The sequence below is a fragment of the Brevundimonas sp. Root1423 genome, from assembly GCF_001426805.1.
Map to the genome: position 1 here is coordinate 26,645 of NZ_LMFL01000006.1, position 42,111 is coordinate 68,755.

Sequence of the window (42,111 nt, forward strand, 5' to 3'; positions counted from 1 at the left end):
CGCTCGCCGCCTGTGGCGGCGGGGGCGGCGGCGGCGGAGGGGGCGGAATCGTTACGCCGCCTCCTCCGCCCCCCCCGCCGCCTCCTCCCCCTCCGCCGCCGCCGCCCCCTCCGCCGCCGCCCGCGCCGGGACCGTCCGCGACTTCGGCGGAATATCTGCGGAACTATGGGGTCGCAAACATCAATGCGATCGCCGCCTGGGACACGGGCGCGACCGGTCTGGGCATAAATGTGGGGGTCATCGACTCGGGGATCGACTTTAATCAGGCCGATCTCGTGGGAAGGATATCGCCTCTGTCGACCGACGTTGTTCCCGGCCGCAACACCCCCACGGGGACGGTCGGAACCAACGGAGCACCTGCCCACGGCACGATGGTGTCCGGCGTGGTCGCCTCCAATTTCAACGGCTTCGGCACCATCGGCGTGGCCTATGAGGCCACCGTCATTTCCATCCGTTCGGACATCAGCGACTGCACCGATCCGGACGATACGGTCTGTTTCCGGTCTTCCGACCTGGCGCGCGCCATCGACTATGCGATCGCCAACAACGTCCGCATCATCAACATGTCGCTGGGCGGCGACACACCGCTCGGGGGCGTGTTCGAGGCGGCGATGCAGCGGGCGGTGAACGCCGGGCTGGTCTTCGCCATCGCGGCCGGCAACGAATCCGGCCCCAGCCCCGAATGGCCGGGCCGCTACGCCACCGATCCGCGGTTCCTCGGCAACATCATCGTCGTCGGCGCGCACGACAGCGCCAACCAGATCGCCGGGTTCTCGAACCGGGCCGGCGTCTCGGCCAACGAATTCATCAGCGCGCCGGGCGTGGACGTCATCACCAACTGCGACGGGACCGTCTGCTACCGGATCAACGGCACCTCCTTCTCCGCGCCCGCCGTCGCGGGGGCCCTGGCCCTGCTGCTGGACGCCTTCCCCAACCTGACGGGCCGTCAGGCGCTCCAGATTCTGCTGACCTCGGCGCGCGACACGGGCGACGCCGGCGTCGATCCGATCTACGGGCGCGGCCTGCTGGATCTGGCGCGCGCCTTCCAGCCGATCGGTTCGACCGCGGTGGCGATGAGGAGCGGCGAGACCGTCTCGGTCACCTCGCAACGCTACGCCTACACGGGCGGGGCCTTCGGCGACGCGATCCGCTCCGCTCCGGGCCTGCAGACCGTGGGCCACGACGACTTCGACCGCCTGTTCCGGGTCAATCTGGCGGCCAGCTACGGCCTCGCCCCGCGCGGCGTCGCCAACATGCTGCCCCAGGCGCCGCGCGAGCAGGCGCGTCTGACCACCGCCGGCCCGATGGGATCGACGCTGTCGCTGACGACCAGCGCCGCCGTCGAGGACAGCGCCTACGACCTCGTCACCTCGACCGGCGTCATCACCCCGTGGCTGGACGAACGCCGGCGCGAGGACGTGATGATGGAGTTCTCGGCCGGCCCCGGACTGGTCGCCGTCTGGCAGGGCCGCAACGGCGCGCGCTCGCCCTTCTCCCTCGGCGCGGCGGACAATTTCGCCTCCCTGGCCCAGGTCGACCGGGCCTGGCTGGGCGCGGTGCGGCTGGGCGCCGTGACGCTGACCGCGGACACCGGCGTCGGCGACCGGGCCATGCCGTTCCAGACCCGCGAGGAGGACGTCTCCCGCTATGCGCGGTTCGTGGCCGACTGGCAGGCCTCGCCGACCAGCCGCCTGCGCTTCGCCGTCGGCGGGCTGGACGAGAAGATGGGGCCGCTGGGCTCCTATGCGCCGCTGGACTCGGGTTTCGCCCTGCCCAGCAACACCACCTTCGGCTCGGTGTCGGGCCAGTTCGCCCTGCGCTCCAACCTGTTCCTGAACGCCGAGATGGGCTGGGCGCGCACCGATCTGGAGGGCCGGTTCCTGAGCCTGTCCGAGACGGCGCTGAGTTCGACCTGGGCGCTCGGCCTGACCACCTTCTGCCACCGGCTCGGCTTCGCCTGCGAAAGCCTTACCTGGTCCATCGCCCAGCCGCTGCGCACCGAAAGCGGGGTCTTCAGCGCCTATCTGGCCGATGCGCCGGCGAGCTATTTCGATACGCCGGCCTTCTCGGAACGGACCTTCTCGGCGACGCCGAGCGGACGCCAGATCGACATGTCGCTGGGCAGCGTGCATCGGCTCGGCGACGGGTCGGCCCTGAATCTGCGGGCGCTGGTCACCCGGGACGATCAGAACGTCCGGTCGTCGCCGACGACCTGGACGCTGATGGGAAGCTGGGGGAAGACGTTCTAGGGCGCGGGTCGGCGGGCCGGGGCGGGTTTGCCGTCGGCCAATCCCGCGTCTATGGCTCCTGAGAGGGGGCGAGCGTGGCGATATTTCCAGTCATCCTGTGCGGCGGAGCGGGCACGCGGCTGTGGCCCGCGTCGCGTCCGGCCCGGCCGAAGCAGTTCATCGACCTGGCCAGCGACCTGTCGCTGTTTCAGGAAACCGCCCGACGGACCGCGCCCCTGACGCAAGGGGGCGGGCGGCTGCTGGTCGTATCGGGCCAGGCCCACCGCGGTTTCGTCGATGATCAGTTGGCGGCGCTCGGGCTGGACGCCACCGTGCTGCTGGAGCCCGAGGGCCGGGAGTCGGCCCCGGCCATGGCCGCCGCGGCCGCCTGGATCGCGCGCGAGGCGCCGGACGGCGTGGCGCTGTTCGTGGCGTCGGATCATCACATTCCCGACGCCGAAGCCTTCCGGCGGGCGGTGCTTGAGGCGCTGCCGACGGCCGAGGCGGGGCGGATCGTCACCTTCGGCATCCGGCCGACCGGGCCGTCGTCGGCCTATGGCTATATCCGGCCGGAGCGGCCCGGCCTCTCGCCCGTGGCCGCCTTCGTCGAGAAGCCGGACCGGACGCTGGCGGAAAGCCATGTTCGCGACGGCTATCTGTGGAACAGCGGCAACTTCATGGTGCGCGCCGCGGACCTGCTCGACGAGCTGGACGCCTTCGCGCCCGAGGTCGCCCGTGTCGCCCGCGTGGCGGTTCCCCGGGACGCGGGCCGTGTCGTCCTGCTGTCGCCGGCCTTCCGGACCGCGCCGAAGATCTCCATCGACTATGCGGTCATGGAGCACAGCCGCCGGATCTCGGTTCTGCCGGTCGATTATCGCTGGTCTGACCTGGGGGCTTGGGACGCGGTCGCGCAGGCCGGCTCGGGCGGCCGCGGCGTCTGGATCGCGGCGGACGGCGACAGCGGCCTGGTGCGCGCGGCGGAAGGCATGGTCGTCGCCACCGTCGGCGCGACCAACCTGGCCATCATCGCCGAGCGCGACGCCGTCCTGGTCTGCAGCCTGGACCGGGCGCAGGAGGTGAAGGCGCTGGTCGAGCGGCTCCGCGAGGTGTCTCCGGCGCATGCGCACGGCCGGTGGGAGGCGGGCGGGACGCTGGCGGAGCGCGCACGCTATTTCGACAGCTGGATGCGGTTGAACGCCCTGCCGGTCTGGGCGGCCCTGGGCGTGGACGAGGACGGCGGCTTCCGGGAGGCGATCGACCTTTCCGGCCAGCCCGTCGGCGACTTCCGCAGGGCGCGGGTGCAGGGGCGCCAGGCCTATGTCTATGCGGTCGCGGGCGCGGCCGGCTGGGCGGGGCCATGGCGGACGCTGGTGACCCGGGGCCTCGAACGGTTCGAGGCGACCAACCGGCGCGCCGACGGTCTGTACCGGACCAGGGTGTCGGCGGACGGCGCGGTGCTGGACGACAGCGCCACCCTCTATGACCAGGCCTTCGCCCTGTTCGCCTTCGCCGCCGCGGCCAGGGCGGGCATCGCTGCCGACATGATGGCCGAGCGGGCCGAGGCCCTGCGCGACGCCCTCGCGGCCCTGCGGGCTCCCGCGGGTGGATGGCGTGAGACGGGCGATCATCCGTATCAGGCCAACGCCCACATGCACTTGCTCGAAGCCTGTCTGGCGTGGGAGGCGATCGAGCCCGAGGGCGGATGGGGGGAGATGGCCGACGAGATCGTCGCCCTGGCCCGGCGCGCCTTCATCGACGCGAAGGCCGGCTTCCTGCGCGAGTTCTTCGACGCCGAATGGCGGCCGGCGCCGGCCGACGACGGCCGGCTGATCGAGCCGGGGCATCAGTTCGAGTGGGCCTGGCTGCTGACGCGCTGGAGCCGGCTGCGCGGCGACACATGGGCTCGGGAGGCGGCGGTTCGACTTTACGACATCGGCGCGCGCGGCGTGGATCAGGGGCGCGGCGTGGCCATGGACGCCCTGAACGACGACCTTTCGGTGCGCTCGGATCAGGCTCGGCTGTGGCCACAGACCGAGCGGCTGAAGGCGGCGCTGATCCTGGCGGAGACGGCCGAAGGCGGTCGCCGGATTCTGCTGCTGGACGACGCGCGCAAGGCGATGGCGGGGCTGCAGCGCTATCTCGAGCCGTCGGGCCTGTGGCGCGACAAGATGCGGGCCGACGGCGGCTTCGTCGACGAGCCCGCACCGGCCAGTTCACTGTACCACATCATGGTCGCGTGGGAGCAGGCGAGGGCGTCGGCGGGGGTTCTGCCCGAATCCGGGCTGTCCATGCCGGCGTGAGTCTGTTCAGCGGTGCGGCAGAGTCAGGGCTGGAGTTCGCCGCCAGTCGCCCGCTTGAGTTCGATCTCGCGGTGAACGGCCTCCAGCGCCGATGCACGAGTTTCAGCCGTCGGATGATTCAGCTGTGGAAACCGGACACGCCAGTTCGCCCGCCCGAAGGCACGCCAGAAAGCCGCAGCGCCCGAAGTATCAAAGCCCGCGCGTGCCATCAGATACAGCCCCGCCCGGTCGGCGGCGCGTTCCGAGCCACCTTCGCTGGTGATGCTTGGGCGGCCGGTCTGACGTCCGTACTCCCCCGCTTCGTGCCACACGCGGTGCCCGAGCACGTGATGGGCAAGCTCGTGACCGAGCACCAGGGCCAGGTCCTCCCTGCTGGCCGCATAGGCTGCCATGGCGCTGGTTATGTACAATCGCCGACCGTCGGCGCGAGCGTTCAGTTCGTCCGATGGATTGACCTGAACGTCGTAGCCACATGCGGTCCGAGGCTCGAGCCTGACTATCCGGCTCTCGCCGTCCCTGCTGACGGAGAGCACCACGGGCCCCTCTGCCAAAGCCCGGTCGATTTGCTGTTGGTGATGATCGAGACCGGTGATGGAGGGCCCGCCGCCAATCACGCCCTGGCCGAGGCTACGGCCGTTTACGGCCATGATCAGATCGCCGACGCCGAGCCCCGCAGCCGCTGCGGGGGAACCATCGGGCACGGCGAGAATGCCCGGCAAGTCGCCGGTCAGGCCGAACGTGGCTTCGGCAAAAGGTCTAAGTTCCCGGCTGTACTGGTTGGCGGAATGCAGCATCCACCCCGCAGACTGGCGCGTCAGTGGGCACAAGGCCGCATTAGCCAGACTCAGTCGCCACGCAGCATCAGCAACCCTCTGGTCAAGCCCCGTCAACGCCATCAGCCGGGCCTGGGGACCATTGTCGCCAGGCCGGGAGTCCAGGGCTTCCCCCACGCGCGCAGGACTGCAGGCCGCCGCAACGGCCGCCATCGCGATCACAAGCATCCGCTTGGAGGACCGACGGTATTGCTCAGCAGAAGAGAGCGCGAAACCCATTTGCCCGTCATGGCCGACGTCTTGCAGACGTTCAAGACACAATGGACATGCGGGGCCCCGGCGTCTATCCGTGGCTGGCGGCGGACCACGTTACCGACACAAGAAGGCGATAAGAGCTGGTCCCATGACGTATGCTACCGGACACGCGCCGAGCGCGAGCTTTTGTGAAGCATGATCTCACGATTTCTGAAGCGTAAAGTCCCGTCAGGTTCCCCCACCAGGCCGGCGGTCCCGGCTGGCGAGACCATATGGGCAATCGGCGACGTCCATGGTCGGCTGGATCTCCTGGATGCTCTCGTGAGCGCGATCCGTGACGAGGCGCGCGCGGCGCGCGGTCGCAAAATGGTAATTTTCCTGGGCGACTATATCGACCGCGGGCCAGACTCCCGCGGCGTGATCCGGTTTCTGACCGAGCTGGACGGGGGGGAGGGGATCGAGTGGCGTTTTCTGATGGGGAACCATGAGAGGACGATGCTGGATTTTCTGCAGGACCCATCCGTCGGCGTCCAGTGGTGCGAGTTTGGCGGAGAAGCGACCCTGGCCTCCTATGGCCTGAAACTGCCTCACCTCAGACACAAGCCCGAGGCTTGGGCACGCGTCAGCGCCGACCTGGATCACATGCTTGCCGAGCCTGAACGCCATTTTCTCGAGAGCCTCGAACTCTCCATCACGGTGGGGGACTACTTCTTCGTTCACGCGGGCGCTCGGCCGGGACAGCCCCTGGACCGCCAAACCTCCCGGGACCTCATGTGGATCAGGAATTCATTTCTCGACAGCGAAACGGCCTTCGAGCGCGTCGTCGTTCACGGGCATACGCCAACGCGGTTCGTTCACTCGGACCACAGAAGAATAGGACTCGACACCAAGGCCTACGCTTCTGGCGTCCTGTCCGCAGTTCGTTTCTCCGGCGAAAGTCGTTGGCTGATCCAGGCCACGAAAGACCCGGAAGGAGACTCGGTCTCGGTAAACGGTTCGTGCCTCAGCGCCGTCTGACGCCGGCTGCAGACAAGACCGGCGGAGTCAGACCCGCCCCCGCTCGGTCCGGCGTGCAGCTCCGTCCCCGTCCGTTCGCCCGGCCAGCTCAAGAATCGCGCAACACACGGCGAAGATGGTGGCGATTGTCACGGTCCGCAGGGGATAATCGACCACGGAGTGAGCCAGCACCGCGACTATGGCGATGGTCGAAGCGCGCTGCAGGTCCCGATCGGTTCCGACTTCGCCCCGCCACGCACTGAAGGCCCGTCGTGCAAACCATGCAAGAAAACCGACCATCAACGCGAGTCCGAACCAGCCGGTTTCGAGCCATGTCTCCAAATAGTCGTTGTGCGCCTGGTTAAAGAAGGTCGGATCAAGTTGGGCGAGCGGCTCAACCGAGCGGAACACCGCGTCAAACGATCCGATGCCCGAGCCAAACGGCAGATGCGCCTCCGCAGCGGCGGTGACGATTGGCCAGTTCTCCAGCCGCCCTTCCGTTGCGCTCAAACGGTCAAAGCGGTCCAGGATCGGTCCCAGGGCGAGAACGCCAACGGCCGTGATTGCCGCGGCGGAAACGCCCGCTGCGCCCCATAGAAACGCGTGAGGCCGTCCACGGCCTGCGGCGGTCCATGCGGCGAGCAGGCTGGCGATGAGTACCGGGGCCAGCAACAGAATCCCCGTCCGCGACCGGATGACCCCGAGCGCAACAACGATCAGGCCCATCAGCAACAAGGATAGCCAGAGAGCCCAGGGGTTGGAGCCGCGGCCGCGCCGCATGACCCGCGCTCCGAGAACCGCCGCGAAGGGCAGTGCGATGAGACAGAGGGTGGCCAGATGATTGCGGTTCGCGAAGAAGCCCACGACGGCTCCCGCGTCGGTCGTGCGCCAGGGATAGAGTTGCTCCCCCCCGCTGGCGAGTTGCGCCGTACCGAGCATGATCGCCGCCGTCGTAGCCGCCAGTATCGCATAGACGAGCCGACGTCGGGACTCCGCCGTCACGACAAGGACGCCGAGGAACATGCTGACGGGCGGAAGGAGCGCCAGGAAGGACCGCCAAGTCTTGTCCGGGGTCAGAGACCAAGGAGACCATCCAGCAGGGAGGCCCGCGAGATCGAGCGCCAGGACCAATTGCTCGCGGTTCGGGAGCGAGGTCCACAGGCCCGGTGGCAAGGGCAGGATCTGGATCAGGGGAAGGGCCGCCAGACCACCCAGAAGAGCCAGGCTGAATCGATGGATGCGCCATCCATCCGATTGGGACATTTGGCCAAAAGCAAAAACGAGAAGCGGTAAGGAGGCCAGTTCAACAAGCGCCAGACGGAGCTCGTGAGCCCGGCTGGCTCCGCCAAACAGCACAGCAAAAACCAGCAAAACCATCGCCGCGATAGCGGCGAGACTTTGCTGGTCCTTTAACCTCAATCTGTAGCGCACGAAAAGTTACAGGCTTTTCTATGCGTCCAGAACAGTCTTAGTCGCTTTCGCTGTCGTCGTCGGTCGCGACCACGATCGTGGCGATCAGAACGGCAGTGCCGATCAGCAGAACCGGCAGCGGAATGCCGGCAAATTCACTTGCTTCTCCGGCCGAGGCGCCGACGCGATCGCCAACGCGAGCGCCAACATCGCTGGAACCAGCCGCGGCGGCCTGGCCGGCAACGAGCAACAGACCCGCCGTAACGGCAGCAATAGTCTTACGCATCTCAATCCCCTTCTGTGGTGAATTTGGCCCTGGAGCCAATCATTCGGCTGTATTCTATATGTTCAATCAATCGGAGCGGCAAGGCGGAAAAGTGCCCGTCCGCCACTAAAAGGTTGGTTCGGGCGGTTCTGTTCCCGGTCAGGCGGGATCAGGGCCGGCGACCGGCGCTGATCCGCAAACGATCAAACCACACAACGCTTTGTGTCCGGCGGTCACCCGGAACGGCCTCAAGGCGCAGCCATTGGGCTGAGCAATTCTCGCCCGGCACGGCGATAGGGATACTGAAGGCTCGCCAGGTTCCACCGACGGCCCGCGAGGCATCCACGCCGGCTTCTCCGATTACCACGCTGGATTCTGCACACAGCACTCGCCATTGCATGCGAACGTCCTGGGTCGCCGTCTCCACGCGAAGTTGTCCGGTCAGGACGTGCGGGCCGGCGTCCAGAACCAGGAGTTGCTCGGCGAAGACATCGTTGCGGCGCCCGTCATACTCCACGCGGAGAGCATTATCGTCCTGTCGCACGTCGTCCTCGGTAATCTGGACCGAAATCCCCGCCGCGGTTCCCAGGCGCCATCCGAATGGCAGAAAATCGGGAATTGCTTCCTGGCTAAAGTCGCCGTTCTGCAATGCCTGTCCCACCGCAGGACGGTTGAGTTGACCCCGCAGGAAACGAATGCCCGGATAACGGCCTTCCGAGGCCCACATTCGATAAAGATGGCCCAGCTCGGAATCGGTAAAGGGCCGGGCGGAGGGCTGAAGGGCGATCGCCAGCGACGCGAGGACCGGATCGCCGTCCTCTCGCGCATGAAGGGAGTTCAGGTACGCGGGACGCCAGGACGGGCCGGCCGCCAGAAGGCGGGTAAGGTGCGGCGTCGACCGGGGATCCGACAGGGCGGCCGTCGTGAACAGGTTAAACACCTGCGGTTGCAGGTCTTCCCTGCGCCTGACCAAGGTATCGGCGTGCGCGAAGGACGAACCATAGTCCCCCCGGCGCAGGCGGTTTTCCATCAACCAGGCGTGTGCGGGATCGTCGCGCAAGCTCCAGTTTCCCGCCAAGGTGAGGATATCATCGGCGCGCTGTTCACCAGCGTCTTGAGCTTCGACCAAACCCCTGACCCGCAAGGCGCGGGCGTTGAAGGGCGCTCGCGACAGGGATTCGTCCGCCAGCGCCTTGGCGTTTTCAAAGCGCTTCTGGGCGAACTCGCTCTCGGCCGCCTTGCGAAGAACTTCGGGGGAGGCGGGCGAAAGCCTCACCGCCAGAGCTGGCGCCGCACGGTCTGCAACCGGAACCTTGACGATCTCCCAGCCCAGCCACACGGCGGCAACCACGCAGCCATACCAAAGCAGCCTCTCGCCCGGGAACCTCCCCGGCCCCCGGCGGTTGGCGACCTCCTTAATCACCGCTTTTTGGCCTTACGGCTCTTGTCCTTCCCTTCGGAGCCAGGGCCGTAATTATAGTCGTAGGCGTACTCATAGCCGCCGTACTGGACCGTTTTGGTATTGAACTTGGTCAGAACGGCCCCGAGAATCCGACCGCCCCCGATCGACAGCCGGCGAAGGGCGCCGCGAGCCTGGGCCCGTCGGGTGCCTTTGGATTCCAGAACGAACAGCGTTCCTCTGACGGCCGAAGAGAGCAGCGGCGCATCTGCGAAACCCAGGACGGGCGGACCATCGATTACGATGTGGTCGTAGACGCCTTCGGCCTCCGCGAGCACCAGCTTCAAGCGATCCCCGCCCCACAGTTCCGCGGGGTTTGGCGGGAGCGGGCCGCAGGGGATGAAGTCCAGGTTCGGCTGGGAAGTGGGCTTGGCGAGCGTCTGCAGGTCGGCAGAGCCCGACAGCAGATTGCTCATCCCCACGTCGTTCTCGACGCCCATCACGCGGTGCATAGACGGGTTCCGGAGATCCCCGTCGGCAAGCAGCACGCGCCGGCCGAGACGAGCCAGATTGACCGCCATGGCGTAGGCGGTGGTGGACTTGCCTTCAGCGGGTTTGGAACTGGTGACCAGTATTGTCGAAGGCGCGCCGTTCGGCGTTGAGAACTGCAATGCAGTTCTCAACGAATAATAGGCCTCGGAGAAATTGGACCTTACGTCGTTCAGGGCCGTGGCCGGAGTCTCGCCTCGGTCCAGCAGCGGGATGACGCCGAGGGTGGGGAGGCCCAACTTGGATTCCACGTCGTCGGGCGACGCCAACGTCTCGTCCAGTGCTTCCAGAATGAAGGCGGCGGCGACGCCAAGCCCCATGCCGAACAGGGCCGCGAGGAGGAGGTTGAGCAACAGACGGGGCTCGGAAGGACTTCCCGGAATTTCTGCCTGATCGATGATCGAAATGTTGTTGGAAGCGATGCCGCCGGTCACGCCGACTTCCTTGTATCGCTGCAGAAGCCCGTCATAGAGCGTCCGGCTGGTGTCCAGTTCGCGCTGAAGGATGTTGTACTGAACGCTTCGGTCCCGCAGGTCGAGAACCTGGCCTTTCAGCCCCTCCACCTGGTTCTGCAGGCCGCGCTCCTCGCCGACAGCCACGACATACTGACCGCGGATGGAGTTCCGGATCGACCCGGCAATCGTATTGATCTGGCTATCCAGCTCTTCGCGCCGCGCGTTGAGCTGGACCATTTCCGGCCAGGCAGGCTGATAGACTTGCAGCTTTTGCTGATACTCGGCGTCCACTTTCGCCCGCTCTTCCGCCAGACGCTGGATGGCCGGATTCTGAAGCACCTCGGGGAGGCTCATCAAGGGCGCGCCGGATGCCTGCCGCCATTTTGCTTCGGCCGCAAGGCGCGCTGCCCGGGCAACGCCGAGGGCGTTGTTGAGGCTGGAAAGGTTCGCCGAGGCCAGGGACTGGGATTCGGCGCCGGTGGCGCTATCCGCTTCGCGGACGTTGATGATTTGCTGGGCGGCGGCGTAGGCGACCAATTGCCGTTCAGCGGCTTCGAGTTTCGTCTTTGTCTGGGCGATCAGGTCTTCCAGGAAAGTGCGGGCGTAGGCCGAGGATTCGTACCGGCGATCGAGATTGGCCTGGATGAAATTCTCGCCATATGCGTTCGCTACACGAGCGGCCAGACGGGGGTCGGCGCTTTCGAACGAGACGACGACCAGCCGCGACCCCCTCACAGGCGCCACGTCGAGATTGCCGAGCAGGGTCTGGACCACTACCTCACGGCGAAGGGCCGCCCGGGCGGCCGCCGTGCCCTCTTCGGCCGGCGGCTCGACCTTCATCTGCTCCAGAAAGGCGTCCGAGTTCGCCAGGCCCAGAGAATCGACCACACGCTCGGCGAGCGAACGACTGCGCAACAAGCCGTATTGTGTCTGAAAGAACTCTTCGCCCTGGACCATGGATTCCCGGGGCTGCACTTCGTCGACATTCAGGACCCGCGCCGATTCCCGATCGATCTGCAGTGTCGCCGACGCCCGGTAGATTGGCGTCATGAGGAGTGTCGCCACCGCGCCCAGAACCAGGGCCGCGATCAGGGAGCCGAGGATCAGGAAGCGGTGCTTGACCGCGAGTCGCCAATACTCCGCGATATCGAATGTCGCCTCGTTTCCGCCGAACATCGGGGCGCGGTGTGTATCGACCGGGCCAAACGGCCCGGGGGCAGCGGCACCCCTGAAAATTCCGCCCTGTTTCGCAGCGTCGCCTTCGCCGAACATTCTTGATTACCTAGTTTTGACTTGGATACGATGCCCTACACGCCTCTAGCGTATGGACGTAGTGAGCGCGAGTTTTCCCGCCGGCCCGATGAACACGCGTCACGTTGGCAGCCTCGCCGCCATTCCGCTGACCCTACAGATAGCTGAAGACAGCCAGCCCCGGAAGCGCTGCGAGAATCTCTCGCAGGGTGACGCTGAGACGGGAGGTATCGACAATGACGATATCGTCGCCCTGAAGATAGGGATCTGTCATCTGACCACCCCGGATCTGGCCAAGATCAAACAAGGCGACCATTCGCCGTCCCTCTACAGTCCGGAAAACCGCGACGCTGGAAAGATTTGCGACGCGGGTAGGTCCCTCCGCCATTGCGACGGCCTGCAGCAGGGTTGTGCGGCCCCGCATCTGATAGACGCCGGGCTTGGTCACCGCTCCGTCGATCGTCACCTTCTGGTTGGCCGCTTCTATGACCGTGACGCTCACTTGGGGATTCCGCAGATAGCGTTCCCGGAGGAGTCGCTCCATCTCGCGGGACAGGTCCTCAGGCGTGAGTCCGGCAGCCTTTATCGTTCCGATCATCGGCATCTGCAGGTTGCCGGAGGCGTCTACAAAGATTTCCTCGAAGCTGAGGTCCTCAATCTGGAACACCGCGACATTCAGTTTGTCCGACGGTCCGATACGGTATTCCGGGTCCGAGGCCGTTGCGGCGCTGACCTGCAGCGCGTCGGCGTTCACCGTCGTCGCCACCTCGGGCGAAGCCTGGCGGGGCGCGCCAGCGCAACCGACAACCAGCACCGCCAAAAGAGCCATGAAGGGAAGACGCATCAAGATAATCCAGCTTGAGACTGAGGGGTTACAATATGATAGCCACCGGTCTCACCGACGACCCCAGCGGTCTACGACACGGACGCTCTGAAGGCAAAGGCTGGTTCAGCGTTATGGCGGGTGATGCGTCCGCGGCGGCTTCGGGCTGTCCAGTCACGCTCGATTGCGCTGGCGACCGATCTGATGACCCGTCAGGCCTCGAGGGGTGGCGGTCAGAACATTCAACATGTAGTGACCGCTGGTTCCGAAAGCCGGTCACAGCCAAACCGGGGTTTCAGAAGAGAGGCCGCGATGTTTCGAGTTTTGAAGTTCACCACCCATCTTCTTGTGGTGATGGGCGCCTTTCTGCTTGCGTATCAAATGCGGCGCGCGCTTGATCTTGACTGGTGGCTGACGAACGACGACGCACAGCGTGTCATCGGCTGGGCGGCTCTCTACGCCCTCATCGCGGGCGCTATTGAGCTGGTTTCCCAAACCGAGCGCGGAGCCTGGCGTTTTGCCTCGGCGCGGGAGGTAGTCGTTCTGCTACGGAACACCATCGTCACGGCGCTGGTGTTTGTTCTTCTGATTTTCATCCTCGATCGAGGGGTGGATCTGCCTCGATCCGTGCTGCCGTTGGCCTGGGGATTGAGCTTCGCATTTCTCGTCGGACTGCGCTTGTCCTGGCGGCTCGTGTACGACCGAAACCTGGCCGCAAACATCCTGCCGTCCTGGTGGCGGGGCAAGGCTCCGCATGGCAAGGCCCTTGTGATCGTAGGACCGCTCGCCGCAGCCGAAAGACATGTTCGACATTTGAGATCTGACGCGGACCGGGGCTACTGGCCCGAGATCGTTCTGACGCCGAACCTCCAGGAGCAGGGTCTGAAGCTGCACGACGTACCCTGTGTCGCGGGGTACGCGAATCTCGAAAAGGTCCTGGCTATGCGCGGGAAGGAATCCCAGCGCCCGCCCTCTATTCTCTTTCTCGCGGAACCGGTCGCAGAGATGGGGTTCACCGCTGAACGGATCGGCCGTCTCCGGGCCGCCGGGCACGCGTTGCTGCGTCCGCAATCGCTGATCGGCCTGAATGAGGTGGACGGCGGCGGATCAAACAGGTTGCGGGAAATTTCCCTCGAGGAATTTCTCCCGCGCGAGCCCGTTCGTCTGGACCCAGGGCCCATCACCGCACTCATCGAGAACCGCCGCGTGATGGTGACCGGGGCGGGCGGAAGCATTGGTTCGGAACTGGCGCGTCAGCTGACGGCGTTACGCTGCGCTCATCTCAGTCTGGTTGATCATTCGGAGTTTCTGCTTTTCGAGATCAATCGCGAGTTGGCCGAGCGTTATCCTTCCGGCTCGCGGCGCGCCCTTCTTGCAAACGTGCGGGACGAGGATCGAGTTACCGAAATCATGCACCAGGAACGGCCGGACATTGTGTTTCACGCCGCCGCCCTCAAACATGTCGCCCTTGTTGAGGGCAATCCCGCCGAGGGCGTACTGACCAATGTGCTGGGCACCTCGAACGTGATGACGACGGCGATCAAGGCCGGGGCTGCCCAGTTTGTGCTGATCTCGACCGACAAGGCCGTGGCCCCCAGCAACACGATGGGCGCGACCAAACGTATTGCGGAAACACTTCTTGACCTAACCGCATCGGGGAAGACCCGATTGTCGGCTGTCCGCTTCGGCAACGTCCTCGGATCAGCCGGGTCGGTCGTGCCGATCTTCCGTGACCAGATCGCGCGCGGCGGTCCGGTCACCGTGACCCATCCCGATGTCGACCGCTACTTTATGACCATTCCGGAAGCCGTCCAACTGGTGCTGCACAGCAGTGCGATCAAGGCCAGTCAATCCGGGCGTGAGCCAAGCAAATTCCTGCTCGAGATGGGACAGCCCGTGAAGATTGCGGACCTCGCGCGGCAGATGATTGAACTGAGCGGCAAGGTGCCCGACATCGACATCGAGATCGAGTTCACCGGTCTCAAGCCGGGCGAAAAGTTGTCGGAGATCCTTTTTGATGAAGGAGAAAGCGTAACGGAGTGCGTTCCAGGCATCATGGAGATTCGCACTGCCAGCGCCCCCGATCTGACCGAAGCCGACGTCAGGGATCTGATAGCGGTGGCCAAGCGTCGCGACGAGCCTCGCACTCGCGAAGCGATCGCCGGCGCCATTGAGGCCATCCGCGGTGTCGATGTCAGGCGGCCCAGAAAACCTCGCCCGATGAGCATTGTTCCCGATACCCGGGCAAGCCGGTCCTGACCGGCTCCGCCCACGGAACAGCGCTCGCCTCTCCGCCCTTGGCTTGAAGGGGGACCGATGTCTGATGCATCCCTCTTCATCCGCCCGGGCACCGATCGTACCCGCGTCCTGGTGGTGCTGACCCTTGTTGTCTCGCTGGTGGCAAAGCTGCTGGGCTTCGTTCGGGTCCAGCAGATCGCGGCTCTGCTCGGCGCTACCATCTACGCCGACGCCCTGCTGCTGACCTTCCAACTGATATGGCTGCTGGAAACGGTGTTGGTCGCCGGGGCCGTCGTCCCGGCGCTGGTGGCGCGAATCTATCGGGTGGAGTCAGAGGAAACGGCCGAGGCGGCTGCCCGCCTGTTTCTGCATGCTGCCCTGTGGGCCACGTCCGCGACAGCTGCATACGGGGTGGGATTGTGGCTGTTCGCCGATCAGATCATCGCCCTCGCCGCGCCAGGCTTCGACAGTCAGGCCCGGCAGCTGTTTCGGGATCTCCTCGCCCTCAGTGTGGTTGCCCCCCTGTTTTTGACGCTTTCAGAATTTTCCAGCCTGGTGAACAGGCTGACTGGAAACGGCGTGTGGTATTCGGTGCCCCAGCTGGTCACTAATCTGACGGCTTTGGCGGGCCTGGTTCTGGGATTCCGTTGGCACGGCCCCACCGGAGCGGCGCAAGGAATGATCGCGGGCCTGTCGGTCGGCGCGATGGCAGTGGTGGGGCTGCAAGTTTCGGTCATGCCGCGCGATGCGGTCTCGAGCTTGTGGAGATTTCTCAAGGGGAAGGCTTCAAGGCCGATCACCCTGCCCCACGGAAAGGCCTACTGGGGCGCAGTCCTGGCGCTGGTCCTGTCAGTCCTGGTCGGGGAGTTGTACGTTTACATAGATTTCTACTTCGCTTCGACGGTCCGCCCGGGCGGAATCGGTTTGATCAGCTATGCGAGCCGATTGGCCAATCTGACCAACATGCTGCTCGTTTCGTCAGCATTCATCATTCTCGAACCCCGCTGGGCGCGCGCCTTGGCCGAGGATGGGTCCGGCGCATGGCGCAAGGCGGTCGCCCCTGACGCCGCGGCCTTGCTGAGCCTGCTTGCCGCACCGGTGGCGGTCCTGGTCTTCTTCGCGCCTCAAGCCACCGCCCTCATTTACCGAACCGGCTCGATGGCTCCGGCGGATGCAGCAGCGCTTAACCAACTGACCCAGATCTATGGCTTTTCTGTCCTCACCATCAGCGCCGCCTTAATACTCGCACGTATTCTCGTTCTTCACAGACAGACCCGCTGGATCGTCTGGACCAGTCTGGCCGTGCTTCCGATCAAGATCGGTTTCAGCATGGTGCTGGCCCCCCGTTTCGGGCTGAACGGCCTGGCCTGGGCGACGATCGGCGGGCTGACATTGCAGGTCGCCGCCTATGCCGTGATCCTCGTCCGGTCCGGGCTTGGGTTCAGCGTCTCCGGCGTGACGCCGAGGACGCTTCGATTGATCGCCGTGTTCGCGGCGGTATTCATTGCCGCGGGGAGCGTGGCCGCGCTCGGTCTGACACACCCGGTGCTCGTCGTCATGGCATGGGGGGGGATCGCATTGTTGAACATTGCGGTGGGCGTCGGGCTCAGTTTCGCCTATTCCGGCGCTGTTAGGAGCCTGTTGTCGTCCGCCGGTTGGCGGTCCCGGCTGGCGAAGCTTCTGGGAAGACACTGATGTGCGGGATATGCGGCGTCGTGTGGCGGCCGGATCAGAAGATCGAAGCCGGCGCGTCGGAACGTGTCACGCGGGTAATGATGGCAGCCATGAAGCATCGTGGCCCCGACGGGGAGGGTGTGCACCTCGGCCAGCGCGTCGCCTTGGGCCACCTTCGGCTGGCGGTCATTGACGTCGAAAGCGGCGCTCAGCCGATGTCGGCTCCGGATGGCCGGACGACGTTGATATTCAACGGCGAAATCTACAACTTTCAGGATCTCAGGCCCGATCTGGCAGCGCGAGGCTGGAACTTCCAGACCCGGTCTGACACCGAGGTCGTGTTGGCCGGCCATGTGCTGGAGGGTGACGCGGCGGACCGGCGTCTTAACGGAATGTATGCCTATGCCCGTCTGGAACAGACAGGCGGGTCCGAGGTCGTGACCCTGGCGATCGACCCCATAGGGATCAAGCCGCTTTACGTAGCTGAAACCGGGTCGGCCATCGTGTTCGCGTCGGAACTCCGGGGCATAATCGCGGCGCTTGAGACACTTGGCGAAACCCCCGAACTGGATGAGCAGGCTGTTGCCCAGTATCTGGCCCTGGGCTGGACCCCCGCGCCGCGCACCCTGCTCAGGGGCGTGCGCAAGATTCCTCGCGGCGGGCGATTGCGGATACATTCGGCAACCGGCGCAATCGATGTTCTCGAGCCCCAGCCACTGCCCGCGAAGGCGGAGTCGGCGACGGTCGAAGACCTCGAGGCCGCGCTTCGGGCGGCCGTCCGGCGCCAGATGATCTCCGATGTACCGCTCGGCTTCTTCCTGTCAGGAGGCGTGGACTCGAGTTTGCTGGTGGCGCTGGCTGCCGAGATGGGTCTCGAGCCGTTGACCTTCACCGTTCGTTTTTCTGGCGAGGGTCATGGCGTCGCGGCCGCGAATGAAGCCGATGTCGCGCGTGCCGTCGCCTCTCATTTCTCGACACGACATCACGAGTGCGAAGTCACCGGCACGGTGCTGACGGAGAGCCTGGACGACGCCCTGTCGGCAATGGACCAGCCGATCGCCGACCCGGCCTGCCTTCCCCTGCTGCTGTTATCGCGTTTCGCCCGCGAGCAAGTGACTGTTTGCCTGTCAGGAGACGGGGGTGACGAACTGTTCGCCGGCTATCCGAGGCATCAGTGGACCGGCTGGAAGCAGCAATGGAGAGGATTGCCGGGCGCAATCCGTAGCCCGTTGCGAGCGGCTTCGGCGTTTCTGCCGCAGGCCCCCGCCAGCGGCGTTGCGGAATTTCTTCGCCGGGCGCGAGTGGGTTTCGATCTGATCGATGACGAAAACTACTTCTCGGGGCCGTTTTCGGGATTGCGGGGGCGAGAGCTCGATCCGCAACCTGAGTTGCCGGACTGGGCCCGTAACGTCGCTTACGACGGCGACAAGATGCTGGAGGCGGACTTCGCGGGAGAGTTGGTCGGGCAAATGTTGCCGAAAACCGATCACGTTTCCATGTCGGCCAGCCTGGAATGCAGGGTGCCTCTGCTCGACCTTGAGGTCGTCTCGATCGCCAGGGCCATGTCGCTCTCGCAGAAGCGGCGAGGAGCTCGGGGCAAGCTGCCGCTCCGCGAACTGTTGGGCCGGCGCCTGCCCGCAAGTATCGCCGAGCGACCCAAGCACGGGTTCCGTGTTCCCCTCACAAGCTGGTTTCGGGGCGAGCTCTCGAGCCTGGTTCACGAACGGTTGCTGTCAACAGATCGCCCCGCAGCGGGACTGTTGCCCGTGTCCGCCGTGCAGCGCCTGGTCGACCAGCACATGTCGGGCGCCGCCGAACACTCCAGCCAGATATGGAGCCTTCTGGCGCTGCACACCTGGATGGACCGTCACGGGTTGAAATAGGCCATCTGACTGCGTCAGCCGCCGACGACCTCCGGCTTGGCTCCTGCCGCCCGGAACGCACCCAGAATTCGGTCTGTGACCTTCTCGATCGTTAGTCGTTCCATGACTTCGCGTCGTGCTCGCTCTCCCCTTGAGCGCCGTAGCTCGGGATCGGAGACCAGCCTGTCCAGATTGACGGCGAGGGCATCGACGTCGCCGATCGGGGTCACCCACCCGGCTTCCCCTTCCGCAGTAAGCTCGCCGAGGCCGGCTATGTCGCTGCCGATCCACGGAAGGCTCATGCACATGGCTTCTACGATGGAGTTCGGAAAGAACTCTCCCTGCGTGGAGGCCAACGCATAGATGTCCATGGCGTCGAGCAGCTGGGGCGTGTCGAAGCGTTGCCCGACGAAGATCACCCGATCCTCCATCCCGACTTCCCGCGTAACGGCCTCGACCGAAGGGCGTCCGCTGCCGTCGCCGACGAGGAGAACCCGAAGGCGGGGGTGCTTGTCCTTGAGCTTTGCCGCCGCGCGTACCAGCAGGTGTTGACCCTTGCCCGCCCCTTCCTCCCCAGGGAAGGCGACCATTGCGCCGACCGACCCCACGACCACCTCGTCGGTCAGGCCGAGCGACTTTCGCTGATCGGCGCGTTGCCGCGTACTGGGCACGAAACGAGTGGTGTCCACCCCATTGTAGGTGACCACGATCTTCTCGGATGGCACTCCGAAACTGATGAGCCGTTGACGGGTCTTCTCACAGACGCCCAGGAGGATGCCGGGAACCCGCTGCCAGACCTGGTTCCGCCAGTTGTGTGACGCTCGCTCCTCCACGCCGCGCACGCTCGTCACACAGGGTAGTCTGGTCCCCACAGTCAATCCCGCGAGCCAACCGCAGATGGTTGCTGCGGCGTTGTGACCATGAATCACGTCTGGTCGTTCCCGGTGGATGATTCGGGCCAAGGCTGCGATGCCCTTGGCCACGCTCACCGGATCATGCCGGTCATGAGCCAGCTCGGGGATGACGTGTACGGCAAAGCCGGCCTCGATCACCAGCGGCATGAGAACGCCGCCGCTGGTCGCGAACGACACCGTGTGGCCTCTGGCGCGCATCTGTTTGGCCACGGTCAGGGCCTGGGTGCCTGGCCCCATATCCGGCAGGTTCGACCGGATGACGAGAATGTGCATGATAGTCCTCTGATGCTAGTGGAGGCCGTCGATCGAGGCTGCAAGGCGCTGCAGCAACCGGATGACGTTCGAGGTCGCGGAGCCTAACGGCGGCATTGAAAAGTCCTTCGAGGGCAATGCAAAGCGCCGCCCGGCGATCAGGTCTACGGCCCCATCGAGCGACTCGACGACTTGCGCCAGGCCATACCGCGGAAAACCCGCTTCGTGGGCGAAGGTGACGCAGACAACAGGTTTTCCGAGGAGAGCGGCCTGAAGTCCCATCGTGCTGACCTCGACGCAGACAAGGTCTGCCGTCAGCAAGGCTTCCTCCGGGGTCAGAATTCCAAGGTCCAGCACCCCGTTCCGGGCCCCTTCCGGCATTTCAAACGGTGCATTCGGGTGGGGTCGCAGCAGGTAGGCGAAACCCGGATCCCGCTCGCAGATGCGCTCCATCGCGGCAACGACCTCGTCGGGCCGGGCGTAGGGGCGCTGATCGCTCGCCACTGCTCCCAGCTGCGCAGCGGGCCAGAGAATGACAGTGCGATCCGACAGTCCCAGCCGAAGACGAAGCGCGTCGCGGCGCGCGCCGTCGTCCGGTCGCGGCCTCATTGTGTCGAACGCCGGATTTCCGGTTACGTGGGTTTGGGTTCCGACCAGGCCGTCGCGCGCCAGCTCTTCCGCAACGACCGGACTGATCACCGTCAGGTGGTCGGCGTAATCGCCTGACAGGATCCACTCGCGCTCATCGACCAGGAAAAGGTCCCCCATCGCTACAGAAGGGATGCCCTGGCGGCGAGCGGCCCGGAGGAGAGCGAGTTCGAACCGCGGACTGGTGGTCGAGATCACCAGATCGGGCTTCGTTTGCAGAAGATAGCGTTCCATCGCCGAGACAGGCAAAAAGGCCTTGCGACCTTCTATCCGCACCCGGCGCATAGCCTCGTCGAGACCCAGTTGTTCGGCCAGGTCTCTCAGGCCGATCGTGAAATAGGCCTCGGTTTCTTCACGCGTGACATCGGCGTGGCCGTCGCCTGTCAGAAGCGTCAGCGCCGCTTCCCGGTAGGGTGCGTCGGCGGCAGGATCCGGGTCGAGCATTTTGATTACCGACCCCGCTTCAAGATCGGCGCGTTCAAAGGCGGCGCGCGCGGTTGTGAATCCGACCAGATCGACATCCGCGCCGAGCGCTCGAAGGCCCCTGGCGACGGGCGCGATCATCGCCGCATGCCCCCCACCATAGGCGGCCATAAGGATGCGCGGCGGTCGAACGGTCACGACGCCGACCGGCGATGCCGCCGCTCGGCCGCCACCGCTTCTATCGCCCTGGCCGAATCGACCCGGTTCCGCTCCAGCTCAGCGGCGCTTGCTGTGTTGAACCCGGCATAGATCGCCTGCAGCTTGGCGACCTCGGAATCGAAGTTCGCCGCGAGCAGTTCCGCCAGATTGGCGGCGCCGTTATGGAAGCCGCGCGACAGGATCGTCGCCGTCGAGCCAAGACGAACATGCTCACCCAAGATCTGTTCTGGCGGAACCAGGCCCTCCCCGGCGCGGGCGATCCCACCCAGCCCAAATGGCACGCCGGCCTGACGCAGCGCCGCGCACGGCTCCTCAAGGAGGCCCTGGGCCAGCGGTTCGAACATGAAGTCCATGCCGAGATCGAGGTGAAGGTCATTGAGGCCGATGTGCAGTGCGGTGAGTGGAACGGTCCGCAGAATTTCGGGGACCGCCGACAGCGCCCCGGCCGTCTCGACCAGCGGCAGGGCTTCGACCCGGCCCGCAAGCAAGTCCACGAATCGCGCCAGTTCGTCCCGACTTCGAAACATGGGCAGCATGACGCTGTCCGCCCCGCGCGCCAGGACGTCATCGATCTCTGCGCGGCTGCCGGCGTTCAGCGGGTTGATACGGACCAACAGATGAGCGTCAGGCGCGGCATCCCGAATTCGACTGAGATCATTGGGGGTCTGGCGACTCTTCCAGGTGTCCAGGTGACCCTGTCTCTGGTCTTTCCCCAGATGCTCAAGGTCGATGAACAGGCGCGTCACGCCATGCCCGAAGACGTAGCGCGCGATGTCCGGGTCGTTCACGATCATCAGAAATTGAAGCGGCCCGGGCTCCGGCTTCGAGCTCGTGCGGGTCACGTCGCCCCCCCTGGCGGGGTCGCGGTCGCCTGCGCGAGCGATTGGGGATCGCGATCGACGAACAGGCGGAACCAGATCTCGAGGGAAATCAGCGCCCGCAACTGCCGGGTATGGTTGGCGACGCCTGAAAGATGCGCATTCAGCATGTCGTGAACCGCGCTCTCTGCGACGAGGCCCCGTGCTCCCAACCGCCCGTCCAACAGCATTTCCCTGCAGTATCCGGCGAGCTTCTGGCGGAACCACTCGCCCACCGGCACCGTGAACATCTGTTTGGAGCGGCGGGTGAGGGCGCGACCCAACATAGGCTCCACAGCGTCCTTCAGGATCGCCTTCGTCTGGCCCCCCGCCAACTTCATGTGGCCGGGAATGGAGAAGGCGAACTCGGCCAGCCGGTAGTCAAGGAACGGGGATCTGACCTCCAGCGAGTTGGCCATCGCCATCCGGTCGGGCTTCACCAGGTTGTTGCCTGGCAGCAGGGTCAGCGTTTCCGCCATCAACACACGATTGATCGGATCCTGATGGTCGGCGCGACGAATCTCATCGGTCAAAGCCTGATGAGGACGGGTATCCCGGAAGGCTTCGTGCAATGCGCCGATCAGCAGCCCCTCATCCTGACCAGGCAGTAGAAGACCCGAATCGCGCGCAAAACCCTCCTCCCACCCAGGGCCGAGGTGGTCTGTCTGTCCGTTCGGGAAGATGTTGAGATACTTCTCATAGCCAGCGAACAGCTCGTCGCCGCCATCGCCGGTCAGGACCATCTTCACGTCCCGCGCGGCAAGGCTGGAGACCTGGTCGGTCGGAATGAATGACACGTCGCCGTGAGGCTGGTCGCAGTGCCAGATAAAGCGGGGCCACCGATCGACGCCGTCGTTCGACATCTGCTCGGTCCGGTGATCGGCGCCAAAAAGACGGGCGGCCTCGACTGCGTACTCGGTTTCGTCGAACCGCGGATCGTCGAAGCCGATGGAATAGCTTCGCACGGGTTCACGCGCGTGTCGGCTCATGAAGCCCACGACCGTACTGCTGTCGAGCCCGCCGGACAGGAAGGCTCCGAAGGGAGCATCCGAGCGCATGCGAATCCGGGTGGCGTCGTCCAACAGCGCCAGGATCCCCTCTTTCGCCTCGCCTTCCGACATGCCGGCTCGGGGCTGGATGGTCGCGAGGTCCCAGTAGCGGCTGATCTTCAGGCCGCCCAGGGCGCTGATCTCGGCCATGCAGCCCGGCGGGAGATGCCTGATGCCCTCGAAGACCGTGCGCGGCTGAGGGACGTAGTTCAGGGCAAAGTATTGAGCGAACGCTGCGAGATCGGGCCTGACCTCATACCCCGTCGTGAGGATCGCCTTGATCTCCGAAGCGAACCAGAGACGGTCACCGTCTCCACCCGCCAGATACAGCGGCTTCACGCCCAAGCGGTCTCGATACAGGCGCAAGGTCCTTTGTCGCCCGTCGTAAACCGCAATGGCGAACATCCCGTTCAGGCGTCTGACGAACTCCGGACCCCAGTGCTCGTAGGCGCGCAGCAAGACTTCCGTGTCACCGGACGTATTGAACCGGGCTCCCGTCTGTTGAAGCTCCTCACGCAGTTCGATGAAGTTATAGATTTCGCCGTTCTGGACGATGACCACTTCGCCGTCGTCGGACAGCAGCGGCTGATTGCTCGCCTCGCTGAGGTCGAGAATTGAAAGCCGACAGTTGCCCAAGGCGGTGTCGTCATTGGAGAAGCAGCCGGTGGCGTCGGGGCCACGGTGGCCGATTGATCGAGCCATCGCATCGAGCGTGGCGCGATCTGTTGCGCCCCGCCCGAAATGGAAGGTTCCGAAAATGCCACACATCAGATTGAAGCCTTGCTGCAACTTTGAACGCGCTCGGTCACCGTGCCCAACGGCTCTCCGAGAGGGGGACCTCCGGCTTGCTGCAAACACTCGAGGTCGGTACTCGGGACGAAAGCCGGTCCGACGTCTGTCCGCTGGTCAGCGTCGATACAATCGAGCACGGGGCCTCATGCTTACAGGGGGGGGCAGCCGGGTGAGACCAAGGTCCCTACAATACTCGATCTCATTAGGCTACATCGCGGCAAGCCTGTCCCGTCCTCCGTGAATCGAACAAATGTCCCAGACCATGAGACGTCTCGACCCCCTGTTGATCCGGTCCGTCGACCTGCTGTTCGCATTGGGCCTCCTGATTGTTCTGGCCATTCCCATGGGGGTCATCGCCCTGATGATCCGGGCCGAGGATCGGGGCCCGGCGCTGTTCGTCCAGCGCCGGGTCGGCAAGGGCGGCAGGGCGTTTGAAATCCTCAAGTTTCGAACCATGCGGGTGAACCCGGTGAGCGGTTCGGGACGGGTCGAGGGCAGCGGACCAGCCGCGTTGGCGGAGGCCCGCAGCCGATTTCAGACCACCACCGCCAACGACCCCCGCATCACACGGATCGGCGGCCCTCTGAGGGCCATGCATCTGGACGAGTTGCCCCAGGTGATCAACGTGCTCGCGGGACATATGTCGGTTGTCGGAGTGCGGCCCGACACCCCTGCCCAAGAGGCCGACTATGCGCCAGCCTACTGGATCGAACGCCATAGTCTGCGTCCGGGCATCACCGGGCCAGCCCAGTTGTACAATGTTTCAAGTCTTGACGAACGTACCCGTCTGGAGCGCCTTTGGCTGCGTGATCCCACCTTCAGAGCCTATATTCACGCCGTGGTGGGAACCGTGGGAAAGGTGCTGCGGCGATCAGGCGTGTGACGACCGCCACGATCGCCGGTCCTGGCGCCGCCCGCTACGGCGCCGCCGTCGAACCCGAATAATTTGTCGAGACATCCCGGGCAGCCGTGGCGCTGACGGCTCGCGCTTCACGTTGAGCCTCCAGGCCGAGGGAGATCATGTTGCCCATGATCGGCAGCATCAGCACCAGCTGAACCATCCGGTCTGCGCCAAAGGTCAACGCCTCGAAAAAGCCGAGCCAGACGATTCCGACCAAGGCGAAGCAGACGTATGCTGAAATGGCGGGGCTCCGCAGACGAACGATGCTGATCCAGACGCAACGTATGCCGAACCATGCGAACAGAGCGATTATCAACCACCCAACCGCGCCTGTTTCAGCCAGGATCTGGACCCAAGTATTGTGAAAATGCGGGTACTCGATGTCCACCAGCATTGCCTGCGGCACCAGATTGCTGGTCGATCCCCACCCCCATCCGGTCAAGGGCCGTTCTGTCCACAAATCCCAGCCATATCGGGTCAGTTCGATGCGTTGCAGCGCAGAGTAGTTGATCTGACCGCCGATCTGGAGACTGAGCAGGTCGCGGCTGTGGTAGATGATGGCGCCCGCGGCGACCAGCATTGTGGCCTTAATGAGCGGTCGGTTGAACAGGAAGTAGAAAGTGCCGGCGAGCATGACCGCGGACACGGCGGTGTTGCTTCGGCTGACCGCGAGCAGCGGGGCGATCGCCAGCATGGCGGCGAGGGCCAAATAGTGCGGACGACGCTCCCAGAGCATCAGGGTCAACGCCGGCAGCACTCCCATGAAGGTCACAAAGATCGAGCCTTCGTTCGACCCTCGCGCCAGATAGATGTGCGGGGTCTCGGTCAGACCCACGAACGAGAGGGCGATGGCCAAGAGCGCCATGGCGGTGGCGCCGTACACCATGCAGCGGAGATAGAAGCGGATCCGTTCGGCTGATGCGAATTCGTGCATGAGCTGGAAGGCGATGAACACGAAGAGTCCGAGGTGAAGGAGCTTGGTGATCGTCCGCCCGGTTATCGGCGAGAACAGGGAGATCAGGGCGATCAATCCCACCATCCCGAGGACGATCAGTTCAGTTCGCCCCAGCCGACGTATCGGTAGCCGGTAGCCGCTGTTCACAAACAGCAGCACCGCCAGGGACACCACGGCAATGTGGATGTTGCCGGCGCCAAGGGCAAAGAACACCAGCCAGTGCCGCACGAACTCGAAACGTGGCGTGCGAATCAGGCTGGCGAGCAGCGCCAGGAGCGAAATGGCGATCGAAGCGGCGGTGAGTATCACGGGTGCGACTTTGCAGGTGAGTTGTTGCGCCAGACTGGCGTCGGAGTGTGGCAGGCGCCCAACGTCAATGTCGGATAGGATCAGAGGGCGCCAGACAAATCACAACCCCGGGCCTTCATTATTGGAGGATGGCGCGACCCTCCTGGCGCCACCAGTCGACAAAGCGCTGTGCGCCCTCGTCAAACCCGATCCGCGGAGAGTATCCCGTCAACGCCTTGATCTTGGAGATATCGGCGAAGGTGGAGGTGACATCGCCGGCTTGCGGCGGGCGCATGATCTTCACCGCTTCACGGCCGAGCACCCGCTCCAGCGAGCGGATCATGTCCATGAGGCCCACGGGACTGCTGTCACCGATGTTGTAGACTTCGTGCAATCCCGGCCCCGCCGGTGCGTCCAGCACCCCGATCACGCCGTCGACGATATCGTCAATGTAGGTGAGGTCCCGGGCCATGCGGCCCTCTGCGAACACTTCGATGGGTTCGCCGCGCTCGATTTTCCGGGTGAAGCTGAAATAGGCCATGTCCGGCCGACCCCATGGACCATACACGGTAAAGAAGCGCAATCCCGCCTGGGGTATGCCGTACAGGCTGGAGTAGCAGTGGCTCATGAGTTCGCACGAGCGCTTGGTCGCCGCATAGAGCGAAACAGGCTGCACCGACGGCTCATCTTCACGAAACCCCTGATTGCCGATCGGTCGGTCGCCGTAGACGGAACTGGACGATGCGTAGACCAGTTTTTCCACCTGGCCATGGCGACAGGCCTCAAGCACCGCAAGGTGGCCGGCCAGATTCGAGCGTTCATAGGCAAAGGGGTTCTCGAGCGAGTAGCGAACCCCGGCCTGCGCGGCGAGGTGAACCACACGCCGCACCCCTCGCTGCCTGACGATATCCGTCACAAGCCCTTCCTCGGCGATATCGCCGCGCACCATCGTGAAGCCGGGTAGGGCAGCCAGCCGTTGCTCCCGCGCGATCTTCAAGCGCGGATCGTAGTAGGCGTTGAAGTTGTCCAGACCAATGACTGTCTCGCCCCGGCGGGCCAAACGCTCCGCGACATGCATTCCGACAAAGCCGGCGGCGCCGGTCACGAGGATGGTCATTCAGCGCGCTCCATGGCGGATGCGGGGCTTTACCGGACACAACGGAGCGGCACAATGAGGCCCTGGACGCAACATGCGCCATCTACCGTTGCGCTCGCGTGCCCCTTGCCGTTACAGACCACCGGCGCGACTGGACATCGCCAATAGCGAAATGATGCTGGCCGCGGCTTGAGAAGCGTCTCCGCCGGCGTCGGGACTGGATATAAGGGGATTGGCCGTGAAGCTTGCCGGAAAACGGGTTCTGGTTACCGGTGCCGACGGTTTTATCGGGTCTCATCTGACCGAACACCTTGTTGACATCGGCGCGGACGTTCGGGCGTTCGTCTACTACAACAGCTTCAACTCATGGGGCTGGCTGGATGATGTCGATGCTCAGCATCGTGATCGTTTCGAGGTGTTCGCGGGGGACATCCGCGATCCCAATGGCGTCCGGACCGCGATGAAGGGATGCGATGTGGTCCTGCATCTGGCGGCCCTGATCGCCATCCCTTATTCCTATCATTCCCCTGACACCTACGTTGACACAAACGTCAAGGGGACGCTCAACGTCGTGCAGGCGGCGCGCGACCTCGGGGTCGAGCGCGTCGTTCACACCTCCACCAGCGAGGTCTACGGAACGGCTCGTTTCGTGCCGATCACCGAGGAACATCCCCTGCAGGGCCAGTCGCCCTATTCGGCCAGCAAGATCGGCGCTGACCAGATCGCGCAAAGCTTCTTCCTGTCGTTCGAGACGCCTGTGGCGACCATCCGGCCATTCAATACCTATGGTCCGCGACAGTCCGCCCGTGCCGTCATCCCGACGATCATTACCCAGATCGCAGGCGGAGCCGAGAAGATTCAGCTCGGCGCCGTTCATCCGACCCGGGATTTCAACCATGTGAGAGATACTGTGCGCGGTTTCGTCGCCGTCGCGGAGGCCGACGCCGCTGTGGGCGAGGTTGTGAATATCGGCAGCAACTTTGAAATCTCGATTGGCGACACGGCGTCGCTCATCGCTGAACGCATGGGCCGGGAAGTTTCGATCGTTGCGGACGATCAGCGTATGCGGCCCACCGGGAGCGAGGTGGAGCGGCTCTGGGCGGACAATGAGAAAGCCGCCCGCCTGACCGGGTGGACACCCGACTACGCCGGCCGGGACGGCTTTAGACGCGGCCTCGACGAAACCATCGCCTGGTTCACCGACCCGGCCAACCTGCGTCGCTACAAGGCCGATGTGTACAATATCTGAGGAGAACGACGTGCTTGCTCGAAGGCTGGCTCCCCCCGCGACGGTGACGACGGAAATCCTGCTGGCCGTGCGGTCCGTTCTCGGCGAGACCCAGGCCCAGATACCGCTCCACGAGCCGGAATTCGCCGGCAACGAGTGGGCCTTCGTGAAGGACTGTCTTGATACGGGCTGGGTGTCGTCGGTCGGCGCCTACGTCGATCGGCTCGAGCGCGACCTGGCGGCCTATACGGGGATCTCGCACGCTGTCGTGACAGCGAACGGTACGGCAGCCCTGCACATCTGTCTGCTGGTCGCCGGCGTCGAGCCCGGGGACGAGGTGCTGGTGCCCGCCTTGACCTTTGTGGCCACCGCCAACGCGGTGTCCTACGCTGGAGCGATCCCCCATTTCGTCGATTCGGAGAGCCGGACCCTGGGCGTCGATGCTGATCGCCTTGAGGACCATCTGGCCTCCACGGCGCGTGTCGAAGGTGAACGATGCGTCAACCGCTCGACCGGGGCGACGATCCGGGCCCTGGTCGTGATGCACGCCTTTGGCCATCCCTGTGATCTTGACGCGCTGTCCGCCCTCGCGGAGCGCTGGAAGCTGGTCTTGATCGAGGATGCGGCGGAGTCGCTCGGTTCACTTCATCGCGGCGTCCACACGGGCAATGTCGGCGCCGTTTCTGCTCTGAGTTTTAACGGAAACAAGGTGCTGACGACGGGTGGGGGCGGAGCCGTCCTGACCAACGATGCAGGGCTGGCGCGCCGCGCCAAGCACCTGTCGACCACTGCTCGGGTCCATGATCGCTGGAACTTTGTGCATGACGAGGTGGGATACAATTACAGGATGCCCAACCTGAACGCCGCCCTGGGTTGCGCTCAGCTCGAACAACTTCCGGACATGCTGGTTCGCAAGCGGGCGCTGGCCGCCCGTTATGCCGAAGCGTTCCGGCCGATCGTCAGCGCGGACTTTCTGGCGGAACCTGAGGGGTCCACCAGCAACTATTGGCTCAACACGATCGTCCTGGCCCCGGGGGAGGCAGCCGCGCAGGAACACGTGCTGGAGGGGTTGAACGCCGCAGGTTACATGTCCCGACCCGTGTGGACGCTCATGCACCGGCTTCCGATGTACGCGGCCTGTCCGCGGGCGGACCTGACGGTGGCCGAGGACATGGCGACACGGGTGATTAACGTGCCCAGCAGCCCTCGCCTGGTGAACCGGGCCGGGTCATGAGCGGGGTGCTCGCCCTCATTCCCGCCCGGGGTCAGTCGAAGGGCATACCGCGCAAGAACATCCGCGATCTCGCGGGAAAACCCCTGATCGTCTGGACGATTGAAGCGGCGCTTGCAGCGCGTGGGATCGACTCGGTGGTGGTCACGACCGACGACGAGGAGATTGCGGAGATTGCACGCGCTGCGGGCGCGGAAGTTCCGTTCCTGCGGCCCGGGAATCTGGCCACCGACGGGGCGCCCGGGATCGCTCCTGTCATGCACGCGCTGGAAATGTTGCCGGATGCGACGAGCCTGCTCCTGTTGCAGCCGACCTCGCCGCTTCGCGGGACCTCGGATATCGAGGGTCTGTTGGCGATGGTCGAAGCGACGAAGTCGGAGAGCGTCGTATCGGTATGTGCGGTGGCGGAGCATCCTGCATGGATGTTCGCGCGCTCCATGGAAGGCCGTCTGACGCCGTTTCTGGAGAGTCCGTCGGCGGCGCGGCGGCAGGATCTCGAGCCGCTCTACGTCCTGAACGGGGCGATGTATTACGCGCAGCGGGATTGGCTGATGTCTCACCGTGCGCTCACGGGGTCCGGCACGTTGGGATATGTCATGCCGGACGATCGCTCGCTGGATATCGACACCCCCTTCGATCTGCGGCTCGCCGAAATTCTGCTGATGACCCGCAGCGCCTGAGAGGTTGGCTTGGAACGACTGTTCATCTTCGGTGTGGGAGGGCAGGCCCGGGAGTTGGCGGGTGTAGCCGCTGCTCTGGGCTATGTGCCGGTTCTGCTGTCGCAATCGGCAGACAAGGCTCCGTCGATAACGTCGGACCTGGAAGTTATCGAAGAGGCGGAGGCGGTCCTTCTCGACGGTTCCGCATTCGCAATCGGCATCGGGGACAATATCGCCCGCGCCCGTGTCGCGGCTCGATACCAGGACCGTCTGACCTTTCCATCCCTGTTGCACCCGGACGCCAGTTTCGGCTTGGGCCAACGGGAATTCCTGAGCGCTTGCCGGGGGGTCGTCGTTCAGGCCGGTGTGCGAATAACAACCAACGTCGCGGTCGGCGACTTCTGTAATTTCAATCTGAACGCCACCGTTTCCCATGATTGCAGGATCGGCGCTTTCAGCACTCTTTCTCCCGGAGCCTCTGTGGCCGGCTCCGTGCACATGGGGGCTGGCGTCTGGATCGGTGTCGGGGCCGTCGTGAGCAACGGCACGGCGGATCGCCCCCTTTCCATTGGAGACAACACCGTGATTGGCGCTGGAGCAGTCGTGATCCGGGACTGTCAGGCTGATGCAGTATATGCAGGCGTTCCAGCGAGAAGAATAAGATGAACACCCTCATTATCGCCGAGGCGGGCGTGAACCACGACGGCGATCTGGATGTCGCGCTGCAACTTGTCCGGGTCGCGGCGGATGCGGGCGTCGACATGGTCAAGTTCCAGACTTTCGTGGCCGATCGAATGGTCGCGCATCACGCGCCAAAGGCCGGCTATCAGGTCGCCACGACCGATGCTGCCGAAAGTCAGCGGGAGATGATCAGCCGGTTGGAACTGTCGCGTTCCGATCACGAGGCCTTGATCAGGGAATGCGAGAAGCTCGGAGTCCGGTTCTTTTCAACCGGGTTTGATCTCGAAAGCCTCGACATGCTGATCGAACTCGGGATCGACCGCATCAAGGTGCCATCCGGCGAACTGACAAATCTTCCATACCTGCGCCACGTGGCCACCAAGGGAGTTCCTGTCATCCTCTCGACAGGCATGGCGACCTTGGGGGAAATTGAGGACGCGATCATGGTCATGGAGGAGGGTGGAGTGCGGCGCTCCGATTTGACTGTGCTCCACTGCAACACCGAATACCCGACGCCGATGGGGGATGTGAACCTGCGCGCGATGGGCAACATCGCGTCGGCCTTCAACATCGCCGTGGGCTATTCTGATCATACGCTTGGCATTGAGTTGCCGGTTGCGGCTGTGGCCTTGGGGGCGACCGTGATCGAGAAGCATTTCACCCTGGACCGAAACCGCGCCGGCCCAGATCATCGCGCCAGCCTGGAGCCGGCTGAATTGAAGGCTATGGTTTCGGCCATTCGCAACATCGAAAAGGCCATGGAGGGCGACGGCGTCAAGCGGCCCAGTCCGAGCGAGATCAAGAACCGCGATATCGCTCGCAAATCTCTGGTCGCCCAGACGCCCATCAGCGCGGGTGAACAGTTCACGGCCGGCAACGTGACCGCCAAGAGGCCCGGCACCGGCATCTCCCCGATGCGGTGGGACGAGGTCATGGGCCGCACGGCGTCGCGCGACTTCGCGGCTGATGAACTCATCGTCCTATGAGCCGGAGGGTTTGCATCGTCACGGGCACGCGCGCCGAATATGGCTTGCTGAGAGGCGTGGTTGAAGGGGTAGCCGAGGCTCCGGACCTGATCCTGCAGACCGTGGTCACCGGCACGCACCTGTCCCCCGAGTTCGGCATGACGGTGGGTGAGATCGAGGCCGATGGCGTCGTCATCGACGATCGCGTCGAAATGCTGCTGAGCTCCGACACCGCGGTCGGCGTCGGCAAGGCCATGGGGCTGGGACTGATCGGCTTCAGCGACGTGTTCGCGCGGCTCAAGCCCGACGTCGTCGTGGTGCTGGGCGACAGGTTCGAAATCTTCGCCGCAGCCGCGGCTGCGATGGTGGCCGGCGTGCCGCTCGCCCACATTCACGGCGGGGAAACAACGGAGGGCGCGTTCGATGAATCGATCCGCCATTCAATTACGAAGATGTCTCACCTGCACTTTGTTGCAGCGGCCCCGTACCGTGATCGCGTCATTCAGCTGGGGGAGGATCCTGACCGGGTGTTTCTCGTCGGCGGTCTGGGCGTGGACGCCATCAATCGGCTGACGTTGATGGATCGATCGGCGCTGGAGGCCGATCCCGGCGTCCGGTTCCGATCCCGGAATCTGCTGATCACCTTCCACCCAGTTACGCTGGACGACGATGACGCCGATGCGCAGGTGCAGGCCTTGTTCGATGCCTTGGACTCTATGGGGCCGGACACCGGACTGATATTCACCTTGCCGAACGCCGACACGGGCGGTCGCGCCCTGGCGCGGCAGATCGAAGACTACGCCGCCGCGCGTCCGAACGCCGTGGCCTATCCGTCGCTCGGGCAGCTGCGTTATCTTTCCTGCATGGCCCAGGTGGACGCGGTGGTCGGCAACTCCTCCAGCGCCCTGCTGGAGGCGCCGTCGTTCGGCATCCCCACAGTCAACATCGGAGACCGTCAGGCTGGACGGTTGAAGGCGGCCAGCGTAATCGATTGTGCGCCGCAACGAGACGCGATAGAGGCTGCCTTGGCCCGTGCTCACTCTCCAGAATTCCGGAAGCAGACGGCGACCGCCGCCAATCCTTACGGCGAAGGGGGGGCTTCGGAGGCCATCGTGCGGGTCCTGCAAGAGCATCCGCTTCGGGGGCTTTTAAAAAAGCGCTTCCGCGACGTAGCGGTGTACGGCGCCTTCCCGCACGTCGGGAATGGCGTCAGGGAATAGGTCGATGGTTTCCAATCAGTGGCGCGCTTGCCTGCTGCCCGCGGGGTCGACCCTGCAGCAGGCGATCCAGCAGCTGGATGTTGCCGGCTTGCAGATCGTCATCGCGGTTGACGAAAGGGAACGGCTGGTCGGAACTATCACTGACGGTGACATTCGTCGCGGGCTGTTGCGCGGTCTCGGGCTGGATAGTCCGGCCTCCCTCATCCTGAACACCTCGCCCCTGGTGGCGCCGCCTGGCCTGTCGGCCGACGCGATCAACAAGATCATGTACGCCAACAAGGTGCATCAGCTGCCGGTGGTCGACGAGACCAACCGCGTCATCGGGCTCCACGTTTGGGACACGCTGATCGCCTTGGCGAAGCGGCCCAATCTCATGGTGGTCATGGCCGGTGGGCGGGGCGTGCGGCTGCGCCCGCATACCGAGAACTGCCCCAAGCCCTTGCTGGCCGTCGGAGGCAAGCCGATGCTGGAGCATATCATCGAGCGCGCGTCGGCGGACGGCTTCGACCGGTTCGTGATCGCGGTACATTACCTCGGCCATATGATCGAGGACCATTTCGGTGACGGCTCCGCCTGGAATGTCCACATCGACTACGTGCGCGAGGATACGCCACTCGGCACGGGAGGGGCGCTGAGCTTGCTGGAGCGGCCGGACAGTCCGTTCCTGGTGACCAACGGCGACGTCCTGACTGACGTGCGGTACAGCGATATCCTCAGCTTCCATGACCGGAACGCCGCCGCAGCAACGATGGCGGTGCAGTCGCATGAATGGCAGCACCCTTTCGGCGTCGTCCGTACGGAGGGAGTCGACATTGTCGGATTTGAGGAAAAGCCCATATTCAAGAGCCATGTGAACGCAGGTGTTTACGCTCTCAATCCGGACGCGCTCGACTGTCTGGAATACAACAAGCACTGCGACATGCCCGCCCTTTTCGAGCGCCTGCAGGCGGCCGGACGGCGCACTATTGTCTACCCCATGCACGAACCTTGGCTCGATGTTGGTCGACCGACTGACCTCGAGCAGGCGCGCACCGCCCATACGGACGCCTGAAGGCGCCGTTCACCAAGTTCTGAGAAGGCCTCGCCATGAAGATCGGTCCCAGTCCCAGCGTCGATATCTCGCGCTTCAACCGGCCAGAGCCGGAGCTGGAGGTCTATTACGGCCTGCCGCGTGAAGTCCGCTTCTGCGTGCAATGCAACATGTCCAATCAGCAGCCGATGTCAGCGAACGAATACACGCACGGGCACGGCTCAACCAAGACGACGATCAGCTTCGACGAAGACGGCGTATGTCACGCATGTCGCTTCAATGCGATGAAGGACGATGGCGAAATCGACTGGGACGAGCGCGAGCGCGAACTGATCGAGCTCTGCAACAAATATCGTCGTACCGACGGCGGCTACGACTGCATCGTGGGCGGGAGCGGAGGCAAGGACAGCGCCATGCAGTCGCACCTGCTCAAATACAAATACGGAATGAACCCGCTCACGGTGACCTGGTCACCGCATCTCTACACTGACATTGGGTGGAAGAACTTCCAGCAGTGGCTGCACGTGGGAGGGTTTGACAACTATCTCTACACGCCAAACGGAAAGATCCATCGATTGTTGACGCGGAATGCAACAATCAATCTTTTGCATCCCTTCCAACCGTTCATTCTCGGCCAGAAAACATTCGTGGCCAAAATGGCCGCCCAGATGAATATCCCGTTGATATTCTATGGTGAAATGCCTGGCGAGTATGGGGAACAGATCAGTCACAAGACGTCCAGTTATGCGGCCGCCGGCGAAAAAGCCGAAAGCGAGGGCTTCAAGCTCGATTATTTCGGTGATCGTGATCTGAGAGATATATTGCTGGGTGGAAAACCGATCGGGGAATATCTCGATGAAGGTGTCGCTCTTGTTGATCTCAAGAGCTATCTACCTCTGGATCCGGATGTGCTCACACAGAAGGGCATCGACTGGAAGTATCTGGGTTATTACAAGAAGTGGGTGCCCCAAGAGGCCTATTACTACGCCGTTGAACACACCGGGTTTGAGGCCAATCCGGTGCGTACCGAGGGGACCTATTCGAAGTACAATAGCCTGGATGACAAGGTTGACGGGTTCTTCTACTTTACTCGCTGGATCAAATTCGGCGTCGGGCGCGCCATGATGGATTCCGCACAGGAAATTCGTAACCACCATATCACGCGCGAAGAAGGCCTCTCGCTGATGGAGCGATATGAGGGCGAATACCCTGCTCGTTATGAGGCCGAGTTCCTCGATTACATCGGAATGTCGCGCGAGGAGTTTCTTGCCGTCTGCGACCGGTTCCGTTCCCCTCATCTCTGGTCCGTGCAGGACGGGGAATGGAAGTTGCGCCACACGCCCTGGGGGCGAACGGATCAGCGTGCATGAGAAATACCCGGTTGATCGCAAGGCTGGACGTCAAAGGTCCCAATCTCATCAAGGGGATCCATCTCGAAGGGCTGCGGGTCATCGGCGATCCGCAGGACTATGCCCGGCGATACTATGAGCAGGGCGCCGACGAACTGATCTACATCGACATCGTGGCCAGTCTTTACGGTCGCAACAGCTTGGGCGACATCGTCTCGCGGACCGCACGGGATGTCTTCGTGCCACTGACGGTGGGGGGCGGACTGCGTTCTATCGATGATGTCCGCGCCATGCTCAGGGCCGGCGCCGACAAGGTGGCGATAAACACAGCGGCTCTTCGTCGCCCCGAACTGGTGACCGAGATCGCTCAACGGTTCGGTTCCCAATGCATGGTTCTGGGAATCGAGGCCAAGCGGAGCGGCCCCGGCCGGTGGGAGGCGTTCACGGACAACGGCCGAGAATCCACGGGTGTCGATGTGGTCGATTGGTGTCGGCTCGGCTACGAGCGGGGCGCTGGCGAAATTCTTCTGACGTCTGTCGATCAGGAAGGAACGCGCAAGGGGTTCGACACTGAATTGATCGAGGCGGTTACGCGCGTTGTGCCGATCCCGGTAATCGCCAGCGGCGGGATGGGATCGGCGGCCCATATGATCAGCGCTGTCGCCCATGGCGCCGACGCGGTCGCAATGGCGGACATCCTTCACTACAACCGGTCAAACCTGTCCGACATCCGGGAGGCGGCGGTCGCGGCGGGCCTGCGCGTCCGGCGCGATGCGGAGGTTCGGCCGTGACGGCGATTGTCCATGTAGTCGATTATGGAATCGGCAATCTTTACAGCGTGGCGCGCGCCATCGAGCGCGCTGGCGGGGAGGCTCGTCTGGTGTCATCAGCGGCCGGGATAAGGGCTGCTGACCGGCTTGTCCTGCCCGGAGTCGGAGCCTTCGAACCCTGTATCCGCACGCTCTCAGACAGCGGGCTGACCGACGAGGTTCGGGCGTTCGCCGCGAGCGGGAGACCGTTCCTCGGCATCTGCGTGGGCATGCAGCTGCTGTTCGACTACAGTCTCGAGTTCGGACGGCACGAGGGGTTGGGACTGGTCGCCGGGCACGTCGCGCCCATTCCGCCGGCGGACCAGGCGGGGGTGCGAAAGGTTCCTCATATCGGCTGGAGCCCGCTCCTGAAGCCAGAGACGCGGACCTGGGACGGCACCCTTCTTGACGGCGTTGAGCCCGGGGCCTCCTCCGCCTATTTCGTGCACTCCTATAGCTGCATCCCGGAGGATGATGATCGACGCCTGGCGAATGTCGACTACGCCAACTATCCCGTTTGCGCGGCTGTCCAACAGGACAACATCACGGCATTTCAATGCCATCCCGAGAAGAGCGGACCTCTGGGCCTCCGTATTCTCGAGCGATTTCTTCATACCTAGCTGGCTCGGCCAGGCCCCGAATCCAGAGGCACCAGATCCCAATCGATGAACGCAACATTAGGCCGGGCTCAGTGTGGTCCCTGTGCCGGACCTGCGGTATGACCCGCAGGGGAGCAGATATGACGAAGACACTCGAACGCATAAGCCAGCACAGCTTCTTGCCGGAATTTCTCCCGGCGGGTGCCCGAGTGCTGGACCTTGGCGGCAACCGGGGCGAGTTCACTGTTCCGATGGCGCTTCGCTATGGCTGTCTGGTGACCGCGGTGGAGCCGGTTCCCCAGCTCGCCCGAGACCTCGAGGCGCGCGGCATCGATGTTATCCAGGCCGCGATCACGGCCTACGACGGCGAAGTCGCCCTTACCTACGACATGGACAAGGAGTTGACAGGTTCGGTGATGGATCTCGCCGTGGTGGGCGGTCTCCTTGAAGCTACCGGCTCAAGAACCACAACCATGGTCGCAGCGGCGTCGCTGGAGTCGATCCTCAAGAGGACCGGCCCGGTTAGTCTGCTGAAAGTGGATATCGAAGGCGCGGAACTCGATATGATTCTGGAAGCAAACGCGGACACCTTGCGGAGTATCGATCAGATCACCGTCGAATTTCACGATTTCTGGTATCCCGAACTCAGGGATCGAACTGAGGAAGCCAAGCAACGTCTCAAGGACATCGGTTTCCATATGATACGGTTCACGCCCAACAATAAGGACGTTCTGTTCATCAACAAGCGCCTGCCGTTACCTACGTGGAAACGGCTCTATATTTCCAGCTGGCTAAGAAACATCAACGGCTTGTGGCGCGCGGGGCGTGTCGGCATGACCGCAGTCACTTCGCGATTAGGCCGTGCGCGCGCAGGCATTCAAGAACAGCATTCAGCTGCCTGACCGTGCTGGCGGCGTCTGTCGCGTCGTCGATGGCAGGATGTTGCGCTCCCACCACCTGCTTGCCTGCCACCCGAACGCCTTCGCTGAGGTTCGCCGTCCTGAATCTTCGCGAGTCCTTGCCCAGACTCGTTACGCCGGTTCCCAGCGGATTGATCGATTCTCCCCCTCCGATGTTGACGTCGCGATAGGCTCGAAGTTTTCTGTCGAACCCCAGAATCTCGAGTTCGTTGCTCGTGTTCCCTCGGAGCATGAGAAGGGTGTCGTCGTTGCTGGTATTCACAGCCTCCAGGCTAACGTCGTTGAACAGCACGGCTGTCTGCGTGAAGAAGGCCGTCGCGTTCACTCCAGCCGGCAAGGCGGGCGCTGCGGCCTGACCTACTCCGGAGAAAACATGTACGCCCTGCATGTATTTCGCGCCGTCGTGGGTCTCGAACCAACCCAGATCGCCGGCGATGCAGACAAGGTTTGTACAGTTTTCCGGCGCCAGCAGGGTGACCCGGGACGACGCCGAATAGCCACCCATGATCTCACAGCGATCGGACCCCTTCAGGAATTCCACGTCAGCTACAGCGCTGTCCTCGAAGCGGACAGCGTGGAGCTGGGCCCCCAAGGCCCTGATCCTGACCGAGACGCCGCAACCCTCGAAGCGCGTCCCGATAATGCGGGGTGTGTCCAGATAGTCGTCCGGGCCCGCATCGGCCCCCACCGTGCAGTTCAGGTATTCACCCCCGACGACCATGCAGGAGTTGGCGCCCCTGCCAAACTCAAGCCCCTTGGAGAGAGCGTGCCCGGAACAGTTGGTGACGGTGTTGGTGTAGGCCCCCTGGTTTCTGGGGGATCCGAATCGGACGCCGGTTCCGAGTGCAGATCTCCGGTTGCTCCCACCTCGAAAATGGCAACGGTTGACGTTGAAATTGTTGCATGAGGACAGGTCGATGCAAATGCAGTCCTGGCCCGACAGGTCGAACCCGATGTCCTCGATCAGCCCATAGGCGGAGGTCCCCTCGGTCGCCGATCCATTGTAGAATATCGCTTGGCCTGACCGCATGGATGCAGCCGGTTTTATGATCGAAGCATAGCGGCCGGCCCCCCGGAAGCTCGTGCCGGCCTCGTTCAGATTGCCGACCTGGCCGAGTCGGTAGGTTCCCGCGGGTACATGGATAATCTTGCCGGGATGCGCCGCCGCCGCCGCGACAAAGGCTGCCGTGTCATCTCCGGTTCCCTCGCCCGTCGCCCCGAAGTCTGCCACGCTGACGAGTTCCTGAGCCTTTGCCCTGGCCGTGCGGCGGACGGCGCCGGCTCCCGATTGAACGAAGCCCAGGTTCCCAAACGCTTCCTCGCTGTCCGCCAGATCCGAGAGATTCGCGGTTCGATCGACCTTCCGGGACAGATCGGAAACGTTGGGCGCCGGCAAGGCGGGGGTGACGGTCTGGCGCCCGTCCTTCGCCAGGGTGTCCGGCGCGGTTGGTTTCGCGTCCGCGGAGCTTGTAAGCGCCCCTGCGAGGCCGGCCGCGCCCAGAGAGACGAGGGTTCGCCGGTTCAGCCGATCGCCGTCGGTATGGGCCATGTAAGTCCTCCTGCCGGGACACAAATTTCACTGATGATCGTTCGGGCTGCCATATAACTCCGCGACCCGACCCCCGATCCCGGCGGGCCCATAACGTCGCCGCGGCGGGAGACCGAGGAGGATCGGAAGCGGCCTCCGGCGCTTCGCCTCAGGACAGACTGATACCGCAGGATGATCACCCACCGGGCAGCGTCGCGCCTGGGAGCCTCACGAGGGTGCGTCGCGCAGCAGTTCCCCCACCACCCCCGGATCGGCCAGCGTCGACGTATCGCCCAGGTTCCCCACGTCCCCCTCGGCGATCTTCCGCAAGATCCGCCGCATGATCTTGCCCGACCGGGTCTTGGGCAACCCCGGCGCCCAGTGGATCACGTCGGGCGCCGCGATCGGCCCGATCTCCTTCCTCACATGGACGACCAGCGCCTTCTTGAGGTCGTCGGTCGGCTCCACCCCCGCGTTCAGCGTTACATAGGCGTAGATGCCCTGACCCTTGATGTCGTGGGGGAAGCCGACCACCGCCGCCTCGGCCACGTCGTCGTGCAGGACCAGGGCGCTCTCGACCTCGGCCGTGCCCATGCGGTGGCCCGAGACGTTGATCACGTCGTCGACCCGGCCGGTGATCCAGTAGTAGCCGTCCTCGTCCCGACGGCAGCCGTCGCCGGTGAAATACTTGCCCGGATAGGCGCTGAAATAGGTGTCGAAGAAGCGCTGGTGGTCGCCCCAGACGGTGCGCATCTGGCCGGGCCAGCTGTCGGTGATGCACAGGTTGCCCGAGGCGGGGCCCTCCAGCACCCGGCCCTCGGCATCGACCAGCTCCAGCTCGACCCCCGGCAGGGGTTTGGTCGCCGAGCCCGGCTTGAGATCGGTGGCGCCGGGCAGGGGCGAGACCAGAATTCCGCCGGTCTCGGTCTGCCACCAGGTGTCGACGATCGGGCAGCGGCCGTCGCCGACGACCTCGTGATACCAGCGCCAGGCCTCGGGATTGATCGGCTCGCCGACGCTGCCGAGCAGGCGCAGCGATTTGCGGCTGGTCGCCTTCACCGGTCCGTCGCCCTCGCGCATGAGGGCCCGCAGCGCCGTGGGGGCGGTGTAGAAGATCTCGACCTGGTGCTTGTCGATCACCTGCCAGAAGCGGCTGTAGTCGGGATAGTTGGGCACGCCCTCGAACATCAGGGTCGTGGCGCCATTGGCCAGCGGGCCGTAGACGCAATAGCTGTGGCCGGTGACCCAGCCGACGTCGGCGGTGCACCAGAAGACCTCGCCGGGGCGGTAGTCGAACACCAGCTCATGCGTCCACGCCGCCCAGAACAGATAGCCGCCGGTGGTGTGCAGCACCCCCTTGGGCTTTCCGGTCGAACCCGAGGTGTAGAGGATGAACAGCGGGTCCTCGGCGTTCATCGGCTCGCACGGGCAGTCGTCGGAGACGCCGCGCCCGGCCTCGCCATAGCGGACGTCGCGGCCGGCGACGATCGGGATGGCGGCGTTGGTGTGCGAGACGATCAGGACGTGCTGGACCTCGCTTCCCGGCGGAAGCTTCTCCAGGGCCGCGTCGACATTGGCCTTCAGCGGCACCCGCTTGCCGCCGCGCAGGCCCTCGTCGGCGGTGATGACGACCTTCGAGCCGCAGTCCTCGATCCGGCCGGCCAGGCTGTCGGGCGAGAAGCCGCCGAAGACGACCGAGTGCACCGCGCCGATGCGGGCGCAGGCCAGCATGGCGACCGCCGCGGCCGGGATCATCGGCATGTAGAGGGTCACCCGGTCGCCCTTCGCCACGCCGAGGCCCTTCAGCACATTGGCCATGCGGCAGACTTCGGCGTGCAGTTCGCGGTACGTCAGACCGCCGGACCGGGTCGGTTCGTCGCCCTCCCAGATGATGGCCGTCTGGTCGCCGCGCTCGGCCAGGTGCCGGTCGAGGCAGTTCCAGGCGACGTTGAGGACCCCGTCCCCGAACCAGCGGATGCGGAAATCGGCCTTGTTGAAGGACACGTCCTTGATCACGGTCGGCGGGGTGATCCAGTCGAGCCGACGCGCGCACTCGCCCCAGTAGGCGTCCGGCTCCTCGCGGGCGGCGATCCGGGCCGCCGCATGGGCCGGGGCATCCATATGGGCGCGCTCGGCCCAGCCGGTGGGGACGGGATAGAGGTGGGAATCAGTCATGCTTCCTCACTCGGGAACATGGGCATGATGCACTCTCGGCAGCCTGGCGAGTAGCTAGTTTCGTCCGATCGAGACGTAGCGGAAGCCGCGGGCGCGCATGTCCTCGGGCCGGTAGACGTTYCTCAGGTCGACCATGACGGGTTCGCGCAGCAGCAGCTTGACCCGGTCCAGGTCGAGGGCGCGGAACTGGTCCCATTCGGTCAGGATGACGACCGCATGNCTCAGGTCGACCATGACGGGTTCGCGCAGCAGCAGCTTGACCCGGTCCAGGTCGAGGGCGCGGAACTGGTCCCATTCGGTCAGGATGACGACCGCATGGGCCCCTTCCACGGCGTCGTAGGGCCCGTCCTTGAACACCACCCCGTCCAGCAGTCTGGCGGCCTCGTCCATGCCCTCGGGATCGAAGGCCTGAACCGTCGCGCCCATGGCGATCAGGGCGGGGGCGACGTCCAGCGACGGCGCGTCGCGCATGTCGTCGGTGTTCGGCTTGAAGGTCAGGCCCAGCAGGGCCACCGTCTTGCCCTTCAGGTCGCCGCCCATCGCCGCCGCCACCTTTCCGGCCATGGCCTTCTTGCGCGCGTCGTTGATCTGGACCGTCGTCTCGATCAGCCGGACCGGGGCGCCGGCGTCGGTGGCCGTCCGCACCAGGGCCAGGGTGTCCTTGGGGAAGCACGATCCGCCATAGCCGGGCCCGGCGTGAAGGAATTTCGCGCCGATCCGCTTGTCCAGTCCGATGCCGCGCGCCACCTGCTGCACGTCCGCCCCGACCGCCTCGCACAGGTCCGCCATTTCGTTGATGAAGGTGATCTTCATCGCCAGGAAGGCGTTGGCCGCGTATTTGATCA

Annotated in this window: 33 protein-coding genes and 1 pseudogene; 18 read left to right on the top strand and 16 right to left on the bottom strand. The window is 64.3% G+C overall.

Going from position 1 to position 42,111, the window contains the following annotated elements; translation table 11 throughout:
• The first annotated feature begins 230 nt into the window (after window positions 1-230).
• Together ASD25_RS04800 and ASD25_RS04805 are read left to right on the top strand one after the other, a co-directional pair.
• Window positions 231-2,249 carry a S8 family peptidase gene (locus ASD25_RS04800; protein WP_235561697.1) on the top strand — a complete coding sequence of 673 codons (2,019 nt, stop codon included), beginning with the start codon at window positions 231-233 and terminating at the stop codon, window positions 2,247-2,249.
• Window positions 2,250-2,323: 74 nt separating this feature from the next.
• The gene (locus ASD25_RS04805; protein ID WP_055827749.1) at window positions 2,324-4,528 is read left to right on the top strand and encodes an AGE family epimerase/isomerase; all 2,205 of its coding nucleotides are present in this window, start codon (window positions 2,324-2,326) and stop codon (window positions 4,526-4,528) included.
• Between the two features lie 23 nt (window positions 4,529-4,551).
• Here the strand turns inward: ASD25_RS04805 and ASD25_RS04810 are convergent, their stop codons facing one another.
• Entirely contained in the window at window positions 4,552-5,580 is a 1,029-nt protein-coding gene (locus ASD25_RS04810; protein ID WP_055827753.1) for a M48 family metalloprotease, read from the bottom strand.
• A 171-nt stretch (window positions 5,581-5,751) separates the two neighbouring features.
• Between ASD25_RS04810 and ASD25_RS04815 the strand changes: the two genes are divergently transcribed.
• Entirely contained in the window at window positions 5,752-6,573 is an 822-nt protein-coding gene (locus ASD25_RS04815; protein ID WP_082560016.1) for a metallophosphoesterase family protein, read from the top strand.
• 27 nt (window positions 6,574-6,600) lie between these two features.
• Here ASD25_RS04815 and ASD25_RS04820 read toward each other — a convergent pair whose 3' ends face one another.
• The 5 genes from ASD25_RS04820 to ASD25_RS04840 form a co-directional block, all read right to left on the bottom strand.
• Window positions 6,601-7,983, bottom strand: a complete 1,383-nt coding sequence (locus ASD25_RS04820) for an O-antigen ligase (protein WP_156376896.1) — start codon at window positions 7,981-7,983, stop codon at window positions 6,601-6,603.
• A 37-nt stretch (window positions 7,984-8,020) separates the two neighbouring features.
• Window positions 8,021-8,248: a hypothetical protein gene (locus ASD25_RS04825; protein WP_156376897.1), complete on the bottom strand. Its 228-nt coding sequence runs from the start codon at window positions 8,246-8,248 to the stop codon at window positions 8,021-8,023.
• Window positions 8,249-8,396: 148 nt separating this feature from the next.
• Window positions 8,397-9,578, bottom strand: a complete 1,182-nt coding sequence (locus ASD25_RS04830; RefSeq protein WP_156376898.1) for a hypothetical protein — start codon at window positions 9,576-9,578, stop codon at window positions 8,397-8,399.
• A gap of 68 nt (window positions 9,579-9,646) precedes the next feature.
• On the bottom strand, window positions 9,647-11,902 hold the full coding sequence (locus tag ASD25_RS04835) for a polysaccharide biosynthesis tyrosine autokinase (RefSeq protein WP_082560017.1): 2,256 nt from the start codon (window positions 11,900-11,902) through the stop codon (window positions 9,647-9,649).
• Between the two features lie 133 nt (window positions 11,903-12,035).
• Window positions 12,036-12,725: a polysaccharide biosynthesis/export family protein gene (locus ASD25_RS04840; protein ID WP_055827770.1), complete on the bottom strand. Its 690-nt coding sequence runs from the start codon at window positions 12,723-12,725 to the stop codon at window positions 12,036-12,038.
• 291 nt (window positions 12,726-13,016) lie between these two features.
• Between ASD25_RS04840 and ASD25_RS04845 the strand changes: the two genes are divergently transcribed.
• Genes ASD25_RS04845 through asnB (ASD25_RS04855) form a run of 3 tightly spaced genes read left to right on the top strand, consistent with a single transcriptional unit; the run spans window position 13,017 to window position 18,499 of the window.
• Window positions 13,017-14,963, top strand: coding sequence for a nucleoside-diphosphate sugar epimerase/dehydratase (locus tag ASD25_RS04845; protein ID WP_055827772.1), 1,947 nt, complete (start codon window positions 13,017-13,019; stop codon window positions 14,961-14,963).
• 57 nt (window positions 14,964-15,020) lie between these two features.
• Window positions 15,021-16,637, top strand: a complete 1,617-nt coding sequence (locus ASD25_RS04850; RefSeq protein WP_055827775.1) for a lipid II flippase MurJ — start codon at window positions 15,021-15,023, stop codon at window positions 16,635-16,637.
• On the top strand, window positions 16,637-18,499 hold the full coding sequence (gene asnB, locus ASD25_RS04855; RefSeq protein WP_055827777.1) for an asparagine synthase (glutamine-hydrolyzing): 1,863 nt from the start codon (window positions 16,637-16,639) through the stop codon (window positions 18,497-18,499). The genes ASD25_RS04850 and asnB (ASD25_RS04855) overlap by 1 nt, the downstream gene beginning before the upstream one ends.
• Before the next feature lie 14 nt (window positions 18,500-18,513).
• On the opposite strand, the gene ASD25_RS04860 is transcribed toward asnB (ASD25_RS04855), so the two are convergent.
• The 4 genes from ASD25_RS04860 to asnB (ASD25_RS04875) are packed head-to-tail and all read right to left on the bottom strand — an operon-like array spanning window position 18,514 to window position 23,629.
• Window positions 18,514-19,665 (bottom strand): glycosyltransferase, encoded by a 1,152-nt coding sequence (locus tag ASD25_RS04860; protein ID WP_055827781.1) that lies wholly within the window; start codon window positions 19,663-19,665, stop codon window positions 18,514-18,516.
• 15 nt (window positions 19,666-19,680) lie between these two features.
• Window positions 19,681-20,856, bottom strand: a complete 1,176-nt coding sequence (locus ASD25_RS04865; RefSeq protein WP_156376899.1) for a hypothetical protein — start codon at window positions 20,854-20,856, stop codon at window positions 19,681-19,683.
• Window positions 20,857-20,909: 53 nt separating this feature from the next.
• Complete coding sequence (locus ASD25_RS04870) at window positions 20,910-21,776, bottom strand: aldolase/citrate lyase family protein (protein WP_156376900.1); 867 nt, start codon at window positions 21,774-21,776, stop codon at window positions 20,910-20,912.
• A complete protein-coding gene (asnB, locus tag ASD25_RS04875) occupies window positions 21,773-23,629 on the bottom strand; it encodes an asparagine synthase (glutamine-hydrolyzing) (RefSeq protein ID WP_200943548.1) in 1,857 nt (618 codons plus the stop codon). Before asnB (ASD25_RS04875) ends, ASD25_RS04870 begins: the two co-directional genes overlap by 4 nt.
• 286 nt (window positions 23,630-23,915) lie before the next feature.
• On the opposite strand from asnB (ASD25_RS04875), the gene ASD25_RS04880 reads away from it, so the two are divergent.
• Entirely contained in the window at window positions 23,916-24,515 is a 600-nt protein-coding gene (locus ASD25_RS04880) for a sugar transferase (RefSeq protein ID WP_162252057.1), read from the top strand.
• Window positions 24,516-24,549: 34 nt separating this feature from the next.
• On the opposite strand, the gene ASD25_RS04885 is transcribed toward ASD25_RS04880, so the two are convergent.
• Window positions 24,550-25,797 (bottom strand): O-antigen ligase, encoded by a 1,248-nt coding sequence (locus ASD25_RS04885; protein WP_055827795.1) that lies wholly within the window; start codon window positions 25,795-25,797, stop codon window positions 24,550-24,552.
• Window positions 25,798-25,915: 118 nt separating this feature from the next.
• Entirely contained in the window at window positions 25,916-26,893 is a 978-nt protein-coding gene (locus tag ASD25_RS04890) for an NAD-dependent epimerase/dehydratase family protein (RefSeq protein ID WP_055827798.1), read from the bottom strand.
• 217 nt (window positions 26,894-27,110) lie between these two features.
• On the opposite strand from ASD25_RS04890, the gene ASD25_RS04895 reads away from it, so the two are divergent.
• The 11 genes from ASD25_RS04895 to ASD25_RS04945 all read left to right on the top strand — a co-directional run bounded on the left by ASD25_RS04895 (window position 27,111) and on the right by ASD25_RS04945 (window position 37,545).
• Window positions 27,111-28,121 (top strand): NAD-dependent 4,6-dehydratase LegB, encoded by a 1,011-nt coding sequence (locus ASD25_RS04895; RefSeq protein WP_055829646.1) that lies wholly within the window; start codon window positions 27,111-27,113, stop codon window positions 28,119-28,121.
• Window positions 28,122-28,164: 43 nt separating this feature from the next.
• Window positions 28,165-29,334 (top strand): LegC family aminotransferase, encoded by a 1,170-nt coding sequence (locus ASD25_RS04900; protein ID WP_055827800.1) that lies wholly within the window; start codon window positions 28,165-28,167, stop codon window positions 29,332-29,334.
• Window positions 29,331-30,011 (top strand): cytidylyltransferase domain-containing protein, encoded by a 681-nt coding sequence (locus ASD25_RS04905; protein WP_055827803.1) that lies wholly within the window; start codon window positions 29,331-29,333, stop codon window positions 30,009-30,011. Before ASD25_RS04900 ends, ASD25_RS04905 begins: the two co-directional genes overlap by 4 nt.
• Before the next feature lie 9 nt (window positions 30,012-30,020).
• Complete coding sequence (locus ASD25_RS04910) at window positions 30,021-30,656, top strand: hypothetical protein (RefSeq protein ID WP_056615068.1); 636 nt, start codon at window positions 30,021-30,023, stop codon at window positions 30,654-30,656.
• A complete protein-coding gene (gene neuB, locus ASD25_RS04915) occupies window positions 30,653-31,657 on the top strand; it encodes an N-acetylneuraminate synthase (RefSeq protein ID WP_055827805.1) in 1,005 nt (334 codons plus the stop codon). Before ASD25_RS04910 ends, neuB begins: the two co-directional genes overlap by 4 nt.
• Window positions 31,654-32,856, top strand: a complete 1,203-nt coding sequence (neuC, locus tag ASD25_RS04920) for a UDP-N-acetylglucosamine 2-epimerase (RefSeq protein WP_055827808.1) — start codon at window positions 31,654-31,656, stop codon at window positions 32,854-32,856. The genes neuB and neuC overlap by 4 nt, the downstream gene beginning before the upstream one ends.
• A gap of 4 nt (window positions 32,857-32,860) precedes the next feature.
• The gene (locus tag ASD25_RS04925; protein ID WP_055827810.1) at window positions 32,861-33,907 is read left to right on the top strand and encodes a nucleotidyltransferase family protein; all 1,047 of its coding nucleotides are present in this window, start codon (window positions 32,861-32,863) and stop codon (window positions 33,905-33,907) included.
• 35 nt (window positions 33,908-33,942) lie between these two features.
• Window positions 33,943-35,256: an N-acetyl sugar amidotransferase gene (locus ASD25_RS04930; protein WP_055827813.1), complete on the top strand. Its 1,314-nt coding sequence runs from the start codon at window positions 33,943-33,945 to the stop codon at window positions 35,254-35,256.
• Window positions 35,253-36,026, top strand: a complete 774-nt coding sequence (gene hisF / locus ASD25_RS04935; RefSeq protein ID WP_055827817.1) for an imidazole glycerol phosphate synthase subunit HisF — start codon at window positions 35,253-35,255, stop codon at window positions 36,024-36,026. The genes ASD25_RS04930 and hisF overlap by 4 nt, the downstream gene beginning before the upstream one ends.
• Window positions 36,023-36,664: an imidazole glycerol phosphate synthase subunit HisH gene (gene hisH / locus ASD25_RS04940; protein ID WP_200943550.1), complete on the top strand. Its 642-nt coding sequence runs from the start codon at window positions 36,023-36,025 to the stop codon at window positions 36,662-36,664. Before hisF ends, hisH begins: the two co-directional genes overlap by 4 nt.
• A 119-nt stretch (window positions 36,665-36,783) precedes the next feature.
• Window positions 36,784-37,545: an FkbM family methyltransferase gene (locus tag ASD25_RS04945; protein ID WP_055827820.1), complete on the top strand. Its 762-nt coding sequence runs from the start codon at window positions 36,784-36,786 to the stop codon at window positions 37,543-37,545.
• Here the strand turns inward: ASD25_RS04945 and ASD25_RS04950 are convergent.
• The 4 genes and pseudogenes from ASD25_RS04950 to ASD25_RS04960 all read right to left on the bottom strand — a co-directional run.
• A complete protein-coding gene (locus ASD25_RS04950; protein WP_055827823.1) occupies window positions 37,487-39,112 on the bottom strand; it encodes a glycosyl hydrolase family 28-related protein in 1,626 nt (541 codons plus the stop codon). The genes ASD25_RS04945 and ASD25_RS04950 overlap by 59 nt on opposite strands.
• Before the next feature lie 207 nt (window positions 39,113-39,319).
• A complete protein-coding gene (gene acs / locus ASD25_RS04955) occupies window positions 39,320-41,266 on the bottom strand; it encodes an acetate--CoA ligase (protein ID WP_055827826.1) in 1,947 nt (648 codons plus the stop codon).
• 54 nt (window positions 41,267-41,320) lie between these two features.
• Window positions 41,321-41,473: a hypothetical protein gene (locus ASD25_RS31635; RefSeq protein ID WP_369816549.1), complete on the bottom strand. Its 153-nt coding sequence runs from the start codon at window positions 41,471-41,473 to the stop codon at window positions 41,321-41,323.
• A gap of 13 nt (window positions 41,474-41,486) precedes the next feature.
• Window positions 41,487-42,111 (bottom strand): annotated as a pseudogene (locus tag ASD25_RS04960) (nucleotide sugar dehydrogenase); the annotation flags it as partial.

What these genes read in the sequence shown, in the direction of transcription:
- ASD25_RS04810 (WP_055827753.1), bottom strand. Translation starts at nt 5,580, where the DNA reads ATGGGTTTCGCGCTCTCTTCTGCTGAGCAATACCGTCGGTCCTCCAAG.
- ASD25_RS04815 (WP_082560016.1), top strand. Translation starts at nt 5,752, where the DNA reads ATGATCTCACGATTTCTGAAGCGTAAAGTCCCGTCAGGTTCCCCCACC.
- ASD25_RS04825 (WP_156376897.1), bottom strand. Translation starts at nt 8,248, where the DNA reads ATGCGTAAGACTATTGCTGCCGTTACGGCGGGTCTGTTGCTCGTTGCC.
- ASD25_RS04835 (WP_082560017.1), bottom strand. Translation starts at nt 11,902, where the DNA reads ATGTTCGGCGAAGGCGACGCTGCGAAACAGGGCGGAATTTTCAGGGGT.
- ASD25_RS04840 (WP_055827770.1), bottom strand. Translation starts at nt 12,725, where the DNA reads ATGCGTCTTCCCTTCATGGCTCTTTTGGCGGTGCTGGTTGTCGGTTGC.
- ASD25_RS04845 (WP_055827772.1), top strand. Translation starts at nt 13,017, where the DNA reads ATGTTTCGAGTTTTGAAGTTCACCACCCATCTTCTTGTGGTGATGGGC.
- ASD25_RS04850 (WP_055827775.1), top strand. Translation starts at nt 15,021, where the DNA reads ATGTCTGATGCATCCCTCTTCATCCGCCCGGGCACCGATCGTACCCGC.
- asnB (WP_055827777.1), top strand. Translation starts at nt 16,637, where the DNA reads ATGTGCGGGATATGCGGCGTCGTGTGGCGGCCGGATCAGAAGATCGAA.
- ASD25_RS04860 (WP_055827781.1), bottom strand. Translation starts at nt 19,665, where the DNA reads ATGCACATTCTCGTCATCCGGTCGAACCTGCCGGATATGGGGCCAGGC.
- ASD25_RS04865 (WP_156376899.1), bottom strand. Translation starts at nt 20,856, where the DNA reads ATGATCGCGCCCGTCGCCAGGGGCCTTCGAGCGCTCGGCGCGGATGTC.
- ASD25_RS04890 (WP_055827798.1), bottom strand. Translation starts at nt 26,893, where the DNA reads ATGACCATCCTCGTGACCGGCGCCGCCGGCTTTGTCGGAATGCATGTC.
- ASD25_RS04905 (WP_055827803.1), top strand. Translation starts at nt 29,331, where the DNA reads ATGAGCGGGGTGCTCGCCCTCATTCCCGCCCGGGGTCAGTCGAAGGGC.
- neuB (WP_055827805.1), top strand. Translation starts at nt 30,653, where the DNA reads ATGAACACCCTCATTATCGCCGAGGCGGGCGTGAACCACGACGGCGAT.
- neuC (WP_055827808.1), top strand. Translation starts at nt 31,654, where the DNA reads ATGAGCCGGAGGGTTTGCATCGTCACGGGCACGCGCGCCGAATATGGC.
- ASD25_RS04925 (WP_055827810.1), top strand. Translation starts at nt 32,861, where the DNA reads ATGGTTTCCAATCAGTGGCGCGCTTGCCTGCTGCCCGCGGGGTCGACC.
- ASD25_RS04930 (WP_055827813.1), top strand. Translation starts at nt 33,943, where the DNA reads ATGAAGATCGGTCCCAGTCCCAGCGTCGATATCTCGCGCTTCAACCGG.
- hisF (WP_055827817.1), top strand. Translation starts at nt 35,253, where the DNA reads ATGAGAAATACCCGGTTGATCGCAAGGCTGGACGTCAAAGGTCCCAAT.
- ASD25_RS04945 (WP_055827820.1), top strand. Translation starts at nt 36,784, where the DNA reads ATGACGAAGACACTCGAACGCATAAGCCAGCACAGCTTCTTGCCGGAA.
- ASD25_RS04950 (WP_055827823.1), bottom strand. Translation starts at nt 39,112, where the DNA reads ATGGCCCATACCGACGGCGATCGGCTGAACCGGCGAACCCTCGTCTCT.
- acs (WP_055827826.1), bottom strand. Translation starts at nt 41,266, where the DNA reads ATGACTGATTCCCACCTCTATCCCGTCCCCACCGGCTGGGCCGAGCGC.